We start from the raw sequence: 57671 nt of genomic DNA on the forward strand, positions 1-57671 counted from the left end.
AGAGTTAACCTGTTTCATAAATAAGCAAGAAATAAGTCAACCGTTATTATTATTAAGTTTAAACCGAGTCAACCTTTTATATATATAAGACTGAAAGTAGTCAACTAAAAACGTTAACATACAAAGCCCTTCAGTTTCCTTAGGAGGAAACGCGCGTTTCCTGCCTGGGAAACTGTAGTTCCCTCCGCAGGAAATTGTAGTTTCCTAGGCAGGGAACTGGAGTTTCCTAAACACGAAACTACGAGGAGACTGTAATCAATTCACAATCAGACTTATCACTTAAAATGAATACCCTGTATCTTTTACCAGCCACGGCAGGTTGAAACGATAATGGTTACGGCTGCTTACCAGATGTATCATTCCATCCGGCGATTGCGTACCGGCCAGATAACCGCGGGGTTCCGCATGACTCCCGTCCATTTCAAAGAAACCGGTCCAGGCGCCTCCGTCCATAAAACGTTCTTTGCCATCGGTCAGTAATTTCTTAACAGGCCATGTCTTTCCATCGTCGAAGGAAAGGGCGGCATACATTCCGTAACCGGTATATTCCTTACCATCCTTATCTTTAAAGGTCATACCGTTCAAACCATTTTTCAGACGGAAAGGATGGTTCGTGAAAGAGACCAGCAAAACAGGTCCTTCCTGTAAACGCATCAATACCAGACGCTGACCGCCATCAATCGGGGGAAATTCAGAAGCGCTGTATGTCCAGGTGCGTCCGTTATCTTCCGACAGGCTCATGGGCATCCGTTCCAGACCGTCTTTATCGACAATGCCGTCACCACGTCCGAATGCCATAAAACGTCCATCGGACAGTTGCACTACTCCGGCATGGATTCCGGCAATAGTACCGCCCGAAGCGCCTGCCTCGAACTTACCCGGATTGGTTTTGCCCATGTCTTCCCAGGTCAGGCCATTATCCTTGCTGATATGCAATGCCGTGCCGCCATTGCTCCGGGGAGTGGCGTCGGCGGCTTGTACCAGCCAACCGTCCTTAGTACGGAAAGAACCGGCTATCACCTGATGCCGTCTGGCATGCTCAGGGGCGATGATACGGGGACGACTCCAGGTTGCACCGTTATCCGTGCTTGTCCGCATGACCATAGCGAGGGTTTCCCAGGTACCGGCAGCTTCCACCCCATTTATATGGACGAGTGTACCCTTATTATTCAGCAGGGAAGAACCGGTCATATTCCGGTCGGGCACCTTGAAGAACTCGTGCGGCTCGCTCCATTCGGTACTGCCTTTCTTCAGGCGGCTTTCCAGAATCACCATCTCCCGCCCCGATTCTTCGTCGCATGTAAACCAGATAGCCAACAAATCCCCGTTATCACACCAGGTTATGGCAGGGCAATGGTTATGCTTGTAGAACGGGACGCCGGAAGAACATTCGGGCGTTTTCACATAGACGAGAGGTTCACCGAAGAAAGGTGTTTTCAAAGGAGCGTCCCAGGTATGTTTTTGCTGTGATATGTTCTCTTGCGGGGTCGGTCCGGCTACAGGAAGCGGCTGGGTTTTAGGTATATCGGCCTGCACCACCCGGAATCCGGTGAGCCAGTGTTTATCTTCGGGTATCATCGCCATACGGTTGGCGGAACGCAGAAATCTTTCCGGAGTGCTATGGCTTCCGCCACGTGTCACTTTATATAATCCGTCAGCACGGTCCACCGGGTCTGTTTGCGGTAATGCCTCGTAAGGTCCGTACCAGTCGCTGCACCATTCTTCTACATTTCCGTGCATATCGTGCAGTCCGAAAGGATTGGCAGGAGTTTTGCCTACCTGAAGGCTGATTGTAGAATCCGTTCCCCAGACATTTTGCTGGTTCTTATGATACACGCCATGAAGTCCGTCGTCCATCCAGAAATTCCAGTAGGACCCGGCACGGCAAGCATATTCCCATTCGGCTTCGGTTGGCAGACGATACGTCTTCCCTTCCTTTTCCGAAAGCCAGTCACAGAATGCTTTCGCCTCGTGATAGTTCACAAAAATAACCGCTTCGTCATCTTCTTTCGAAAGGCCGTACTTTCCCCGTAAGTTCTTATGGGAAGGGTCAAAACGCTCGTACTGGGCATTTGTCACTTCGGTCGTTCCCATCAAAAAAGGGTTTGCGATCGTTACCGGATGAATCGGTGCTTCATCATAATCTTCTCCCAATCCGTGGCTTCCCATGTGGAAAGAGCCGGCCGGAATCCGGGCAAATTGCATTCCCAGGCTATTCGTTTCCTGGGCATTCGTAGTAAAGGCGCCTAATACAAAAAGGCAATAACATAAGATAGCAGCGTTTCTCATTTTGATTCGTTTTTCCATATTCCGGAATAAAGATAAATATATTATCCGAAAACTATCCGGGATACTTATCAAAAAAAGAGACTCTTTCAAAATTACTGTATGTCATCCCGGGCTTGACCCGGGATCGCATACATTACTGATAAACAATACTTAGTATGAGTTGGCGGATCGGGTCCGCCATGACAAAACACATTAACCCTGCGTCTCCAGATAAACGACATGAGTCTGAAGGTATTCTTCCAGGCCATGCTTACCGTCAGCACCACCAATACCCGATTTACGCCAGCCGGCATGGAAACCCTGCATGGCTTCAAAGTTCTCACGATTGATATAAGTTTCGCCGAACTTCAAGGAACGCATCAGCTTAAAGGCCATATCCAGATTCTGTGTATAGACGGAAGAGGTCAACCCGTATTCGCAGTCATTTGCCCAGGCAATAGCATCTTCCACTTCTGTAAACTCTACAACCGGGAGAACGGGACCGAATGTTTCTTCCTGGATAATATCCATCTTCTGTGTACAATTAGTCAAAAGGGTCGGTTCAAAGAAGTAACCTTTAGCTCCGATACGTTTGCCTCCATAAGCCAGGGTCGCCCCCTGCTTAACAGCTTTTTCGACTTTTTCTTCCACTGATTTCAGGGCACCGGCATCAATCAGCGGTCCCATATCCAAGTCTGCGACCTCGTTGGGGTTGCCTACTTTAACCTTACCAAAGCCATCCAGCAACTTTTCAATAAAAACATCTTTAATGCTGGAATGTACATAAACACGTTCACAACAGTTGCACACTTGTCCGGTATTGATCACGCGGGAAGCAATGATCGACTTCACGGTCAGATCCAGATCCGCATCCGGCATAACGATAGCCGGAGCCTTTCCTCCTAACTCCAGCGATACCTTCGTCACATTAGCTGAAGCGGCTTCCATCGTCTGCACACCGGCAGAAACACTTCCTGTCAGGCTGACCATTCCGACTTTCGGATTAGCGGCCATCTCATGCCCGACAACCGATCCGCGACCATTTACGATATTGAATACCCCTTTAGGCACTCCCGCTTCATCCACAATCTGGGCAAAGACATACGCATTCTCCGGTGTCAACTGACTTGGTTTCAGCACAATCGTATTTCCTGTCAACATAGCCGGGGCTGCCTTACGGGCAACCAGAAAGAACGGGAAGTTCCATGGCAATATACCGGTTGTCACTCCGATAGGTTTCTTAAATACAAAGATAGTCTCGTGAGGACGGTCGCTGGGTATGATCTCTCCTTCATAACGACGTGCCCAACCGGCCATATAATCGATATAATCGGCTGTAAAGTTAACTTCCACATTGGCCAGTCCCTGCGTCTTGCCTCCTTCACGTACAATAATATCCGTCAGTTCTTTTTCCCTTTTTCGAATTCCTTGTGCTATTTTGGTCAGATACTGTGCACGTTCAATGGAAGTCAGTCGTTCCCATGCTCCTTGCGCCTTCTCCGCCGCATCGATGGCAGCCCGGACATCATCCACTGTTCCGTCAGGCATACGGGATATAACTTCTTCCGTAGAAGGGTTCAACACATTGATCCACTTTCCGGATCGATTCTCGATGAACTGTCCATCGATGTACATTTCTAAATCTTTCATGGTCTCTTTAAATTGATAATTAATACTAATATGTATTCTTTATACGAATTAAGGCATTCTGATACCTGTTATGCACAGATATGTCTGATTATCGGTCTCCTAAACAATGCTACATTGTATAATCTCCTGGTAAAAAGTACTTTGTAAAAGTAAAAACTTATTTGCATAATAAAAAATACAATGATGAAAAAAAACTGTACGATAACTTTTTATAAGTTTAGTAACCAATATACGGTTCAATGGGAAGCTATAATAAAAAAAGGTCCATGCCCGAAAAAGACATGAACCTTCCTTATTTTATAAGAGAGTTTATAACTTATATTTATACAATTGCGCCATCACCTTCTGATACTCATTCTGCAACTGCATATAATTCTGCATGCTCTGATAGAAAGTCGTTACATCAACGAAATATTCAATCATACTGATTTGGCCGGTCTGGATAGCCTTATTCAACAATGCCAGGCTATTCTGACTTTTCAAAACCATATTGTATTCGTCCATAGAAGTCTTCAGAGCGACCGACTGGTTATACAATTGGTGTAATTCACTTTCCACGGTCGTTGTCGTACTCTCCAGTTGAAGGTCGGTATAAAGAGCCTGCGCTTTAGCCTGCTTTACATTATTCCTGTTTGAGAACAAAGGAATGCTGATACCAACCAGGAAACCGTTAAAACGCTCTCCGCCGGTAGCCGTATTCATACGATACCCCAACTCAAAACCGGGTAAACTCTTCGACTTATTAACGCTCAACTGGCGGCGGGCAGCCACCTGCTCGCTTTTCAACGTAAGCAACTGAGGATTGGAAGTCACAGCCTCCGCACGTAATTCCTCGAATGACAGGATATCACCGTCCGACATATAGGTCGTGTCCGTGAAGTCGATAGCAATACCACCATTCAATGTTGCCAGTTCCTGAAGTTTGGCAATACGGGCAGACTCGTTCATACGGGCTTCCGTTTTTGCATTCAGCAACTCCAGGTCAATCTTATTTGTTTCCAGAATATTCGCATCGCCGGTTTCCAGACGCATGGCATACAGTTCCGCCAGTTGTTCCGCATTCTGCCTGCGTTGGTCGAGTAATGCCCGTTGCTGGTTCAGCAGGACCAGGTCAAGGCAAATCTCTTTCGCCTGCAAAAGTATTTGCTGACGGAACTCTGCACCCTGACGGTCGAAACTGGCGGCTTTCGATTTCGACAGTTTATTCTTCTGTACATATACCGAAGGGAAGTCGAACGACTGGGAAGCAACCAACTCTCCCTGTATTCCCATCCCTTCCCGATTGCCGTACTGATGTACATAGGAAACCGAAGGGTCTGGCAGGTTATTATCCAGCTTCGCTTCCAGTTTCTTAGAAACGGTAAGCTGGTTATTCGCCTGCAATTCTTTATTATTGGCTTCGATACTGCGCAGGACGGCATCAATAGAATTCTGCCCGTTCACTGAAAGCGCAGCGGAAGCCAACAAGGTAATTACTATGAATTGTTTCATTTTTCCTTATTCATTAAAAGATAAACAATAGGAATAATAAATCCGTTCAGAAAAGTAGATGTCAGCAACCCTCCCAGGATGACAGTCGCCATCGGACTCTGTATCTCATTTCCCGGCAAATCTCCGTTCAATGCCAACGGTATCAATGCCAAAGCCGAACTCAAGGCAGTCATAAGAATCGGGTTCAGACGGTCCAGCGAACCGTGTATCACCGTGTCGTAAACAGAGAAACCTTCACTGCGCAGCTGTGCATAATGACTAATCAGCAGCATACCGTTTCGGGTAGCGATACCGAACAGCGAAATGAAACCGATAATAGCCGGAATACTGATTTCACCGGAAGTCAGCCACAAAATAAACACGCCACCAATCAAAGCCAACGGCAGGTTCAGCAGGATGACACCACTCTCTTTCGCATTCTTGAACTCATTATAAAGCAACAGGAAGATGACCAGCAAAGACATCAGAGAAGTGAGCAACAGTGTGCGGCTAGCTGCCTGTTCACTTTCAAACTGTCCGCCATATTCGATATGATACCCTTCGGGCAACTTGATTGATGTTCCAATCTTATTCTGAATATCATTTACAACACTGCGCAAATCCCGTTCGGATACGTTCGCACTGATTACTAACTTGCGCTGAACGTTTTCACGGTTAATCGTATTCGGACCGGTTACTGAACGAACCTCGGCAATATAACTCAGCGGGATTTTCTTCCCTCCGGCATCTATCATCAGATTACGGATATCTTCCATCGTTGCACGGCTCTCGTCGGAAGTCTTTACTGTCAGGTCGAATGTTTTACCGTCATCATACACCTGGCTGACAACTTCGCCACCCAGCATGACATTAATATATTCTTCAAACTCAGGAAGAGATACGCCATATTTAGCCATCAGTTCACGTTTCGGCGTGATGGTCAGCTGCGGACGTTCAATCTGCTGTTCTACTTTCAGGTCAACCAGGCCCGGAATGCTCTGGATAGAGTTTTTGATATCGTTACCAATCGTAAAGAGACGGTTCAAATCGGTACCGAACAGTTTGATGGCGATATTGGCTTCCGTTCCCGAAAGCATCGCATCGATACGGTGAGAGATAGGCTGACCGATTTCGATATTCGCACCACTGATAGTCGACAGCTTCTTACGGACATCATTCATCACAGCTTCCCGGCTACGGTCTTTCAATACGAACGGGGCCTCTATTTCCGAAACATTCACACCCAATGCATGTTCATCCAGTTCGGCACGCCCGGTCTTACGGGCCACCGTCTGGATTTCGGGAACCTGCATCAGTAACTCTTCTGCCCGATGTCCCATCCTGTCCGATTCATCCAACGAAATACCCGGCAGCGAACTTACATTAATAGTAAAAGAACCTTCGTTGAAAGGAGGAAGGAAACTGCGTCCCAGCGTAAAGAAAATACCCAACGCCACAAGGAACAGACCTACCGTAGAACCCAGCACAATCTTCTTATGCGCCAAGGCAACTTTCAATGCGGAAGCATATACCTCCTTCAATTTACGGGCTACCCATGCCTCTTTTTCTATCTTCTTATCGGTCGACTTATTGCCCAGCAGATAACTACACAATACCGGCGTCAAAGTAAGTGCAACAATGGTAGATGCAAACAAGGCAACGATAAACGCAATACCCAGCGGCACCAACATGCGTCCTTCCATGCCATGAAGGAAAAACAGGGGTACGAAACTTACCACAATAATCAACGTGGAATTCAGAATAGGCATACGCACTTCACGGGAAGCGTCATAAACTACCTCTAATACCGAGCGTCGCTCTTCCGGAGGAAGTATCCGGTTCTCCCGTATTCGTTTATACACATTCTCCACATCGACAATCGCATCATCCACCAGCGAACCGATAGCAATCGCCATACCACCCAGAGACATTGTATTAATGGTCATTCCCATATAATGCAAAACCAGGATAGAAACGAGCAATGACAAAGGCAACGCCACCAGCGAAATCACCGTCGTACGGATATTCATCAGGAAGAGGAACAAAACAATGACAACAAAGAAACTTCCTTCAAACAAACTGTTCTTTACATTATTAATAGAACTGTCGATGAAACGGCTTTGACGGAAAATATCGGTAGAGACATTCACGTCCGACGGAAGATTCTTTTGCAGGTCGGCAACGATACCGTCCAGTTTGTTTGTCAGGTCGATTGTACTGGTATTCGGTTGCTTGGTCACCGTTATCAGAACAGCATGCTTGCCGCGTTCAGAAGCTGTACCCAGTTTAGGACTTTTGCTTCCTATCTTCACCGTCGCCACATTTTCCAGCATAACCGGAAAACCGTCTACAGTCTTGATAACCCCTTTTGCCAGTTCCTCCACTTTCGGAGTGGAAAGAACGCCACGGATGATATATTCATTGTCATATTCATACAAGACACCGCCATTTGCATTACGGTTCATATTACGGCAGACCGTCAGGACTTCATCCAACCCTACTCCATAATGTTTCATACGGGCGGGGTCAAGCAATATCTGATATTCTTTGATATCGCCACCAATCACAGCGACCTGTGCCACACCGCCTGTCGACAACAAACGCGGACGGATTGTCCAGTCGGCAATCGTACGCAAATCGAGCAAAGAAGTAGAATCGGCAGTCAGACCGATAATCATCATTTCTCCCAGGATAGAAGATTGCGGTCCCAGCGTCGGCTTGCCAACGTTCTCGGGAAGGCTTTCACTAACGACTGCCAACTTTTCCGAAACAATCTGGCGGGCACGGTAGATATCCGTTCCCCAATCAAATTCAACCCATACAACAGAGAAACCGGTGGTAGAGGAAGAACGTACACGGCGCACATCCATAGCCCCGTTCACTGCTGTTTCTACCGGGAAAGTAACCAGACGTTCCACTTCTTCAGGAGCCATACCATTTGCTTCCGTCATGATAACCACAGTCGGAGCATTCAGGTCGGGAAACACATCTACATCTGTATGAAAAGCTGTATAGGTTCCCGCTATCATCAGCAGCAATGCACAGATCAGGACAACCAATCTGTTATGCAGCGAGTAATATATTATTTTATTCAACATAAGAATAATTGTTTAATTAGCCGATATGCCAATGTGCCAATCAAGATAGTGCCATGAGTATTTCCATTGGCACATTGGCATATTTGCATATTTGCTCATTATTAATGATTATGAGTATGAGCCGGAATAGCATTGGAGGCAGAAGCCAGTTTGACCTGGTAAGCGCCTTGTGTAACAACCGTATCTCCCGGTTTTAGACCAGACAGAATCTGAACTTCAGCACCATTGTTGGCACCCAGTTTCACTTCCTGCTTTTTGTATCCTTCCTCATCCAAACGAATAAATACGGAATAAACGCCTTGCTCTTCTATCAACGCGGAAACCGGAACGCTCAACACATCCTGCATCGGAGAGGTAAGCAAATAGATTTCAACAAACGAACCGGGAATTACAGCCCCTTTATTATCAAATTCAAAAGTCACAGGGATATAAAAAGAATTGGCATCCGAAGCCTTTCCGTAAGAAAGTAAACGTCCGTGAAGTTCGGAAAGCTCATACACCTGGTCATCATAAGGAGTTCGGAAATTAGCAGACTGTACAGCCGGAAGATATTGATAATACTTTTCCGACACTTCGGCACGAAGCACCAGGCGGCTATTCTGAGAAATCGTAGCTAACGGTTGTCCCACAGCGACATAATCGCCTTCTTTCACCTGAAGGTTCTTCAAGTATCCGTTCATCGGAGAAACAACCGATACACCGTTCTCTGTTTGTTTACCGGCAATGGCATCGTAAGCGGCCTTTGCATTTTCATAATTCAGACGTGCCTGTTCAAAGTCCTTGGCAGAAACGATCTTATCTCCTACCAGCTGTTGCATACGTTCATATTCCTTCTTGGCATTTTCGTATGCATATTTGGCACGGGCTGCCACATTCCCCTCAGACAAATTACTGGAAGCCAGGCTCAGGATAGCCTGTCCCTTCCGGACCGGAGTACCGTCCACAAAAGATAAACTGCCGAATGTAACGATACCGGGGACAGTAGCTACCACAGTCGTTTCATCGCCTTGTGCAGCCATCACGCTTCCGCTGGTCTTTATCACATCGGTAAAAGGAGCCGGTTCCATCACTTTCGTCTGTAAACCGACTGCTTTCGCTAATTCTTCTTTGAAAATGATTTCATTGGAATGTGCACCGGCGGCAGCTTCATTCCCATGTTCGTGTCCTTCATGCTCGTCTCCTTCGTGTTCATGGTCATGTCCTTCATGTTCATGTGCTTCATGATCATGATTATGCTCTTCAGATTTAGTAGCTCCGCCACCACAACCTGCAAATATGTAGGCACATAAAACCCACAATAAATATATCTTTTTCATTGTATTATAATGTGTTATTAATGCATAATAAATAACTCGGCGTTTAGATAAAAACACCGAAAAGCGAATAAGGTTCGCCACCATCAGTAACAATTATAACACAGGAGGGGCTCGCAGTCCACTTGCACACGTTATCCAGCTATCGTGCAGAGACTCAATATAAAAGGCTCGACTGCGTTCAAAAGGTTGTCCGCAAAAAGCCGGTTCGGGAGGGTTAATATAATCAAATAAAACCTGCAAAGGGAAAAGCAGGTGACTAGCATCCACATCCGTCGCATGTGACAGCAGAGAGGTGAAAAGAGCAACATTATGCCCGTTACAACCGCAATCGTGAGAAGAGGCACTCTTGTGACTGTGTTCAGTCAGCGATTTAAAACAAGGCAGACCGTTACTGTGATGATGATGCGGTATGATGACCGAAAGCAGCATGATGATGCCGGCTATCAACATTACGTAACGGATTATGTTTTTCTTTGCTCTCATATTTATTCTGCAAAAATAGAAAGTTTATTTTGCAACACAATGGCAAATATCAGATATATAGCAAAAAAAATTCCGGCCGAGAGTCACCTCCCAGCCGGACAGTTGTTCATGGTATTAGCATTAGTGGTCTACTCATTCTGATTATACAAGCAAATGTTTGGTTAGGTCAATAATTTATAAACAAAAAATCTAAGACTAAAATAAAATAAAGTTCATCCATTCTAATGCTATTTCAATTAACATCACTTAGTATTAATAGTAAACTGCAATAACTATCCGTTCAAACCATCATTGCCGTCTCTCTTTTGAGATATGCGAATTTACTAAGCAAATACGGGAGTTTTATTTCGCATATAAGGTATTTTCAGTCATACCTATTTCTCATTCGCCTATTTACTCTCTCCGCATTTTCGAAAATACGCAACCCACGAGTACACTTATTACATTTGTTGCGTTTTTCGAAACAATACGCTTTGTTTATTGTTTAATAATTGAACATATATATTATTTAAAAGGGAGAATTGGAAATGAATACAGATGTATTAAATACAAATCTGATCGAGGTAATGAAAGAGAAGATACCGGATGGGGTTAATTTAGCGAATACCCTGATGGATATTCTCTACATAGGAAAAGAGGCCGTATACAGAAGATTACGCGGCGAGGTTCCCTTCACCCTCAATGAGGCTTCCATCATTTCAAAGAAACTGGGAGTTTCACTTGACCAGATCGTGGGTATAAGCTATACTAATAACACTATGTTCGACCTGAATCTTTTACATTATTCAGATCCTATCAAAACGTATTACAAAATCCTTGACCACTATCTTGAATTGTTTGAGTCTCTACGCGACGATCCGACTTCGGAGTTAAGCACAGCCTCAAATATGATACCACAGACTTATTATCTGAAATACGATAGCTTGTCTAAGTTTCGGTTATTTAAATGGATGTACCAGAATGAAAAAGTTAATTGTGTAAAATATTTTTCAGAATTAAATTTATCCGAAGAACTCAAACATGCCCAAAAGGCATTCGTAGAAGCCAGTACATATATACAGACAACAAACTATATATGGGACAGCATGATGTTTAACTACCTGGTGAACGATATTAAATATTTCGCCAGCATTCATTTAATCACGGAAGAGGAAGTAACCAAACTACAGGAAGAACTCCTCCGGCTATTGGACGACCTGGAGACAATCGCTTCCAGAGGTAAATTTGACTCGGGCAAGGATATACATATATATATATCCAACATAAACTTTGAAGCCACATACAGTTTTGTGGAAACATCCAGTTTGCAATTAAGCCTGATCCGGATCTTTTCGATCAACTCGATCACATCGAGAGACAAAGAGATGTGTAAGAACCTGAAAGAATGGATTCAATCCTTGCGTAAGTTTTCTACCATGATCTCCGAAAGCGGAGAAATGCAGCGTATACAGTTTTTCAAAAAACAACGGGAACTTGTAGAGAAGATGTAATTTAATTGAAAATTGAGAATTGAAAATTGAAAATTAGTTGTCCATTCATCATTTATCGTAAACAAAAACAAACTGGATATTTAATTTTCAATTCTCAATTCTCAATTTTCAATTCTCTTTATTTATCCAGTTTTGCACAGATCAGTTCTGCCGCTTTCTTACCGCTCATCAGCATACCGCCGAAAATCGGTCCCATACGGAAGCTACCGCTTACACCATTGGCTGCCATACCTGAAACAAACAGTCCCGGATAGATTTCTTTTGTATTTTCTACCGTTGTCTGTTCACCCAACTCAACGTTTAATGAACGTTCACCGATTACACCGCCGGTCGGAGTATTCAGTTTGATATCGTTTTTGCGGGCAACAGTACGTGCCACTTCGCAGTCGTGTCCTGTTCCTTCCAATACGGCTTTTGCCATAATAGTCAGCGGGTCTACATGCATACCTTCACGGATTACCGGGGCCCAGTTAACTACCACACCGGCTACTGCATCGTTGTGGAATACCACATCTTCCACAGAATAGCAGTTAAAAATAGTAGCACCGGCTTTTGTTGCCTGATAGATCAATGCAGAAGTAGTATGAACCGAATCCATAATATAAGTACCATTGCCGGCATCATGATAAGAAACGCCCAGCTCCTTCACGATCGGCATGGCTTCTTCCTGTACGACAATATCATTAAACATCATGGCACCGCCCCACATGCCTCCTCCCGGAGCCAGTTTACGGTCGAAAAGAGCCACTTTCTTTCCGGCTTTAGCCAGATAATAAGCTGCTACGATACCGGAAGGGCCACCACCAACAATAGCCACATCAATTGATAAGTTGCTCTTCAGTTTTGCAAAATAAGAGTCAATAATTCCTGTTGAAACGATCTGTTCCATTACAATAATAATTAGAGTTTAAACATCGGAGAGCACATAGAGGTTAAAGCTCTCCTTTATTTAGCAATTCTACCGATTCTCCCTTCACGGCATTACCCGGGCAGGTTCTATGGGTATAATCTCAGCCTGTGTATTAAGGCACCCCTATGATAAGTCGACGACAAAGATAGTAAATTATCCGAAATGTGGCGGACGCTTATTCATTTTCCGTTCAACAAATGCTTTCATGAACTCGACAGTCTCGTCTACACCCAATACGGATACGTCGATAGAGAAATTATAGGAAGAGGCTACACCCCATTCTTTATTCGTATAATAGTTATAGTAGGCAGCACGCGATTTATCGGTCTTCGCCATCAATTCCTTTGCTTGTTCGACAGTGATATTCTGGCTTTCGAGGATGCGCTGGATACGGTTTTCCATATTATTATGGATAAAAAAACTAAGACAATCCGGATCATCGCGCAAGATATAATCGGCACAACGGCCCACCAGCACGCACGACTGCTCCGATGCCAACTTACGGATTGCGTCACTCTGGAATTTAAACAGTCCATCGTTGGAAAGAATGTCATTATAAGGAGTGAACATCCCCATATAGAAATATCCCATAGTAAAAGCATACGCCAGTCCGCTCGAAGCACGTTCGTCCGCCTTTTCGAAGAACTCTTCGCTCAATCCGCTTTCCTTGGCGGCCACCGCCATCAACTCCTTATCATAATAACCGATGCCCAATGCCTGAGCCAGTTTTTTCCCTATTTCACGACCACCACTGCCAAACTGCCGGCCAATGGTCAATATGATTTTGTTATCCATATACTAACCGATTTTATTATCTTGCGATAAATATACAATATTTTTTTTAGTTAGGTGATTCATGTTTAAACTTCTTGAACTGATTAATCAGAACGATTGCCGTAACGACTGTCGCGATCGTATCGGCAACCGGCATACTGATCCAGACTCCCAGCGTACCGAAGAAGCGGGGAAGGACAATCAAACAAGGAATCAGAAACAGCATTTGCCGGGTAAGCGACAGGAATATAGCCTTCTTCGACATACCAATCGAAAGGAAGAAGTTCGTTGCCACCATCTGAAAGCCGACTATCGGAAAAACGGCAAATACAATATGAAGACCGAACACGGCCGCTTTCACCAGTTCGTCATCCGTTGTAAACATATTCACGATCAGGGTCGGGAATAACTGGCAGAGCAGGAAACCCGCCGTTGCCACTCCGATTGCCCACTTCATCGTCAGCTTGGTTACTTCCGTTACACGGGGATATAAGCGGGCACCGAAATTATATCCGGCAATAGGTTGCATCCCCTGGTTGAAGCCCATAATAATCATTACAAACAGGAAGATAATGCGGTTTACGATACCATAAGCACCAATCGCCATGTCTCCCCCATGTTCTTTCAAACCGCGGTTGATCAGGATAACAATCAGACAGGAACAAAGATTCATCAAAAAAGGCGACATCCCGATATACAGAATACCCTTCACCACCTCTTTCCTCAGTTTATAAATCCCTTTCTTAAAATGGAGCAACTGTTTCGGACTTGAAAAATGAATCATCTGTCCCGTCAAGGAGATTACCTGCGAAATGACTGTCGCCCATGCAGAACCCTTGATTCCCCACTCAAAGCCAAAGATAAAAATCGGATTCAAGATACAGTTTATCACCACAGAAGCCAGGGTAGCATACATAGCCTGTTTGGGAAATCCGGACGAGCGCAACACCGCATTCAATCCCAGATACATATGGGTTATCACATTCCCATATAAAATAATCTGCATGTAATCGCGGGCATACCCTATCGTATTTTCACTGGCCCCGAAGAAATAAAGAATAGGGTCGAGCAAGAGCAAAAAGACAAAGGTAAAAGCCACCCCGAGCAGTACATTCAGGACAAGCACATTCCCCAACACCTGGTTGGCTCCTTCATAATCCTTCTGTCCCAGCTTTACCGAGACTAATGTAGAAGCACCGACACCAACCAGCGAACCGAAAGCTGCCGCCAGGTTCATCAACGGAAATGTCAGAGCCAGACCCGAAATTGCCAGCGGTCCTACCCCATGTCCTATAAAAATACTATCAGCCATGTTATAAAGCGAAGAAGCGGTCATGGCTATAATTGCCGGAATAGCATACTGCGTAAGCAGTTTTCCGATACGTTCGGTACCCAGTACCAAAGGAGAGTTCTGTTTTGTCATAAAAATCAATTGATGCGCAAAGGTACGGATATTTACGATTAATTTTTACCTTTGTTTTCCTATAATAAATTAAATATGGCAGAGAATTTAATCATAGCGGAGGGAGACAAAGAACAACAATACCGGACGTTGTTCCCCCAGATAGAAGCGTTACTGGCCGGTGAAACAGACATGACAGCCAATATGGCGAATGTTGCCGCAGCCTTGAAACAGATGTTCGATTTCTTTTGGGTAGGTTTTTACGTGGTAAAAGAAGATATGCTGGTGCTCGCCCCTTTTCAGGGACCGATTGCCTGTACCCGCATCCGGCACGGCAAAGGTGTTTGCGGTACGGCATGGAAAGAGGCAAAGACCCTGATTGTTCCGGATGTAGAACAGTTTCCCGGACATATAGCCTGCAACGCAGCTTCCAGGTCAGAGATTGTGGTTCCGGTGATCCGCGAGGGGAAAGTCATGGCGGTTCTCGATATAGACAGTGATAAGCTGGATAGTTTCGATGAAGTCGATGCAAGCTATCTGGAAAGGATATGCGGGTTGCTTTGATATAAAAAAATAAGAGGTGGTTAAAACCACCTCTTACAAACGAGTTTAAAAGATGATCTCTATTTTACCAAAACAAGGGGTAGCTTCGAGTGTCTTACAATAGTTTCCCCAGGCTATTTCCGGGTAATCCCAACGGTTATTGACATACAGGATCAGTTGTCCGTCGGCACGCTTATTGGAGCGGCAGGCAACGGAGGCATCCGGTGAAACAACCGATAGGCCGGTGGACGGATTACCGGCGTTCAACGTATAATAATAGATGTTCTCCTTCATGCCCTTTGCCATTTGGGTAAGCGGACGATCGCAATTCGCTCCGGCATCAGCCCAGTAAAAATAATTATGAGTATCCATTTGCCAGGGTTGTTTCGGACGTTCGCCGTACGCCACCTGATTCGGGTTATAGAGAGAAGTCTCCCCCTCATTGCCGGCAAACTCTCCGGCCGGATAATAACTCCAATGTCCGCGGCGTTTCCATTTTAGTTGCTCCATCGTTTCGGGAAGATAAAACGAAAGTCCCGTTTCACGCAGGAAACCGTTAGGCTGCCCGTTTGTCAGGTAATTGATTTCCATACGGCCTTCCGGGGAAATCAACAGACGGATATCGGTATCGACATCGTTATAACGGCCCTTCAATATAACCTGTACATTTTTACCCTGCTTCATATACGTAATACTCTGTTTTCTCCAATCCGCATCGGCTGTCAGGAACTTGGTGGCGCTTTTACGGACTTCAGCCCCGGTCAGATGATTCAGGTTGATATCCAGATTCAGGAAAGGGCCTTTTTCGATGAATACCTGTCCGTCGACCGTTGCGTTACAGATCAGGCCCGTTTCTTTGCAGAAAGGAATTACGAAGCCATCGCCTTTCACGACAATACGGTCGGCATTTTCCTCAACCAGAAGCGGACCATTGCGGCGCGACTGCGGCAAGGTAATCGCCGGCTGTCCCAGCGTCACAAGTGAAGCATCTATTAAATCCCCACCGGCAGTAAAGAAACGGATAAGAAGTTCGCTTCCCTCTTCCCAGTTTTCAGCAGGGATAATCAGGACTCCTTTCTGATGCGGAGCGATGGATGCTGTCTGCGTCTCTTTCTCTATTCCTTTATATGTATAGCGCACTTTTATTTCATTCAGGTCAGTATGGTCGAAGCGGTTGTAAACGGGAAGCAACAGACGTTCGCCCGTCGTATAGTCGCCCACTTGTTCCGTCAGCAGGCGGACAGGCGAATAGGCTTTCTTGGTTGCCCAGAACTCCGGTTTCTCACGGCGCCAGACATCGACAATTCCCCATTCACCGTAACCGACACAGTTGCCCTGGAAATCTTCCGGCTTGGCTGTACGGGCAAATTCTTTCCAGAAAGAAGTACCCATCTTCGGTTCGGGCAGCATGAACGTCTCGTCGATATATCCCCAAATCGCACCGCCCAAACCTCCGGGGGCATCAAACAGGCCGCTCCACATCTTATCGATAGAGATTCCCCAGAACTCACGGATGTTCGGGTCATCCTGCAAAGTCTTATAGGTATAGCAAGCCGGGTGCGCCCATTCATCGAACAAAGCCGGGATGCCGTGCCCCTGGTAATTACGCGTCGCACGTCCCCATTGATTCAGGTTGCCATCCACATCCTGATAATGCATGCTGAGAATATCATATATCGGCTTCTTCTCGCCCACCGAACCGGGATAACTGAAAATGACCGGGCGCGTCGTATCCGTCGCTTTCACCCAATCCCAGCAATCCTGAAAATTCTTTCCGTACACACTCTCGTTTCCAATCGACCAGAACAGGACGGACGGATGCGAACGGAATGCCTTCACCATCTCACGGCATTGTGACAAATAACGGGGAGCAAACTCCACACTGTCCTGCGTCCTGCCGGGAGCATAGTTCTTCTGGCGGTATGTATCGACAAAGCAGACGGCCGTTTCGCTCTCCACATAGATACCGAAACGGTCGCAGAAATGAAGGAAACGTTCGGAAGGCGGATAGTGCGAAGTACGCACGAAGTTCATATTCGATTGCTTGAAACGGAGGGCGTCCAGGCTGTCCAGTTCGGCAGTTGTAGTACGCCCCAGCGTCGGATGGATATCGTGGCGGCAGGCTCCGCGCAGCTTAACGGGAAGGCCGTTCACCAGCATACGGTCTTTTACAATCTTCACGTCACGGAAACCAATCTGCTGACTGAATCGGCTGATTTCCTTACCTTCCACTCGAAGCGCAACCGTTAATGTATAGAGGTTCGGATGTTCGGCATCCCATTTCAACGGATTGCGGACGGGGAGTTCATTACTGTTTCCGTCTTCTTTCAATATAAAAATACTTTGTGACAAAGGGACCTGCCGACCTGCGGGGTCGGTCAGGCTGTAGACCACTTCGGCATTTCCCGCCATCCTGCCGGTATAGGATACTTTCAGCACGGCATCCTGGTATAACGAATCGAGATGAGTCTCCGCCGCAAAATCGTAGAAACAGGTTTCCGGCAAGGCGAAAACCGTTACATCTCGAAGAATACCGCCAATCGGATGATGGGCATACCCCGAAGCATAGGAGATATCATCGATGCGATCGGTTATTTCAAGCTGTATCTCATTCTTTTTTCCCGGACGTACAAATTCCGTCACATCTGTCTCCCAACGGGTAAAACCGCCATGATGTTCACGCACCTGTTTCCCGTTCACCGAAAGGACCGCGTGGCTATATACCCCGTCGAAACGAAGAATGACCCGTTTCCCTTTATAATCGGCCGGAAGGGTAAATGATTTACGATAAAGATAAGGCGTATCATGTTCGATAGCATATCCCTGCATAGCCAGTTCTCCCGGAACCTGAACGGTATTCCATTTACCCTGCGGGGCGAAACGGAATTGCCAGTCGCCATTTAACAGCAGAGAAGACGAACTCATTCCCTCTACTTCAGCAGGTATGATATAGGATGCTTCTATCGGCAAAGCCTGCAAACCGGCAGCCATACTCCCCTGCCCGATAAAGCAACAGGAAGCCACAAGTAATAAGATCTTTTTCATATTATATGTTATTACAATTATTTCTATATTCACCACCAAAGGCAATAAAACGTCACCAATATGGCAATGACAATCAATGACATCACATTAAACAGCCGGCTGGTACGGAACAAACCGGGACGATGGGTGGTATATTCCTCATTCATCTGTTTACCGCTACCCAACAGGACAATCAAACCGCAACAAAGCAGAAAGACAACCCCCATACGGTCCAGCCAGGGTAATTCGGGACAAAGGAATTTCATCAGCGTAGAAAACACAAACGAACCGAGAGCCGCAGCCAATGCCCCGTTTGCCGTCGCCCGCTTATAGAAGAACCCCGCCAGGAAAATAGCCAATGCCCCCGGACTGATAAAGCCGGTGAACTCCTGGATATATTGAAACGCCTGGTCCAGCCCCGACAACATCGGAGCAATCGATACCGCAATCAGCAACGACCCGAAGCTGGCCCATCTCCCGGTCAACACCAACTCCTTCTGTCCGGCATCCTTCCTAAAATAAGAGCGGTAAATATCCATCGTGAAAATAGTTGAAATACTATTCATCATCGAGGCCAGCGAACTGACAATGGCCGCTGTCAGTGCAGCAAAAGCGATCCCTTTCACTCCTACCGGCAGCAGATTGCTGAGCAACCACGGATAAGCCTCATCCGACTTCTCCAACGGGGCATTCAGGGCAAAGGCCGCAATCCCCGGAATCACCACCAACAGAGGAACCAGCAGTTTGATAAACCCGGCAAACAACATACCGTTCTGTGCCTCTCCTACCGATTTGGCCGCCAAAGCACGCTGGATGATGTACTGGTTGCATCCCCAGTAATAAAGGTTAGCAACCCACAGTCCGCCGACAATAACAGAGATACCCGGCAAATCCTTATAGCTCGGATGCGACTTGTCGAGAATCAGATGAAATTTATCTTCCGCCTGTGTATAAAGGTTCGTGACTCCCTGCCATATACCTTCTCCGCCACCCAGCATATTCAATGCGATATAAGTGGTTATCAATCCTCCGCCTATAAGGAATACCACCTGGATGACATCGGTCAGCGCCACCGCCTTCAGTCCGCCATAAATGGAATAAATTCCGGCAAAAGCCGCCAGTCCGACAATGCCCCAAATCATAGGGACACCCATCACCTTTTCGATCGTCAGTGCACCGAGGTAAAGGATGGAAGTCAGGTTGATAAAGATGAAAACAGCCAGCCAGAAAACAGCCATAACAGTCTTGACCCGTTTATCGAAGCGTTCCTCCAGAAACTGGGGCATGGTAAATATCTTCTTTTCGAGGAATATCGGAATAAAGTATTTGGCGACGATAATCAATCCCAGCGCCGCAATCCATTCGTAAGTAGCCATTGCCAGCCCGATCGCATAACCGGAACCGGACATGCCGACAAACTGCTCCGCCGAAATATTAGAAGCAATAATCGAAGCACCGATTGCCCACCAGGCCAGTCCGCGCCCCGCCAGGAAATAATCGCCGGCATCCCGTTCTTCCCCTTTTTTCTTCCGGGAGACAAACAGGCCGACGAACAGGATCAGGGCACAGTAGGCGATAAAAATGACCAGGTCTATAGTATTCATGGTATCAATATTTAATGTTCTATATGTTTTTCTGAAAATAAGATCGAAGACTTCCCCTAAAAATGCCTCGCTAATTAAAAAGGCATTATTAACCATCTATTATATTGCCTTTCTAATCAAATAGGCATTATTGACCATTCCGGAAAATGCCGTTCTGATTAACGAGGCATTTTTAATGGGATGTTTTTATATGCTTCACTCCAATATCATTTAAAATTCATCCTGCATCAAGGCCGAACGTCCTCCATCCATCAGAATCGTCGTTCCACTGATAAACCGGGCTTTGGGAGATGCCAGATAGACACAAAGTGCGCCCACTTCGTCCACCGTGCCAATCCGTTTAACCGGGTGCAGGTTAATCGTTCTCCGGCGTTCCTGTTCCGCATCCGGAAAAGAGTCAAACCAGGTATCGTTGCCCGCCGTATCAATAAAACCGGGTGCTACACCGACCGTACGGATGGCTGGCCCCCATTCAATTGCCAGGTTACGCACCAGTCCTGTTATCGCCGTCTTGGTAACGCTATACGGAAAACATCCGGGTATCGTACCGAACGCATGGTTGGAAGTCATCAACAGAATAACGCCCTCCCCACTCTTTTCGAGATAAGGTTTACACAACTTTGACAACCGCCAATGGGAAGCCAGATTCAAATCCAGGTTATACTGCCAACGTTCTTCGGTACACCCCTCGGCTCCCTCAAAAACATTCACTCCGGCACTGGAGACCAGGATATCTATTCGCCCGAAAGTATCGACCGTTTCCCGAACCAGTGCTTCCAGGTCTTCCGGACAGGTCACATCTGCCTGCCTGTATAAAGCCCGTACCCCCTCTGCCTCTACGGCTTTCCGGAAGGCAACCGCACATGTATCACCGGGCTCTTTCCGGGAACACCCGGCAACATGGGCGCCGGCCTTTGCAAACTCGATAGCCGTACCCAATCCTATGCCGGATGATACACCGGTTACAAGCACCACTTTATCTGTATAGTCTATTATAAAACTCATACGCTTAAATATAGAAGTTATCGGGAGCGTTCGTAATAATACCCGGATGTTTCTCCATCTCTTCTTCCACCAGGTCGACGCCTAAGCCGGGACGATTGGACAAATGCAGATGACCGTCGTAAACCATTTCGGCAATCGGATGATCGATCACCGTATCTCTCCAGGGAACATCGTTGAACATAAACTCCTGACGGAAGAAATTCGGTATCGCAGCACACACATGCGAAGAAGCCAGTGTCGATAACGGCCCGTTCGGATTGTGAGGTGCAATCAGCACATTATAGGCTTCCGCCATCGTAGCCATCCGTTTCATTTCCGAAGGGCCTCCGCAACGGGTAATATCCGGCATAATCACGTCACAGACATGTTTTTCCAGCAAAGAACGAATACCGAAACGGGTATAATGGCGTTCTCCCACACAGATGGCCACATCCGAAGGGATACGTTCACGCATAGCCCGCAAAGTCTGGGAACTTTCGGGGCCGGCAGGTTCTTCATACCAGGTGATATCCAGCTTTGCCAACCGTTCGGCCATCTTCACTGCCACGCGGTAGTTCAGCATGGCATGCGTCTCGATCATAATATCGAACTCCGGTCCAACCGCATCGCGGACAGCTTTCGATACATCGAAAGCCAGGTCCTGTTGCTCGGCTGTCAAAGTCAGATTCGAGGCCAGGTCTTCTCCATAAAAATAATTGGTATGTGCAAACGGGTCGAATTTCAATCCGGTGAATCCTGCCTCTTTTACTTTCAGGGCCTGCTCCGTATAATCTTTTGCATTATGGCCACCACCGGTAAACCAATAGTTTGCATACAACAAAATATCTTTACGATAAGCACCTCCCAGCAATTCATAACAGGGAATACCCAACACTTTCGCCTTCAGGTCCAGTAAGGCCATGTCGATACCGCTGATAGCACACAGGCTGGCTCCATACGGGCCGATCCAGTTCAGGTCACGATAAAGTTTTGTCCAGATAAAATCCGTTTTCATCGGGTCGAGGCCGATGATACGCTGCCCCACATGTTTGGCAGCCTCGAAAACGATCGGGCTCCCGGGCCAGTTGGTTGCTTCACCGACACCGGTGTAGCCTTCGTCTGTATATATTTTAAGTAGCGTCCAGTTGTATTTGATACCTTGTACCAACCATACTTTAACATCTGTGATTTTCATTGTCTATTCCGATTTTAATTACATTATGCCAAACTGATCGAAAGCATCACGTGCTTTCATTCCTTCCTGAATTTTCTTTAATACCATACGCTCGCCGCGGGCTTTTTCAAGGGCGCGGGTAAAGACTTCTTCTTCAATGCTGCGGGGTACGACACATACACCGTCGATATCTCCTATCAGTATATCGCCATCATTAATCCGCACACCATCCATTTCGATAGGCACACGATAATCAATTACTTTTCCCCTCGGTGCCTGGTCCTGTGCATAAGGTCCGTAAGAAAAACAAGGAAAGTCGAGCGCCAAAATACCTTTTGTATCACGGGAATACCCATTGACCACTGCGCCGGCCGCTTTACACTGAATAGCACGGGCACTCATCAACTCTCCCCATAAAGCATAACAGGGAGACGAACCGGAGCAAACATACACCTCATCTTCCTTCAGGTCATCCAACGCCTCGAGCATCAACCCGAAAGAGCGTTTCAGCAACGGATTTTCTCCGCACTCTTTGCCATGTTCCAGCACATCAGCCTCCAGCACTGTCATAGCACGCCCTACCACCAGCATGTCATCACGGAGCGGACGAATCTGCGGAGGAAGAAACTGACGGGTATATCCCATCTTATCCATTATGTCACCGATTACTGCGGTATAAAGCTCCTCCTTTATCAAAGAAAACAGAGCTTTATCATCATTCCATTCTTTCATATCCATATAGTTTATCAGTATAAATTATTCAATGATTACTGATCACAAAGTTAGCCGGAGTATACAAAAAGTCAGCCCGAAATTCATATCTCAACGTATGCAGGAAGGACCTTTTACGAAGAAAATGTGTACAAAACGGAAACTACTTGGTAACTTCCCGCGGCGTGATCCCCATCTGCTGTTTAAAGACCCTTGAAAAGTATTGTGGTGATTTGAACCCACAGATAAAACAGATTTCTTTAATCGACATCTCCGTATTGCGCAACAATTCAATCGCTTTGTTAATACGGATCTGATTCAGATAATCCAGCGGGGAAAGATTCAGGTGTTGTGCAAACAGTTTGCGGAGGTACCGTTCGCCTACTCCGGTCTGCCCGGCCACATCACTGATGGATATATCGGTCTGATAATTCATACGAATATAGGAAATTGCCTTTTTCAGCGACTCATTTGTACAAATCGGCAAGTAAGATTCATCCATGTAACGATAGATAAGAATCAGCAGTTCCGCATAGTACATCACCACCAGGTATTGATAGTATTTATTTTTCAGGTTCATCTCGTTTACAATGCGCTGGACAGCCCGCATGATACGGACATTATTCACGATTTTTATCAGACGGTTCTCTTCCGAAAAGATCGTTACGGGAGTCAGCTCGCCTGTCTCATCCTGTGCATGCGGATTGAAACGGGAGAATATCTCCGGTAGAAATTCCAGCTGCATCAGTGTCGTTCCTTCCGAGCCTGCTTCAAAGGTATGTTCCACATTCGAACAGATAATCATCATCTCGTTCTCATTGAAACTAATACTTTCGTTTTCCAGATGAAGGATGCAGTTGCCTTTCTTTACATAGTTGATCTCGATGCGCAGATGCTGGTGAGGACCGAATGTTTCAAACGGCTGGAAAGAGACGAAACGAAAGACATCTGCCAGACGTTTATATTTTAGATTCTCCGTTATCCCCTCTAAAAGTCCCCAAAGAGACTGTTCTGTTGTCTTGTTATCCATGATATTCCTTTCCCTTGTTCTGAAGCAAAGATAGAGAAAAGACAGTACCGGATTTTACACTTCGAAGAAAAAAGAAGGACCGAAATGGTATCTTTCGGTCCTTTAACTTATACAAATCGGAACAACCCTGTATATTCCTTTATTTTTCCAGTAAAATAATCATTCCGCCTCTTCCCATAATCTCACATTGCTTCAAGGAAGACAGTTTTCCTTCCCATTGTGTATTTCTAATCTCAGGTAAGATATAAGAAGATGGTTTGAATCCGAGCAACTCCTCGTCCAGTGTGATTTTAGCCGTCTGAGGCATATCCGTCCAGTTTGCCAGTACCACCAGCGCTTTATCACCATTCACATAAACAGTAGCCGGGATGTCCTTATTATCCGTTTTCACCGGACAACGTTCGTCCCAATAGCCTCTCATCTGTGCATTCTTCATGCCAAAATCATCCCAAAGTTTCCAGAGCGGAACAGGATTTCCACTCCATGGCAAACGGGGAAGCATTCCGTAAACCATCCCTCTGAATAGGTTCCGGGCATCCAGCGTCTCACTCATCAAGCCGAAAGGAATACCGGACATTTCCACCAGCCAGAAATCCAGTGTATTGCTTGCAGGGAAACCTTCACCGATCCAAGTACGGTCTACATAAGGCAGCAACTCCAGATAGAGATGCAGTGAATTGGCATAACCGGCCCACTGGTTCATATGGTTCCAGGAATGGATATCTATCAGCCGGCGCTTTCCATCGGCATCCATAATACGGCGGGCACGTTGCAATGTCTGATGGTCCAGGGCACTGTCATCTATATAAACACCATCCAGTCCCAGGTTCTTTATCATCCAATCCAAACCTTCCAGATAGTAATTGTTCCAGCGGGAATCAGGGGTAGTAATAACCGAGATATCCATATCGCCGGCATATTTACCTTCTTTAAAAGCATTATACCAAGCCGGAATGAAATGAGTCGTCAGGTTCTTGTTCAACCATTCGTGAGGACCGTTCCGATGAATCAGCGTACGGGCATCCTTTCCGGGACCGTCATGGATCACTTCACTACCCAGGCTACGCAACGCCCATAACTCCGGAATCTTCACCGTCAACTCACGGGTCGTATAATAAAGCCGGACATCCAGATCTTTGCTGTGTGCATCCGAGATAAAACGTTTCAGGTCCGGAACGGCTTCATCATAATAAGGATAGTTAATGAACGGATATACATCTTTCTTATGATGGATATTAATCATATTGGCACCTGCTTCCAATGCAGCAGGGATATAACCGGCACTCACATCGCTGTTGGAATGGTAGAAACGTTTTTCCGCCAGTTCTTTCAGGTTAAGCGGTTTCACCGGAGTAACCAGCATATTGAAATTATAATGAAGAACATCACCTTTCTGCATAGTCCGTTCACCACTATAGGCTGTCATCAGGACTGTACCGTCTTTATCGGGCAGAATGTCGATACCGCCCTTATTGGCATTTCCCCACGAAGCAGGCAGGTTCAGTTTACCTAAACCATAATAGATATTCACCAGCGGGCGGACATAGTTTTCATCTTTGAAGCAGAAGTTCAGACCGGCATTTATATTTCCCATCCAGATCTTATCCTGATGTTTGTCGACATTCCATTGCCAGTTAATTACAGAATCCGGACGGAAACCACCTTTATGTCCCAATCCCATCATATATTTGGCAGCATACGAAGTATAAGGTACTTCCAGGCGGATATCCTTTACTTTCACGTCTCCCAGGGATTTCACCTGTATCTGATAATCGACCAGACCATCGAAACCGAATTTACCGGAACACTGTACTTCAAAATTACGGTTCTTCCGGGTAGCTATCCAATTTACCGACGCATTATTTCGTCCGGTGATCCGCAGGGAGCCGGGTTTCAGCACTTCTTCGCCACTCTCCGTTTCTATCACAAACCGCATTTCTCCTGCCAGAACGGGAGTATTGCTCTGATCGTTCAACTGGTTACTCTGATCATAACGGGTAGAAAGGGATTGAGGAAGACCCTCTTTCGACAGTTCCATCGTTCCTCCCAACCAGGAAATCGTTTGTTTCTGTAATTGAACCGGGACATACGGAGCCGTCGGTTCATCGGCGTTACCGATGGAAGAATCCAACCAGCGCAGGCGGGTTTTCCTCCATCCTTCGTTATCTCCGTGGTTGGCGATGGGAGAACCTTGTACGGTCAATTCACATGCGATCTCTACCGGTTTGGCATCAGCAGCTTTGATCGTAACTTTACCTTTATAAACGCCGCTTGCCGTTACAGGTACATCGGAACCGATCCATAATGCCTGCACATTTCCTTTGGAAACATTCACCGTCTTTTTAAAAGATTTGCCATTCGTATCAGTCCCTCCCAGGTTAAAACAACGGAAAGCAGAAGCCGGAATCTTATTTCCCTTTTCATTCTTCCAGTCAGAGAAGATAACAGATACGTCCGACAAGGTTTCATACGGAGCGAAGATTCCTACCTGCCAGGTATAGAACTCACCCGGAAGACAATCGCCCCGGAACTTTGTCCGCGAATCAACCGACCGTTCCACCCAACGCACAGGGATTGCATCCGTCATACGGATATCATGTTCCCGGTTTTCCGTAAAACAGAAGTAACCGGCTTCCGGGTTTTCCTGTATCAACCTCTTCACCGCATCCGATGAAGCCACACGGCGCATTTCCGAGTCCTGCTCATTCACCGTACCCTGTCTTTTCAAGTCATCGAAGGCATTCGTTACATCATCCTGTGCCTGCATAACACAAGGCAGGGCCAGAAGCGAATACACCATCAGATACTTAATTTGTTTTCTCAACATTGTAGTATTCTTTTGATAATTGTTTGTATTTGTCCAACATTCGACGGGCAACAGCCACTTCGTCTCCTTCCGTTACCGGAGTACGGGCCTTACCCGGACGATCAACGAAAGCCAACTCCCAGTCAGCCAACGAATCATAAAACTCATTCGCACGGAAAGCCTGACGCCCTAAATCCATCTTTGCATCTTCCTCCCTGTAAATCGTTCCGTTATCGAGATGTCCCTGCAACATATCATAGAACTGTTTCCAACGTTGCAGATAATATCCTTCGATCAAACCGGTCCATTCACGCCATGAGTAATCGAATTGACGAACATCGACCTGTCCGCCCCAGATAGTCACCAGTGAAGAGGCATTCTTTTCAAACAAATTGCGTTCTTCATCGGTCGTTCCCCAGGCACGTGCATCAGTCAACCACTGGTCAAAGTTAAACTCTGTACGGGTACGAAGCAAGAGATCTACATCTTTTAATAACTCGAGGAAACGTCCGGAATGCAGAGCAAATGCCTCTTTATCCTTTTTCTTAAATGCCTCGGCGGCTTTTTTATGTATTTCCTGTCCCAGGTTGGACATAATCTGACGCTGTACATCTACAATATCGAAACGATAAGGTCCGGACCCTTTCAATTGTTCCGCATCCTGTAATAAACATACTTCAGCTTCTATCAACGATTGCGGATCATAAGGAATATTAAAACCGGCATTCGGTCCCGACTTCTTTACATCCACAGCAGGACGGGCACAGATGATCGAACTGGACTCGACCCCGTTCGTCCCGGCCCGATAAGGACCCGCCAGCAATAACTCCCAGGCCTTATTGGCAGCATCCGAAAATGCGCCATAACGACGTTCCGCATATTTATTCAACCATTCTTCCAGCTTCACCGAATCCTGATGAACCGGCATTTCAAATGCCAACTCATAAAATACAGGATTTTGTCCGATCGACTCCATGAATAAACCGGAGCCTACCACATTCGGCGTTTCCTGTTTCGCTTTCATAAACTGATTGGATGATACCAACGGTAAATCTCCGTGAAGATTGACACGCCCACCAAAATTATGCAGATTACCTACAACAAAATCATGGTTGCAAAAATGATCTTCTCCCCCTAACGCACCGTTCAGGCTCAATACGAGTAAATCATGTTTCGGTACAACGGATGCAATATCTTTCCGGAAACTCCAGGCTTGCATCACCCACAACGCCTCCGGATCGAACGTCTTCATCAATTTATGGATAGAAGCCCCTACTGCATTCAGATATTCAGGTGTATCCACAGGCGGCTTGCTTTCATGGAAAGGATCGGCAGCATATAGTCCGTAGGTTCCATATAATTTCTGTTCCTCTTCCAAAAAAGCTTTTCCCAGTTCCGTAAACAGCGGATCCAGCGGATCTAACTGGCAGATACCTTCAAATCCATACCAATCCGGTTGTTTCTGTATCTTTGCCTCCGGAAACTTTTCCATCATCTTACGAGGTACAGCACCGGAAAAACCTTGTTGTATCGGTGTCATGCCTAATTCCAACTGACGGTTTACCACTTGTTTACCCAAAGCAATATGCGAATCGATCCATGATTTCGGCAGCGGTCCGCCAAAGCTTTCGATATTAGGCATCCACTGCCAGGCAAAATGGGCCGGATCGACCAAATAAGAACGTGCTTCCTCATCCGTAAAACCGAAACGAAGCAGTGTATTATACCAAACACCTTCCAAACCGACAACCGACAAAGGCGTATTGATCGAGTTCATAGCCATATAGTCGATCTCACGCTGCCAACGTTCCCAATCCCACCAGGCACCGGTATAGCTCAAGGTACAATAATTAAAATAGACACGATACTTACCGTTAATTATCCGGTGTGTCGTCTCTACCGGAACAGGTAATGTCGCCGGTAAATTCAACTGATCGCCAAACCAGGAGACATGGGCATTACAATGATATTTCAGGTACTGGTTATATGCTGTTGCCAACGATACCGTATTGTTCCCCCGCAACACAACCTTGCCGTTCTCCCCGGCCACTTCATAGACATCGCTCCCGTTCTCCGGCTCTATCAGTTCCAGACTAAACTGTTGACTATAACCCGGAGTAATACGTTCGATCAAGTCATAAGCAGCCTGTATCTGCGGGTCTTTCTGACAAGACATCAGAGATAAAATACAAAAAAGCAAAAATACTTTACTTACAATTCTCATGGTATAAATCTTTATAATTATTTATATTACTAGACGTAGAAAAGCCCGTTTACCCTATAAGGATACGCAAATAAACTTACTTTATACGTTCTACATATCTATGCCCTGGATTGTTGTCAGTTATTCTTTTCCCTTACGGCAGATAACCGGATTTCCTCCCCTACCGTTTTAAACTCAACAGAAGCATACTTATCCATGTTATCCGGATGAGCAAAGGAACAAGAAAACACAAAAGAGACTTTCCCTTTCGGTATATTCATCTGATCCGTCTTTACGGAGAAGCGTTTGATCTCATTCCAGTTCCTATCATAAATAAGGAATGAATCTCCTCCGGCATACTTCAGATATTGCCCTTCTTCCAGTACACAATCCAACCGGACCGTAGAATAATTGGCAATCTCCAGCGAGATATCCGATATACGATCATTCGCTTTTAAAATGAACTGAACCGGCTGGCGATCATTCTTATTCTCGAACTCCCATTTGGAAACGACCGGTTCACCGGGTTGAAGGATCTTGTTAGTATGCTTGAAGCGTTGAACCTGAAGCGGAGATAACAGCCAGGATGTCGCAGAAGTTTCCGTTAAAGTGTATTCATTGGAAACATGTTCCATTTCCTTTTTCAGTTCCTTCGGGAAAGCTCCGCATAAACGGGCGTTTTCCCATTCGCGGATCGCTTTGATAATCGCTTCCGATTCTCCGTTATTCGCGACACTCTCCTTATTGGTAACCAATGTATAACCGGCATCAAAGGCAGCCGAACGAGCCAACAGCCATTCAATATCCTCTATACTGGTATTTGCATCGAATTTAAACCATCCCAACATGCAAGGGATCAGGTTACGACGATAAAAATCCTGGTTCATCAGGCGGTAGTTCATCTGGCTCTCACGGAATCCGGCATACCAGGGTTCGCCCCAGTTCATCCGGGTAAAAGTATGCCAGTTATAATGGGTGGTCATGCTGGCATCATTAATGCAATTACGATATTCGGGCAAAAGATTATCATACCACTCTTTCATCATCAGCGACAGTCCGTACTGTCCCAAACCGGTAGACCAGGCACCTTCCAACCCGTCAAAAGAAATCTGTTGCACACCTGTATAGTTGAAGATACCCGCAATATTACGAGCGATCTCTTTGGTCAGTTCCGTATCCGACAAAAATACCTTGTAACCATGATCCATCAACTTGCCGATCGTATCTCCTTTGGAATGGGCTACAGCTTTCGTCCCCCACGCCCCACGCTGGCAATTAAGTAATTTCCACGGAGCCGTTTCGCTTACCCGTTCATAACGGATCAATTCATCACCGATCATCACACCATGCAGGCTGTTATTTTTCATCTGGTTGAAAAACAAAGGATCTGCTATTTCAATAGTTTGCTGATCCGGACTGAGACCGGATGTCAGTATTGAACTTCCTACCTTCGCCAGACGCTTATCCGGGACAGGCGTTACATAGGCATCGTTGGTCGTAATAAAATTGGAAAGGGTATGAAATCCCAATTTAATTCCGGATTGTGCAGCTTTATTCACGCAGTCTTTCAATCCGTCCAGACCTGTAGGAAACTCCGACGGGTTAAGTTTAAAATTACCCCATGTCAGAAAAGGACCTCCGTGATACAGGTACTTCAAGCCGGTCCGTTTGGTAAAAGCAATTGCTTCTTCTATATTATTTTCATTGAACGGATAAATGATATAGGCCTGCGCCGCTTCGGGCGCCCGTTTCATCCAAACACCGTTCAGTTCCGGATGCGGCAGACTTTCCGTTAATTCTATCTTTTCGATATGGTCAAGCACCTTATCAGCCGGACAACCGAACAAAGCAATGCTGCTGCCGATCACACCGCCATCTTCATAAGCAGGAGCCGTATAATGCGTATGTCCCCACATCGGAACAACCCGTTCATGATCCCGGTTACGGCAATAAGCCTGTAAAACACTACCAAACTCCGTATGTTTGGCAGTCTGTCCGCGATATAATACCTTCATCGAATCGGCTACATCGACCAATGATGTCGTTGCAAAAATATCGAATGCCGGATCTATATCATCTTCTGTCGAAGGATAACCGCCGATTGTTTTAGGGTTCAGCGCTTGTATCCCTACTGCAAAGAGACTATCACGAACAACACCTACACACTCCCCTATCGTTTGGCTAATGGAAGTGGCATAAGGTCCCCATACAACCAGGTCGATCTCTTTATCCGATCGAACCTCCTGCACCTCGAAAGTAACAAACCCTTTCTTCTGCCCCGTTGCTATTGATAAAGCGACCTGATTCTTCGGGTAAGTCAGCAAAAGAATGCCTTCCCCTTCATCCCAGGATGCACCTGCCGGATTTTCATACTCCCCGCCGACACGGATTACCAGCAATGGTGAAAGTTGCCCGGAAGATAAATATTCTTTATGATGCGTCTTATCCAGTAAAGAAGATATATTCCCATTCGCATCGATAACCAGTCTGAACGTATCCGTTTCAAAACTCATCACCTGTCTCTGACAGGCAGACAGTACGCATAATAATATGCCGATTATAAATATAAAGTATGTTTTCATTTGATAGGTCAGTATTAAAAAAACGGATTCCGGTATCTTACTCATTAAGGTAAACCAGAATCCGTCTTACGTATTTTAGAATCTAATTATAACACAGGATCAAAACTGCCTCCCCAGTCCTTATTCTGATCGAGATTCGGATTCTTTTCTATTTCATCCTTACTGATCGGGAAGAAATAGTAAGATTCAGGCATGTACATGGCATCTTCACCCGTAGGATTCTGGAAGATCAGGTCGATCACTTGATAATCGAATTCCTCCGGCATCAAAGTGTAGCTAGCTGCCCGGTTCATCGCATCAGTCATATCGATGCCGGCTTTCACATTTGCCAGAATACCGTACTTATGCTGTCCGTTCAGATAAGTATGCAGCATACGGTGACGGCGTAAATCCCAGAAACGCTGGCCTTCAAAGCAGAACTCGATACGTTTCTCATCCAGTAAAGCCAAACGCATTTCCTCCCGTGACATTCCGGCTTTCAACCCATACAGATTGTTTACCCCCGGTTCGATACCTGCCCGTTTACGGATAGCGACCAGCGTTTCATAGCCTTCGGCCGTACTTCCGTTCTCATTGGCAGTTTCCGCTAAGTTAAACATAATTTCCGGATAACGGATCTCGAGCCAGTCCACATCATTCAGAGTAACCTGTGCTACCGGAAGCTCTTCCATGATTCCTTTCTTACAATATAAACCGGTACGGTTATGATGTTCTCCTTGTATATTATATCCGAAAGCGTCCAGCGAATTAGCTATGTTCGGTGTCGTATATTGACGACGTCCGGCTTTACCGCTTAATTCATAAATACCTCCGTTATAAACAATGACGGCATCGAAACGCGGGTCTCTGTTTTTCCAGAATTCCTGTACGTTATAAGAATATTTATCGGATTCACCGGCTTTCTTACCGTCTTTCATCGGGAACGATTCAACTAATCCCCAGGTCGGTTGGTCACCGCCAGTTGCATTTTTCGATTCCGATAGCGGACGGACTGCATCTTCCGCACGTCCGTTCACTTTTGTAGGATTAGAATATATGATCGGCAGGATCGCTTCCGAATGTTTTTTCGTTTCAAAGACATCCGTATAATTATCGACCAGTCCGTAACCATTCTGATCCAGCAACTCTTTTGCCGATTTCGCAGCATTATAAGCATCTTTCCAATAACTGTTGTTGTAAGGGCTCGACGGGTTAAATTGCGGACTTGCCTTGTATAACAGGACACGACTTTTAAAGGCAGCTACGATACACTGATCAATGCGTCCGTAACTATCCCCGGAGTTTTTGACCGGTAAAAGCTTAGCTGCCTCATCCAGGTCGGAAAGGATAAATTCGAAACATTCGGCAGTCGAATTCCGCTTCACATTCAAATCATCTTCCAACGACTGAGGTTCTTTGATAATGGGAACGCCTCCATGCAGACGGACCATCTTAAAATACTGGAACGCACGCATAAAATAGGCCTGTCCCTTCATCAAATTCTTTTCACTCTCAGGCAACGTCCCTTCATCTACATTCTTCAACAACGTATTAATATTACGGATGCTGGTATAAGGCCAGAACTTAAACGACGAATTATTCGGTTGTACGGCATCTTTTCCCATAATACCCAGGCATTCATCCGAATTTCCGCCATCCCGGGGCCAGGTTAAATTCAATACATTCCCATATATATCGGTCAGGAACGCCGATGTCAGCTTCGAATCATTCCACACATCCGGGCCATAATTACTCAAATCTTTTGTATCCAGCACATTACAACCGGAAAAAGCTAAAAGGCTTGCGGCTATTACTGCATATATCTTTTTCATACTACTAAATAATCTATTAGAAATTAATACTTAAACCACCTGTATATGTTCTCATCAGAGGATAAGAATCCAACGTATCCTGTTCCGGATCCATTTCGTCCATGCCTGAGATACAGAATAAGTTAGTTGCATTAACGAACAACTGCACATTGCTCACACCCAGTTTCGAAAACCACGTACGAGGTAATGTATAACCGATATTCAGATTCTTCAAACGCAGATAAGCTCCGTTCCTCATCCAGTAAGTAGAACCGGCAGCACCGTATTCTTCCTGCCATTCGCCACTTACACGCGGATATTTCGCATCTACATTATCCGGTCTCCAGACATCGCCGGTCCATAATTCGAAGTAAGGTTTATCACCTGTCTGGAATACGCCGTCACCATTCTTGGTCTTCAGCATACGGTCGTAAGCTCCTACTCCCTGGAAGTGAGCATCCAACGTGATACCTTTCCACGATAGATTGAAACCGAAACCATAGTTGATACGGGGAGTTCCCTTGTCAGAGAGATACGTCCTATCATTGCTGTCGATTTTTCCGTCGGCACCTTCCGAATAGTTGGAACCGCGGATATCCTTGAACAGGAATGTACCTAGAATCGGTTTACGGCCGAATTGTGTAAAGCCTTCAGGAAGCGCATCCAGTTGTTCCTGTGTACGAATAATGCCTTCGCAGAGATATCCCTGCAGACGGGTATTCGGATGACCGATCGCACTTCTCCATGCTTCCAGCCCTTCAGCTTCATCCAATACTTTCCAGGTATCTTTCACATAACCCAAGTTAGCATATACACTGTAATCCAGAGAACGATATGTATCCGACCATTTCAAAGAAACTTCAGTACCTTTCCAATCCTGCTCTGCATAATTCTCGTTACTCAGGCTGGCACCATAAGTACCTGGAATAACACGGTTACGGGCTCTAAGGATATGATTCTTATTTTTATAGAAGTAGTCGAACTCACCACTCAGACGATTATCGAAGAAACCGAAATCAAGGCCGATATCATAGACTTCCAGTTTTGCCCATGAAATATACGGATTAGCCGTACTACCTACCGTCAGGCCATTCTGGTAGTTATCACCGAAAATGAAACCGGTTCCGTTCTTATACGACTCACGCCACAAGAAGGCAGCGATATTGTCTTCGCCGTCCCAGTTATTATCATCACCGGTCGTACCGTAAGAACCACGGATCTTCAGGTTGCTTAACCATGAAATATTCTTCATGAAACCTTCTTCCGACATACGCCATGCAACAGAACCTGAAGGGAAGAATCCCCAACGTTCACCCGGAGCAAATTTATAGTTACCATCTTCACGGAAAGAAAATTCTGCAATATATTTATCTGCATATGAGTAGTTGAAACGTCCTACAACGGACTGGCGTGCCTTTTCCCATTCGCTACCGTTGAAGTAACGGCGCTGTGTATCGCTGGAGGTGACAAATATCTGGTCGATCGATGTAGTAAGCATATCGTCGGCTGTACCGTTCAGCGTCTTACCGCCTGATTCAGACTGTTCATACACCAATAAAGCGGATACGGCATGTTTTTTATTGAATACCTTGTCATATTGCAGGAACCAGTTGATCTGATAAGAATGATCCAGTTTGACCATCTCACGGATACCTTCATAATTGGAACTCAGGTTGTGAACAACCATATCATTCGGATCGACCTTTGCCGGAATAAATTTATTTTCCGCACTCGCGCTCTTGAAACGATATCCTTTGTTATGAGTCAGGAAGCCTTTCAGATTCTCGTCATAAGCCGTGTATTGTGCCAGGAAGCTGGTTTTCAATCCATCGACAAACTGCCCCAGGTCGAGATTAAAACGAACCTGTCCGTCGATCGTCCGTCTTGTTGTTTTCTGATAACGATTACCTAGTACCATATCGACCGGATTCCATGAACCGGCTGTCACCGGATTGGCATTCGTATCGGTCGTCGGGTTACCGTTATCGTCCACATAAAATGGGTATAAACGAGTCCAGTTGAAAGTTGTACGATAAAAATCAGGCACATTAAAGTCGTCCACATTATCATACGGCCAATAAAAACGATTATATTCCTTCTGGTTACCGCTCAGGTTAAAGTTCACATTGAAACGTTTGGAAACATGCGCCGTAATATCGGAACGGAAATTGTATTTCTTGAAATCCAGTTTCTTATAAGAACCGTTCTCGTCATGGAAGCCCAGCATCATATAATAAGTAATACGATCGCTACCTCCGTTGACACTGATATTATGTTGCTGGGAAGACGGATTTCTCCATACGTAATCATTAACATTATAACTCTTATCAGCGAAATAATCGAATATCTCCTGTCCGTAAGGTGCCGGAAGCCCTTTGGTTTCCGCTACACGGTTTGCCCAGATCAGCTCATCGGTTGCCGAATAATCCTGCAAAGAACGGGTCGTATTGGAGACACTGAAAACACCCTTGTACTGGAATTCCGGTTTCTGGTTCTTACCACCCTTCGTTGTTACCAGTACAACGCCGTTACCAGCCTTCGAACCATAGATAGAAGCACTGGCCGCATCTTTCAGGAAGCTGATATTATCTACCTCATTCGGGTCCAGGGCATCAAAGGCAGCTTTATCTTTGATTACATTATTAATAACGAACAAAGGTTCACCAAAACTACCGCGCATACGGATCTTGGAAGAAGCACCCGCCATACCGGAAGTAGTTGTTACCGTTACACCCGGAGCACGTCCCGCCAGCGTATTAGACAAGTTAGAGGTCGGGATCTTGTTCAGATCATCCGTTTTCACGGAAGTGATGGCACCGGTCAGATTCACTTTTTTCTGCGTACCGTAACCTACTACCACAACCTCATCGATCAACTGCGTATCTTCTTTCAGTGTGATCATTAAATTCGTCTGGTTTCCTACTTTTTCATGGAAACTCTGGTATCCGATATAAGAAACCTGCAAGGTTGCATTATCCGGAACCTGTAATGTAAAATTACCATCGATATCCGTTACCGTACCGATCGTTGTTCCGGTGACGGCTACAGCAGCACCTATGATCGGTTCATTGTTATGATCCACCACTTTACCGGTCAGTTTCTTTCCCTGCTGTTGTGCGGCAGCAACATCTTCCAACGTTTTCGGAACAATGATGATCTTTTTGTTTTCTACCTTATAAGAACACTCGGGCAAGATCACGGTAAGGATTTCATCGATCCGTTTCTTTGCCACATGGATACTTACCCTACGGTTGGTATCGATTGCTTTGTCATTATAAAAAAAGGTGAATTCACTTTTACTCTCGATATCCTTCAAAACTTCTTTGACGGTAGAGTTTTTCATGTTCAAATCAATTCTGGTGCTTTGAGCATAAGTTTCTACAGCAGAAACCTTAAACAGCACGACGGTTAACAAAATCAGGACTATTTTCATTCCCCGAAAGTTTATTTCTGTTAAGAAAGGACATAATAAGCCCTTCCCATAAAATTTATTCATATTTTTACATGGATTTTTCTAGTTAGACATGTATCCCATTCCCTGCCAGAGGTGATGTGATTGTTTAATTAAAATCTTCGGAATAGGTGAATGTTACCGCATTCGCCTATTTTCTTTTTCTCTACGTGTCTGGTCTCATAAGCATTCTTTTTTAAGGTTAATACTCTATTACTTTGGCATAATAAATGCCTTCCCGTTTTTTATCTGATAGCTGATCGGAATGATAAAACTCATAGCCCTCAATATCTCGTCGATATCTTCCTGACGGATTGTAAAAGACATATAAGTCGATTCAGCAAATTTTTCCGGACACACAATATCCATATTATACCATCCCTCCATACTGATCAGAATATCGGACAAAGGACGATTATCGAAAACAAGCCGGTCTTTGATCCAATCGGCATATAAACTTGCATTGGCCGATTTTACCGATACGGCATGGAGGTCCCTCTTATATTCAAATACTTCATTCGGTTTCAAATAGATCTCCTTGCGAACGGAAGGACCGGATATTTTTACGCTTCCACTCAATAAAGCCGTCTCTATATTATCTTTAAAAGGATAACTCGATATATTAAAACTCGTACCCAACACCTCCACGTCCACATCACCCGCTTTTACGATAAACGGCTTTTTTTCGTCCTTTACTACTTCAAAATAAGCGCCTCCGACCAGATTGACCGTTCTCTTGCCATCAGCGAACTGATCGGGATAGACCAGGCGGCTCTCCGAATTCAGCCAGACAACCGTCCCGTCCGGTAAAGTAAATTTACCTTTACTGCCTTTAGCCGTTATCAGCTGGTTCTGTACCATCAGTTTCGGTTCCGTCTGTTCAATGCTCAACCAAAAGTACAATCCGAACAAAACAAGCAAAACGGCAGCAGCCTGGTACCAACGGATAAATGATCGCCGGGTTTTCTTCCCGATCCGTTCATGTTCGTTCATAATACGCATCTTCAACCTGTCGAGAGCAATATCCACTTCCAGTTCATTGTCGGCAGAAGCATTACACGAAAGCCACAGATCTCTCGTATCCGTAAAATCACTTCTGTTCTTTTCCGATTCCTTCAGCCACTGAAGCAATTGTCTTTTCTCTTCCAGGCTTGCCGAACCGTCCAGGTAACGGATTATTATAAAATTTATATCAGTTGTAAAATTCTCCATATTTTCCATTCTATTAGTAGTACAAAATTTCAGGGTTTTACCCTACCCTCTATTTGAAATATTTTTTATTCGTCTTTACGTTAAGATATTCCCGACAATAAAATAAGCAATGAAATCAACCCCTCTTCAATCAAATGTTCTTTCAGTCCTGACAATGCTTTACTTATCTGTTTCTCAACAGCTTTTATACTGATTTCCAATTGTTCGGCTATTTCACGATTCTTCAAACCGTATGAACGGCTGAGTAAAAATATTTTCTTGCATTGCGGTGATAATGTATCTATAAATAAGTTTATTTCGGCTTCCAGTTCTTTTAAAAGTAAACTTTGCTCCGAGTTCAGAATATTAGCGGACATATATTGTTCAAGGATATCGCTTTCATTACTATCATCCAATGAATATTCTTTATTCTGATATTTTTTATGCATCACATTGATGGACCTGTTGTATACCGATTTGAACAAATAGGATTTTACCGCACCTTCAAATTCGATCGAATCGCGTCTTTGCCAAAGTTCGAAAAAAGTGTCCTGCACAATATCTTCCGCAAGGTCCGTATCATTTACAAAACGGAACGCATATGTCCTTAAAGGCTTATAAAAGCGTTTGAAGAGTGTCCCCAAAGCTGCTATTTCATATATATCTTTCTCTGAACTCATGCTTTTGAAAGGTTTAAGTGTTGTGGACAAAAGATTGAAACACACCAAAAACCGTAATAAGTCAGAGGACGTATAAACCATAGTTCATCTAGAACTATGTACTATATTAATATTCATTGGCTATATAGAATATGAGTTTGTTGTTAAAAAGAAGGATTTTTTCTGGAAGTACAAGGATTTCTTGTCTGAAAATTATAAAGCATGGTATAAATTTATAGAAAGAGATACTGCTTTATCCGGATTAACAGACAAAGCACCCTATTATATTCATTATAAAACTAGATTAATAAGGAAGTTGACTGGATTTTCACACTCAATTACCAAAGTTCTAGATGAACCGCGTTTTTATAAAAAAACTCAGACAGAAAACAAAAAGAGGCTACATAACAACAATATATCGCTACCAGAGGACAAAAGAAAGTTCCCGAAACTAAAGAACAAGTGCTAAAATAGTTAAATTTATCTATTCCACACTGTTGCATTTCTACCTTTGGATATAGCCTGAGAAATTCAGGCAATTTATATATATTAAAGCCTCGAACAATATTTCTCTTTAAGCCCACCGGGATATGAAGTCTTAATCCGGTCTGATCTATCACCCCGAATTCTACCCATTCATTTTTATCACCAAAATGCTCAGATAAATAGCTATATAAACAGGTGATAATTTTCCTCATACCTCAAAAGTGTGATTACATTTTATTTCGTAAAGATATGTATTTTTTCATATCTGCTAAAGACGAAATGAAATTATTCTAATTTATCCGGTCTATCCGGTTGCCATAAAGCCCTTCGGCTTCGGAAAAGAGATTGCCGGCAGATTGTTTTCCATTCTCTTTCTGAGAAGCATCTTTTACTTCCGGAGCAGCGATCAGAGTTGTATAACCATGTACTTTTATTAAACTCCCTCCCTGTATTTTAGTAACGGAGATCAGGTGGAGGGCTTCCAACTTGCGGATCAGGCGATTGATCGAACCGATGTTGATACCTGACAAGTCGGCTAATTCCTGTTGCGTACCGACATACTCTCCTCTTTTGCATGGAACCTTCCGTCCGTTCAATTTGGCATAGCCATCGGCAAAAAAACAAATGTCGAATAACAATATATGAAGCTGCCCCAATTGGCGAGTAGCCGGACACTTTAGCAAATTCAGGGTATAACGCGGAATTTTCACGTAAGGCAATCCCATCAAATCGATTGCCAGCTTCTCATTAACAGATCGGAACTCATCCATAGCATCAAATTTTATTAACAAATATTACGATGTAACTCCCGATGTAAACGGTGCAATTTCCTATTCACATTTAACAATCTATCAATAAGCTATTTAGACCACCTACTGAAATTAGTTTTATTTTTGCCCGATGTAACGATCGCGATTCCTTATATTATATATAATAAATAATTTAAAAATAAAATATAAAGATACAGGCATTTTTTTTGAAAAAAATAGAATATGCATCCTTTAAATCAATCGTAAAGATATAAAACACATTACAATTACGACACTGTTTCGTTGATTATTTTTTACATCATTCCTTATTATGCCTGTAAAAGCATCTATTTATAGTATTATTCTCTGAAAAAAATAAGGGACCTTTGAATTCAAAAGTCCCTTATTTCGTAATTAAAAGTCCTGTCTTAACATTTCAAAACACCGGACCTTTTTTCTGGTATCTTAGATCTGTCTTTACGGATGAAAAGAAACCGTTACCTTCCCCTGTACTTTATCACCTTTTCGCAACGGCCTGTATTCTTTCTCGGCATGAGGAATCAGGAAGTTTTCCTTTCCCGGATTGTTATAATCGGCAACCAATAAACGAATCGCATCACCCTCTATCCAGGCACGGACATACTGCGTTCCATCGGATTTCACGGTGATAGATTGTCCTGATTTGTCTTTCAGACAGGCTGAGTAAATATTCTCCTTCGTAGAACGAAACATGTTTGAACCGGCTGCCGTCTGATCATACGACCAGGATTTTACAGGCTGTTTGGAAGGACCAGCCAGTCCGGATACAGGCAATGAGGAATCGAATGCTTCTGCTTGTCCCGTCAATGCTCCTATATGATCTTCCGGATACACGTTCCAATATCCTTTCCGTTTCCAATCCAGATGAGTGAAAGAAGAAGGCAAGGAAAATACCAGTCCTGTCTGTCTCGGAGATATATCCTGAAGCATAGTGAAGTCATAGACAAAAGTGACTTCTCCATTTTTATGAAAACGATACTCAAATATGCCTTCGGCTTCTTTATAAATTCCTTTTACTTTTATGCTAATAAGCTCATCGCCCGGCAGGCAGGTAACAGACTGAGCTACCCAATTTTCGCAGACTGGGTTATATGGCTTGAACTTCTGGTCTTTACCGATCATCTGGACACCTTCACCATCTCCGTTCAACGGCAGTACCATCAAAGCTGGAGATTGCAACAATATAGTATTTCCTCCCTGACCGGCAGACAACAATCCGTTGCGCTTATCCACAGTAAATGCTCCTCCTGTTGACTGAATCTCGATAACATCGGCTTTTTCCTGACAAGACAGTTTTCCTGACTGCCCCTGTTCCTGCGGCTTGATCTGTTCCGGCAAAATACGGAAACAGTATTCATCGATCACAAAACCACGAACGCCGGTGACTGTCAATTCAAGCATCTCCGTATTCCGTAAAGATTCCGGTAACTGAACCTCGAACTCTCCCTCCGAACGGGGAGCAACATCGGTTGTTATCCTGCCGCTCTTTCCTCCGGCTTTCCACTCGATGGAACATTCCGACAGATCACTGAAATTATGACGGTTCTCCACATGGAAACGGACAATACCGTCGGCCGACATATTTCCTTTCTGTATGATCTTAACCGGACTAAAGGCTTTCTTCATTCCCCAATATTCCGGTTTTTCACGCCGCCATCCGTCTATCGGTCCCCAAGTTCCGTAACCGACCGCCTTTTCTCCCGGCAAAAAGAATGTATCGTCTATACCTGCCCATATCGCACCACCTAAAACACCCTGGCTATGATACATGTCATTCCACATTTTATCCAACAAAGGTCCCCACATACTACGAAGTCCCGGATCGGCAGCCAGTTCCAGGCGGTTATAAGCATTCAGATGGCAAAATTCGTCAAAAGTAACCGGACGCTTGCTGTTACGGTATTTATCCGGTCCGGTCGGTCCGGGATAATGATGATTGGTAACTTCAAGTTCGCCGTTATCGGCATCCGGACCCCACTGGCTAAAGATACGCGGACGTGTCGGGTCCATCTGTTTCACGACTTCACCCGCCTTTTTGAAATATTCGGCATACTTCAACGATTCATTTCCCAACGACCACATAATAACGGAAGGATGGCTGCGGTTCAGGTTTACCATCTCGACATGCTGGTTCACCAATACAGCATCGTGCATATCTTCCGGTACATTCGTGTTATGTGCCCAACAGAAAGGGGCTTCCACTTCTACCAGCATTCCCAATTCATCACAGGCTTCCAGCAAGGCTTCATCGGGTGGATAATGAGAGGTTCGGAAATAATTTACATTTCCACGGCGGAATAGTTCCACATCTTTCCGCCACATATCGTCATTCACGGAACGCCCCCGCAACGGCATGACCTCATGATGGCATACTCCGCGAAGTTTTACCGGCATATTATTAATGAACATCTGGTTTCCGCGAACTTCCACCTGGCGGAAACCGACACGGCGCATAGTTTCATGCAACACCTTTTTTCCCTCTTTCAACTGACAGGTGAGCGTATATAAATAAGGATGCTCGGAATCCCATTTTTCCGGCTTCGCTATATCAAAAGATATTTCAGCCTTTTCCGTCGCTCCCACCGCCATGTTTTGAACCGGACGAGCATTCTCTTTCAGTTGTATTTCTTTTCCATTTGCATCTTTCAACGTAAAATGAAGGGACAAACCGGATTTTACGGCAGACGATTCATTCGTTATTTCAATATTAGTCTTCAATACGGCATCGACATAAGAAGTATCGAAAGATGTACTGGCATGGAACATCGAAAGATTCACTTCGGGCAAGGCAAAAAGATAAAGATCTCTTGTTATACCACCCAATGGATGAACGGCATATTGCGAAGCACTGGATGTCGAATCGGCAAGACTTTCCGAAATGACAGAGACAGCAATACGGTTTTCTTTTCCTACCTGCACCAAATCCGTCACATCCAGTTCAAAAGCCGTAAAACCACCTAAATGAGAACCGGCCTCTTTTCCGTTTATATAAATCCGGCTATCACTGTATATGCCGTTACAACGCAACTTGATCTGTTGCCCACTCCAAGCAGAAGGAATAGTAAACGTACGGAAATAACCGGCGGCCTTCCCCTTCTCGACTTCAAAACCCTGCATCACCCATTCGCCGGGAACCTCTATGTTCTTCCAGTTACTAACACTTCCTTTCTTCCAGAATTCTTTTTCGGGAGAAGGGGTAAACTGCCAATTCCCTGCTAAAGGTACTTTCTGCTTTTCCACCTTGATGGGTAAAGGGGAAAGACGCGGAACAGTAAAATCCGCAGCACAAACTGATTGCAGGCATAAAACCGAAACCAGTAAGTAAAATAGTTTTCTTACATTCATATAGGTATTTTGTGTTTAAATGATATTAATACAATTTACATGTGCAAATTAACGACATTTATTCTTTTCGGCCCTGACTATAGTATAAACATAAGACTTTTATTCGGAACTAATTTGCAAGAAATGCATCAAAATCGGAACTACAGGCATAATAAAAAAGCCATCCTTAACTTACTATTAAGAATGGCCCTTTATTTGATCGATTATAGTACTTCGGGTTCTGTTTCCCTATTTACCATAAACATAGACCTCAGCTACACTCGTATAGGGTTCACGATTACTATCCGAAAGTAACAACTTCAGATAACGCCCTTTCATATCTATAGATCCGGGTATTGTAATTGAAGAACTGTCACCTTCCGACGTAGAAACATCAGAAACAGATAAAACCTCCCATGAACTACGGTCGTGTTTATATTCTGTCGGGAAAGGAGTTTCATATTCTTTCCATGCAGTGGCAAATGTATCAATCGCTACTTCTTCCGGAATATACAAAGATCTGTATTCAAAAGTTGAACCTGGCTTTACGTCCGGTAATTTGGCCAAATTATCAATAGATGGTATTTTTACGGTCGTTTGTGAACCATCGTTTTTTATGTAGCGTATTTCGTTGCGAACCAAATGCAGAGGTGCAGAATACCATTCGATAGTTCCTTCCTTATCCGACAGAGACAAACTCTTTATACCGCGATCGTTCAACGTAGCCCGGTAAGTATCACCATAAGAAGTACCAAAACTAGTTACAAACAAAGACTTATGTCCAAAATTATCTGTTGTTTGTATATTAAAGGTATAAGACTTTTCTTCCATATTATCCAATATGACGGAAATACTGTCATAACCGGTACTCAATTCAACCGGGATAATCAAAGAATCGAGTCTATCATTCCAATACACATCTACAGACCGGACATTCGGAGCATTGTAAGTACGACAGTTGAATAAAATCCGACCTTCACCGGCAATAAAATTCACCGAGTCAGGTTTAGGAGCATAAATGATCTCGCCGCCCTCGATATACTCTTTATGTACATCCATAAAGTCATCACAAGAAGTGAAAAACAAAACAGATACGGCAAATGCCACTAAGCTATATATTCTTTTCATAATTTATTCTTATTAAATGGTTGGTATATACATCATTCCTCGATACTTCCATAAAAGTCAACATCGGCTATATTCGAGAATGTGGCTCCTCCAAAAGCTGACATAAAAACCAAACGGACATACCGTACCGGAACTTGCGATAAATCAAAAGAAAACTCATGACCGTTTTTAGCTACATCCATATCCAGATCCGTCACTGTGGAGCCAGGAGAGCCGGAGGGTTTCACTATCTCACAATCCATCACTTTGGTCCATTCACTCCAATCTCCGCTTTGATCCGGTTTATGGTCACAAACATAAACTTCAAATGTTCTTGGATTACCATGTCCGTAAGCAATATTCGCTCCAAAATTATAAATTCGCTGATGTATAACTAAACGGCTTAACTTTGCAACAGTTCCCAAATCGAAAGTCGCAGGGGCACCCGGTAAAGCGTTCGTAATAAAACACCCGAATGTGTTATGATCGTCATCTAATATATAAGCATCTCTACCCTCCCAGTTCGTCAAACTTTTATCATTCGCCAAATTCATCACGCGCATATTTTTCTTGTTTAATTTTTCTTCAAACAAAGGAGTCACTTCAGCCGTGATCGTATCCGAATAATTATCATAATTATCACTTAATATCATGGAAAAATTATTCAAAACCGGAGCATAACCACGAATATTATAGACATTTTGATCAACGTCACTTGTCATAATATTCAAGGTAGACATCTGTCCCGTGGAATCAGGTCCTAAAAACTCAATATTAAGAGGTGCTTTTTCCGGATTTCTCCAAGTAAAACGAGCGCCTCCAAAATCTTGTTCGATGGTTACTGTCTTGACAGCTTTTGTCAAAGATGACTCCAACGGAGTAAACTTCACCTCTACCGGATCCGATAATTCCTGGGCACGATTCACGGCATAAAGGGTTGCCGTATGTTCCGATGTATCATTATATCCCTGAATCAATAATTTATTTTCATAGTATGAAGCTGTCACCTCATACTCTTTACCATTGGTTGCCGTATATACACATTTTACCGCCAACAAGTCTTCCGAATTAGGGATTTTATATGAAACGGCAGCTCCACCGGCAACAGGTTCAATCACAACGTTTGTAACAACTTCCGGCTTACCTAAACTCTCACTGATCGGTAATTGTTCCTTCTCTGAACAAGAAAATAAAAACGGAAGTAACAATATTAATTTAAAATATCTAGTATTCATATCTTTATCATAAATAATACAGATTAATAATTACCATCCCGGATTCTGAATCAATTGCGGATTCTTTACCAATTCCGATTCAGGTATGGGAGCGAAATAGTTTTTATATTCAAAAGATTGTTCATAAACGACTGTCGGTGTATAATAACCTTCAACATCTGATGCATTTATATTCCATCCTTCGATAGTACGATTCTGTTCTGTCTGAGCGGTTTTCCAACGATGACTATCCCAATAATAAACACCTTCACACGCTAACTCTATTTTACGTTCACGTTGGATTATAGCGCGCATTCCTTCTTTAGTTGCTGGTTTGTCCGGTTGATCCGAATATTTGTTCCAAGATTCAACAACTCCCTTCAAGCCAGCTCGTTCACGCACCATATCTATATATTTATATACTTCTGCATCCGGTGCATCTTTCGATTCATTCAGAGCTTCTGCGCACATTAATAACAAATCAGCATAACGCATATCCGGGAAAGGATAAGATTCCCAAGTGATACTATTAGCATCCCGGAAAGAAGAGTTAATAGAAACCAGCTTTTTCGGCCAATAACCGGTTGTATTATACTGCCCCGGATTTCCAGCAGAAGAATATTCTCCGAAACGATTTTTAGGATATAAACATTCAGCATCATCGTCCGGTAGATTCTTATAAGAATTTCCATACCATTTTCCCCTGTCAAAACCCAAGGTAGAGTAAAAACGAGGCTCACGATCAAAATTCAAAGCCGCAGTTTGTTCACCTTTCTGAATATAATAGCGATGTTCTTCGTCTCCCGTACGCAAGGCATAACGATTCGTATAATCGTATGTTTTATCTTCTTCAACAGGCACTCCATTTTTCGAATAAAACCGTTCAACTGTAGACAATGGAACACTCATCTTTTGTAAAACATTAGTAAGTGATACCGATGTCTCAAAATAAGTAAAACATTCAGATTGTAATCCACCGCCAGCAACTGATGCCGTGTTACTCCAGATAAGTTCGGGATTCCATCTGTGACTGATTGCCCCTCTTAATGTCTGGACCAACAATGTTTGGTCGGACAATGGTTTCGTTGCGATATAATCTGATGTTTGATATAAACGTACACCTGCCGATTCACATACCTCTACAGCTTTTTTGCAAGCATCCGCGGCAGCCGTCCAACGTGCAGGATCATACACCTGGTTAAAGAACGGTTCACCATTGTGATCCAGGAAACTATTATAGTCTGTGTTTCCGTTAAATAACGGACTCGCCCAATATAACAGCACTTTTGCTTTTAGCATATAAGCTGCTGGTCGAGTAAAACGACCTAATTCCGTTGCCGGATTAGTTAAGATCAATGGCAAACTTTCACTGTCTACCACCTCATTAAGCAAATCCATGATATACTGAAAACAGTCATCCACTTTTTCACGATAAACACGGACTCCCTGCGTTGATTCATTTACTGGCGGACTTTCACGCAACGGGCAAATTGGACCATAATAAGACAACAAATAAAAATGCAAATAAGCTTTTATCAGCTTTACCTCTGCGATCATACGTTGTTTTTCATATTCATCCAAGTCCTCTACATTAACAATTCCTTTCATAAAGGTATTACACTCACGAATACCGGCATACAACCCGCTACTCCAATAATTGATAAGAGCGCTAGTCGAACTATCATAACCTAATCCATACTGCATTCCCTTTTCTGTATTATATTCCGTATTCATAATCATTTCCAAAGCACCGAATATAGCAGGGTTTGCATTTCTGTCGGCAGAAGCCGGAAATTTCGAATAACAGGTTGCCAAATACTTTTCTACCGTATAACGATCCGCAAAAGCATGCTCTTCTGTTGCAATATTGTCCGGAACAACATCCAAGAAATCACAGGAAGTCGTAACAACAGCCACACATGTGCATAAAATATATTTATATATTGATTTCATCTTCTTTTGATTTAATTATTTTAGAATCCCAAATTAATACCAACGTTGAAAACACGCTGAATCGGGTACCCAAAGCCATTACCAGCCATTTCCGGATCCCATAGTTTGAATTTACTCCAGCACAAGAGATTCGTTCCACTAACATAAACGCGGAAGTTCTGTACTTTGATCTTCTTGATCAGATCTCTCGGAAACGTATAACCAAGCTCAACCGACTTCAGACGAAGAAAAGTTGCATCCTGCATAAACCAAGTACTTGTCTGATTATTATTAGCAACAGTTTGATTTGATAATCTAGGCCAGAAAGCATACGGATTACGGTTATTTTCCGACCAATAGTTACCTGCGATAACCTGTAAGACCTGATTCTGTCCGGTAAGGCCGTCATCATCACTCTCTCCGGCATTTCCATCCATAAAAGGAGTAATCCTTTTTTGATCCAACCAAAAAGACTGGCGGCCAGAACCCTGGAAAAAGAAAGAGGCATCAAATCCTTTGTAACCGACTGAAAGCCCGAAGCCATAGTTGATCTCAGGAGTTGTCGGATAACCGATAGGAACTTTATCCAGCTCGGATATCTTTCCATCTCCATTCACATCACGATATTTAATATCACCGGCCTTATATTCACCAAACTGTGTCGGTGAGTTTTTAATCTCTTCGTCATCCACGAACAAACGTTCGGCAATATACCCCCAGGTCTGTCCTAATGATTTACCGACTTTCGATAGCCAAGGAGTAGCGCTGTAATCCGGTTCTTCCCACTCTACCGCTTCACTGGTCGCATATGTAAATGTCCCACGTCCTGTCAACCACCAGTCTTTGTTGAAGCTCTTCTCATAATTCAGTTCCATATCGACACCATGGCCTTTCGCCTTTCCCAAATTGGCCTTTACAGCCGGAAGGATTCCCATCGTCCCAGGAATAACACGATCCAAAAGAATGTTTTTTCTACGTTCGGTAAAATATTCCACATTGGCTGATAAACCAAAGGTAGTCGTTGCCTCAAAACCAACATTCATTTTATAAGAGGTTTCCCAACCGATCTGGTCATTAGCATACCGATTAAACTTAACACCTCCTGGATTATAATCCATCAAAGTACCCCAGGCAACAGAAGAACCGGCACTCATATTTACATCCGACAGATAATAGAAGCGGTCATTTCCACTACCGATCTGATCCTGACCAGCCATACCATAAGATCCTTTAAATTTAAACTGGGAAAATACATCTTTCAACGGCTCGAAAAATCCTTCATTGGAAACCATCCAACCTAATGCTCCCGATGGAAAGAATCCCCAGCGATTATTTTTTGAAAATCGTTCGGAACCATTATATCCAAAAGTAAATTCACCAAAATAGCGAGAGTCGTAATTATAGGCCAAACGACCGGCCAAACCGATATTCCGATAGGGTAACGACAACTGGAGGTTATCAGCGATACCGGATTTCTGGTCACGCATTGTATAAACCAACAAGGCATTTACACTATGTTTATCTTCAAATAAACGAGTATATTCAGCTTTTCCCTCAAAATAGATACTACTGTTGATTTTACGTTGTCCCGGTTGATAGTCGATCCATTCTGTCCCTTCGGTTGGATTCAAACGGCTTAATTTATAAGATTGATCCTGTATGTTGAAAGAACTGATATTATAATAGAACGGTTTATATGCACGATTCACAGTATATTCCGAATAGCGATCCATATTGACTAGCACACTGGCTGTCAAACCTTCTGTTATCATACTCAAATCCTGATTTAAAACGAATTGTGTCAGCATGGTATTCTTACTGTATTCGTTATAACCTCTTAATGACTGGGCATAAGGATTGATATAATTGGCATTCCCATAATTACCGAATAAGATATGGTTCGCATAAGCATATTGCTCATCCGGTTTATAATAAGCCTTAAACAAGACAGGATTTGCCTGCATCACATAATTATACATTGCACTGCCTCCACCGATCGGCCCCGAATAATCGTCAAAAGCAGCACTCATACGCAAAACCAGTTCTGTTGTCTTTGTCAGATTCACATTCACATTCGAACGAATCGTATATTTCATCAAATTGATATTCGAATTGAAGTTATTACGTTTATCGACTTTCATATTACCATTGTCTCGCGTCATATTTGCAGCAACATAATAGCGGGCTATCGCACCACCTCCACTCACACTGATATTGGCACGCTGGTTCATTGTCAAATCCCGAAACATAGTGCCATACCAATCTGTAGCCGGGAAAAAATCCGGATAAAGACCACGCTCCGTCATAACGATCTTTTCCTGGGTATACAACGCAAGCCCCATCGGGTCACGAGTTTTGATAGCCTCGTTCTGCATACGCATATAGGTAACGGGATCAGCCAACTTCAACTTCTCGGTAGGAGTCGAAAAGGAATTTTCCACACGGACATTCACAGAAACTTTACCTTCACGACCTTCTTTTGTTGTTACGGAAATCACACCGTTCGCACCACGCGCACCATACAAAGCCGTAGCCGTTGCATCCTTCATTATTGTAAAGCTGGCTATATCATCCGTGTTTAAACGAGACAAATCTTCGGTACTCAACTCAATACCATCGATCAAGATCAACGGGTCCTTTTTAGCTTCAGCCCCGAATGTCGTGATCCCCCGAATGAAAAAGTTCGCATTATCCTTTCCCGGTTCACCACTTGTCTGATAGGATATCAAACCTGCCACACGACCGGCAAATGCTGTAGTCAGATTGCTACTTGGTATTTTCAGCTCTGCCGGCTTTACCGTTGTGATGGCAGAAACCACGCTTTCTTTTTTCTGTTTAGCAAACGCTACAACCGTTACCTCTTCCAGTTCATCAGCTTTCGGTTCCAATACTATGTTCAGGAACTTCTCCCCTTTGTACGTGATCTCCTGGGGTTGCATACCGATAAAGGAAACGACCAGTATGTCGTTCACCTTAAGACCATCAAATTCAAAATTTCCATCTACATCGGCAATAACCCCCTTTGTACCGCCCTTAATCTGAACTGTAGCACCGGGGAGAGGATCGCCCCCGGTATCCGAAATCTTTCCTTTAAACTTTAAGTTCTGTGAAACATGGTCTACAATTGGTTCCGTTTCACCCTTTACACCATAGTGAAAGGTAGTCTGAATGTCCTCCCTTTCATCGTTTAATGTCTCATCCGCCAACAAGGGGGATGTACAAACTAATGATAGAGGAACAAAAAGACCTAACAGTGCTTTTGTTTTCATAATGTATAATTTTACAATAAATAAAAATGTATTTGATTTTCTAAATTTACTCGAATCACATTCCTCCTCTGATGAGTTAGTACTGGCATATCACAAGTGCCGGTAGTGGCACATTGCAGGCACCGGGAGTAAAGGTTTGACTTCCTACAGTTTCAAGCACCGGGATTTTATCTTCAGGATCTTTCGTCACATAATAGTAAGCGATCCATACTTTCGTTTTGCTTTGCATAATAGTTCGAATTGCGAAAGAAATTATCTTTCAGGTTTATAATGTCGTTTTTATAAATTATACTAATACAAATTGACCATAGTCTTCGTAGAACTATGGCTATGCAAGAAAACATTTATTTATTCTGGAACTGTTGTATTATATGGATTCGAGTAAATATAAAGAACATGCTTATTATTATGTACTGCCGTGAACGATTCCGTTTTGTATACTTTTTTTATGATTTACAATCCGTATTCTCCATATCCTTTTAGGAAAACAGAACGAATTTTAATCAAATAATAAGGAATTTTGAAAGATCAAATTCAAGGCTGATATTCATCTGATTACACATCATTGAAGCAGTGCTAATAGCCGGCAGCACAGTTACAAGGTTTTAGGTCAAGCCGACAGATAATATCTCTTAAGAATTGTCATGATTACTATATAAAAGACTCTAGTTCTACGAAGACTCTAGTTGTTTCTTTCCCGGTTAAAGCATAAAAATCACATTGCTTTATTATGCAATTGGCTAGATTTTCCAATATAACAATTTGTAAATACAATATTATAAGTACTTACATAAAAGAAAAGAGGTTGTTCATGCTGAAACAACCTCTTTTCTTTTATGTAATATTCGATATATTACTTCTCTGCAGGATAATTAGCTTTTACCGGCCAATATGGATTCTGATAGATCGGAGAATCGGAATAGGCATCCCGGTCGTCCGTTGAAGTGATCATAAAATGCTGCATGGCAATCGGATTCAGATAGTGAGCCATATGCCATCCATATCCTTCATAAGCACGATTCGTTTTCAGAATTTCATATGGACGTAAATAATCACTGGCCGAAGGAGATGAAACATTAGAACTTGGATCCTGATCATAAATCAGATTATAACCAGCGGCAGCATACTTTTCCGGAAGATCCGTATTCCACAATTTAAAACCTTCGATATGATACTTTTTCGTCATTAACTGATCCATCGAACGCCAACGTTTCAAATCAGGGCTACGGAAACCTTCACTCAAAAACTCATTACGTCTTTCTCTACGTATATTAAATAATGTAGCATCACTCAAAATATTACCGGCAGAATAAGCAGCCCAATCGAACTCGGCTTCTTTCTGCATATCGGTCGCCTGTATTGTTTTAGTATAATCTTCATCCACATGAGCACGACGGCGTAATGCTTTCCAGTATTGATCGGCTTTACTATCCAAATGACCATAACATTCATAATAGGCCTCAATATAATTCAAATAGGCTTCTGCTGCACGGAAAATAGGCACACCAGTCTCACCTTGCCAATTATTACAATAAAGATGATCCCAATACCAATATTTGCGGGATACATAACCGGTATTATTTCGCAGAGTATACACTCCATTAACAATATCCGGCAATTCCGGTTCGACCGGAACACCATGCGTACCCTGACCGACATTCAACCATATATTAATCATTCCCGGTTGTTTCAGGAATAAGCGGATACGATCATCTCTGTTTTCCACGATATCCTGAGACAGATTGTCACCTTTATATAAGGAAGATGTGTAATATGGTAAACCGTCATTCATTAGATAGCTTTGAACCAAACCTCTGGTTAATCCAATTGCCGTACAGGTTGTTCCGGCATCTACTGCACGATTGTTTACGATATTCTTTCCCTTATCAAAATCTCTCCAAAGCAAAATCTCTTCATAACCGGACATATCCAATGCACTAAACATTTCGACGTATGGATTAGCATCGTTCGGACCTTGCATCAACACTCCGGTATTCGCTGTCAACTGATATTTAGATGCGACCTTATCCGAAGCATCCACAGCCTGTTCTAAAAACCATTTGATTTCGTTATCAATACTGCCCGATGGATATTGATAGCCTCTATTATATTCTCTGGTTGCACCTGGCCATCCTTCTCCGTTCGGTACAAATGCCGTTCCTTTGAAATATTTCAACCATGTACCTTCAAACAAGGCAACTCTCGACTTCATCAGGTAGGCGATATCTTTATACAGCCGGTTTTTCTTTCCGTCGGGGGCCGTCGCTTTCATTAATACCGCAGCAGAATCGAGGTCGGATATAATAAAACGGGCCACTTCGTTTCGAGGCATACGTTTAGATGCTTCTATCAACTGTTGCATATCATCGGCAAAGGTATGGCGCACAATAGGAAAATCACCCAGTGAAACCAATTTGTTATAATAAGCGACCGCCCTAAGGAAATAAGCCTCCCCGATATAATGTTCTATATTCTCTTTTACACCGGATATTTCTCCGTTCTGATGCAAAACCAATACCCTTTCAAGAAAATAATTCAGTTGATAAATATCTTCAAAGTTCCATTCGCCTGCAGTCTCTCCTACTTTCCAGTCGCCATCCGTATAGCTGGAAGAGTAATTCATACCGGCTTCATTATCCGTATTATTATCCAGTCCTACCCCTCCTCCGGCATTCGGTAAGGCCGTATACCGATTAATTACATAAGAATCTAACTGGGATTCTTCAGTCAGATAATCTTCTGGTATAATAGATGAAGGAGGCGTGATTTCCAGATTATCATTGCATGCTGTTAACACCCAGCCTAAGAAAAAAGCACTGATTATATATTTTATTCCTTGATATTTCATAATTGTCAATTCCTCCATGATTAATAAGTGATACTCAATCCAAATGAATAAACTGCCGACAGTGGATATTTGATCATACCAGCAGGATCTGTTGTTAATGTTTCCGGATCAAACAAACTTGTCAAGCTGGTTCCTGTCCATAAATTCTCACCGGTCACATAAACACGAAGATTCTGTAATTTCCATTTGTTAACCAATGTTGTCGGAAGCGTATATCCTATGCTGACATTTTTCAGGCGGATATAAGCAGCATTCATCAGATAACGTGTTTGTGCATGTTTATTCTTGCCCGAATCAAACACCGGCCTTGGATAATATCCACTTAAATTTTGTCCTAAAGGATGATCTTCATTTGCTCTGAAATAATCCATGTGTTGTTCATAGAAAGTGGATGACCATAAGGAACTGGCTCCCCAAAAGTCTGAACTCCCGGTAAAATAATCCCTTTTCATAATTCCCTGAAAGAATACACTTGCATCAAAACCTTTATAATCCATACCCAGATTCAAACCAAACATATATCGGGGCGTTTCGTTACCTATAACTTTCATATCGCCCAGATCTTCATAAGTAGAATTCCCCCAGTCGATCTTTCCGTCACCATTCAAATCACGATACATAATATCACCGGCAGCCCAGTTGTTTCCCATTGTATTCTGTCCGCCATTAGGTAAAGTCGCCAGGTGAGCATCCATTTCTTCCTGTGTTTTTGCTATACCCATAGTCTCAAAACCCCAAATCTCTCCCATATCCTTACCGGAATAATAACCTGTAACAGTTCCTGTATGGTTAGGATATTCCAGAATTTCAGTTCGTGCATCCGACAGATTAAAAGCGACTCTATAACCTAATCCATTTTTCAAACGGTCACGCCATGATACATTTAATTCCCAACCATTTGTACGTAAACTTGTATTATTCGTTTTAGGTACTGCCGTACCCAAGATCACAGGCATTTCTGGAGCCGGGCCTATCATGTCCTCGGTTTTTCTCGTAAACCATTCAAGACTTAATCCTAACCTGTTATTCAAAGCATTTACATCAAAACCTATATTAGTTGTTTTTACAGTCTCCCACCCCATCGTTGTACTAATCAAACCGGGGGCAGAAGATGTATTTTGCTGATTACCATTGATTAGCCATGCACTGTTAGATGAACCGATAGGCATTGTCAGATAAGTCGGATACCAAACTTTTGTATTTTGATTCCCTAATAATCCGTAAGATCCTCTCCATTTAAAGGTTGATATGTATTCCGCCAAGGAGCTAAAGAACTCTTCATTAGCCATATTCCAGCCCAAAGAAACAGAAGGGAACCAGCGCCAACGCTGATCCGAACGATAACGTGACGTTCCATCATAACGCAAATTCGCTTCAAACAGATAACGGCCTTTGTAATCATAATTCAAACGACCGAAGAAACCGGCAGTCGACCATTTATCATAGGCTCCGCTAACCGTGGGAGGAACTGACTTTCCGTCTGAATCATTCCCCGAAGTTGCGTCTATGACATTCGTTCCGGGAACAATAATTCCTAAACGACCAGCATTTGTCACATCCTGCCAGAGTTGTTCGGACTGCATACCGACCATTACTTTGAAGTTATGCCCACGCAGTTCCTTCAGATATTCGGTATAGGCATTTATATTCAAATATTTGGTTCCCTTATAACTCTCCGAAACACTTGAATTGGCACCACCCAGCGTAGCTTGGTAAGGTTCGCCGTTTACATCATAATTATAAACTTTCTGGGTATCAGCATGTACCCGCTCATTATATAACTGATAATTCACATCACCGATAATTTTCCAACCTTTGATCGGTTCTACAACAATATTCACCTGCTGAGTCGTCTCATATGTTTTCTTTGTTGTCCGTCCGCCATCACGCAACCGTAAAGCATGGGTTGCATATTCATATAAATTTCCATTCGGATCATACGCGATCAAAGTAGGCCAGCTTTGCCGGGACAGGTTTGAAAATAAACCATCGGTCAAATAAGTCGGTTTTTCATAATCAATCTGATTAAACCTCATATTATAATTAATACTGATATAATCATTTAACTTGGATGTTACTTTCAGATTAGTAGCTACACGCTGATTGTTTTCCGGATTCAAACGCATATAACCATCTTGTCCCAGATAGTTTACAGATGCATACATCTGAACTTTCTCACTACCACCGGATATACTTAAATTATGTTCATGAGAAAATACAGTATCATCAAAAATCAAATTGATCCAGTCCGTATTTCCATAGCCTTTATCATACAGGTCAGCCCATCGGGACGGGTTGTTTGGGTCAGGATCAATTCCTCCTGTCAACTTACCATCTATAAAATCCCTGATCTTTTGCATACGTTCCGGAGAAAAATGTCCCGCTTTTCCGGCATTAGTTGCAGCCTCATTAAAATAATTAGCAAAGGTATAAGAGTCAACTGTCTGTGGCATATTTGTGGCTTTACTCCAACGGAAAGAGTTATTATAATTAACAGACATCTTGCCGGCTTTACCTTTTTTCGTTGTTATCAGGATAACACCAAAAGGAGCACGAGACCCATAAATAGAGGATGCCGCAGCATCTTTCAATACGGAAACTGTTTCAATATCCTGAGGATTCAAACGGTTCATATCCCCTTCCATTCCATCGATCAATATCAACGGACTACCCGAAGAGCCTTCACCAATCGTACCGACACCACGAATATTAATAGAAGGAGAAGAATCCAGATATCCCTGAGTCTGCTGAATATTCAATCCTGGCATTGCTCCCTGCAATGCTTGCGACGCATTCGAAACAGAACGTCCTTCAAAGACATCAGAGGAAACAGTAGAAACCGCTCCTGTCAAGTTTACTTTCTTTTGAGTACCGAAACCAACAACTACAACCTCATCCAACTTTTGAGAATCTTCCCGGAGCGTAACTTGAAAAGAAGAGTTATTTCCTATCGGTATTGACTGCGCCAGATAACCGATATAAGATATTTCCAGAATGGCATCTTCCGGAACAGTCAAAGAGAAGTGACCGTCTATATCCGTTATCACCCCATTCGTAGTACCTTTTTGCACTACATTGGCACCAATAACAGGAAGACCTGTTTCATCGACAACCGTTCCGGATATCTTTTTTTCTTTTTTCTGATTTAGACCATAGTTCAACTCGGTAGTGACCGAGTTGAACTGATCATGATCAGTTCCGGCATAAACATGACTTGAGAAAGGACCCGCTCCTAATAAAGTCGCAATAAAAAAGTATCCCCCTCGTTTCCAAACACACATTTTCTTGTTTTCCATAATAATAATGTTTAGTGAAAACTACTTTACACAATGCTGTAATTCATAAAAGATTTACGATTACAAAGTAAGTTACGATCTCATTATCAGTAAGTATAATGCTTATGGTAAGAACTTTTAAATACGGAACGGATTCTTCAAAAATGTTCCAATTTAGGAACTAGAGAAAAAAAGAGAAAATATAGCTTTCAGGCTAAACGAGTAAAGATTAAGAACTATCTGCTTTTCTCATAGCGAATAAATAATACACCATTGGCTGATATATGAATTGTTTCTCCCAAATCAACAGGAGTCTTATTTTCCCAGATATTAAAAAAGAGATAAGTAGCATCCTTATCCAAACCAAACTCTTTTTCATTCAATATATAATCTTTCAACCAAGCATTCCTGTTAAATACTCCGATCCATCCGGCATTTCGATCCTTTTCTTTTACAGTCCAGATTTCAAGACCCTCTTTTTCTAAGAGTAAATGCCCCATCACTCCATTCTGATTACAAGCTAACATCTCTTGATTTGTTAAAAGACGTAGAGAAAAATCATCTATTGAAACGAGACTTCCACCATAAAATAAAGGAGATGCAGCCATAGCACGTTGAGTTATAAATGTATATTTCTGCGCATCGTTTAATTCACTCCAACGGTTGGTACCCCGGCCTGCTAATGCAATATCCTTTTGGTCTTTCGCCTTACGCCCCGAGGGTGACATAAGTTGTAACTCTCCGAAAGGAATCATATCCATATCCGGCCAAAAACCAGGAATATTTGTTCTTTGCCAACGTTTCCAAGCATCAAA

Annotated in this window: 34 protein-coding genes (1 of these 34 running past the window's edge); 2 read left to right on the top strand and 32 right to left on the bottom strand. The window is 43.6% G+C overall.

All coding sequences use genetic code 11. From position 1 onward, the window contains the following. Window positions 1–279: 279 nt before the first annotated feature. The 6 genes from NBH14_RS17120 to NBH14_RS17145 all read right to left on the bottom strand — a co-directional run bounded on the left by NBH14_RS17120 (window position 280) and on the right by NBH14_RS17145 (window position 10285). Complete coding sequence (locus tag NBH14_RS17120) at window positions 280–2289, bottom strand: SUMF1/EgtB/PvdO family nonheme iron enzyme (RefSeq protein ID WP_250817676.1); 2010 nt, start codon at window positions 2287–2289, stop codon at window positions 280–282. Between the two features lie 192 nt (window positions 2290–2481). Further along, window positions 2482–3918, bottom strand: a complete 1437-nt coding sequence (gene aldA / locus NBH14_RS17125) for an aldehyde dehydrogenase (protein ID WP_186960355.1) — start codon at window positions 3916–3918, stop codon at window positions 2482–2484. Between the two features lie 309 nt (window positions 3919–4227). Then, a complete protein-coding gene (locus NBH14_RS17130) occupies window positions 4228–5409 on the bottom strand; it encodes a TolC family protein (protein ID WP_186960356.1) in 1182 nt (393 codons plus the stop codon). Further along, on the bottom strand, window positions 5406–8486 hold the full coding sequence (locus tag NBH14_RS17135) for an efflux RND transporter permease subunit (RefSeq protein ID WP_186960357.1): 3081 nt from the start codon (window positions 8484–8486) through the stop codon (window positions 5406–5408). The genes NBH14_RS17130 and NBH14_RS17135 overlap by 4 nt, the downstream gene beginning before the upstream one ends. Before the next feature lie 101 nt (window positions 8487–8587). Next, a complete protein-coding gene (locus NBH14_RS17140) occupies window positions 8588–9802 on the bottom strand; it encodes an efflux RND transporter periplasmic adaptor subunit (protein ID WP_186960358.1) in 1215 nt (404 codons plus the stop codon). Window positions 9803–9895: 93 nt separating this feature from the next. Further along, window positions 9896–10285, bottom strand: a complete 390-nt coding sequence (locus NBH14_RS17145; RefSeq protein WP_233567542.1) for a DUF6769 family protein — start codon at window positions 10283–10285, stop codon at window positions 9896–9898. A gap of 527 nt (window positions 10286–10812) precedes the next feature. On the opposite strand from NBH14_RS17145, the gene NBH14_RS17150 reads away from it, so the two are divergent. Then, window positions 10813–11775, top strand: coding sequence for a hypothetical protein (locus tag NBH14_RS17150; protein ID WP_186960359.1), 963 nt, complete (start codon window positions 10813–10815; stop codon window positions 11773–11775). A 118-nt stretch (window positions 11776–11893) separates the two neighbouring features. On the opposite strand, the gene NBH14_RS17155 is transcribed toward NBH14_RS17150, so the two are convergent. From NBH14_RS17155 to NBH14_RS17165, 3 genes are all read right to left on the bottom strand, one after another. Next, window positions 11894–12664 carry a sulfide-dependent adenosine diphosphate thiazole synthase gene (locus NBH14_RS17155; protein ID WP_010803511.1) on the bottom strand — a complete coding sequence of 257 codons (771 nt, stop codon included), beginning with the start codon at window positions 12662–12664 and terminating at the stop codon, window positions 11894–11896. 174 nt (window positions 12665–12838) lie between these two features. After that, complete coding sequence (locus tag NBH14_RS17160; RefSeq protein WP_186960360.1) at window positions 12839–13480, bottom strand: cytidylate kinase-like family protein; 642 nt, start codon at window positions 13478–13480, stop codon at window positions 12839–12841. A gap of 46 nt (window positions 13481–13526) precedes the next feature. Next, a complete protein-coding gene (locus NBH14_RS17165) occupies window positions 13527–14882 on the bottom strand; it encodes an MATE family efflux transporter (RefSeq protein ID WP_186960361.1) in 1356 nt (451 codons plus the stop codon). A 75-nt stretch (window positions 14883–14957) separates the two neighbouring features. Here NBH14_RS17165 and msrC point away from each other — a divergent pair, with 75 nt between their 5' ends. Next, window positions 14958–15425 carry a free L-methionine (R)-S-oxide reductase MsrC gene (gene msrC, locus NBH14_RS17170; RefSeq protein WP_186960362.1) on the top strand — a complete coding sequence of 156 codons (468 nt, stop codon included), beginning with the start codon at window positions 14958–14960 and terminating at the stop codon, window positions 15423–15425. Between the two features lie 45 nt (window positions 15426–15470). On the opposite strand, the gene NBH14_RS17175 is transcribed toward msrC, so the two are convergent. From NBH14_RS17175 to NBH14_RS17285, 23 genes are all read right to left on the bottom strand, one after another. Beyond that, window positions 15471–18449, bottom strand: a complete 2979-nt coding sequence (locus tag NBH14_RS17175; protein WP_186960363.1) for a glycoside hydrolase family 2 protein — start codon at window positions 18447–18449, stop codon at window positions 15471–15473. A 29-nt stretch (window positions 18450–18478) separates the two neighbouring features. After that, window positions 18479–20032 (bottom strand): sodium/sugar symporter, encoded by a 1554-nt coding sequence (locus NBH14_RS17180; RefSeq protein WP_186960364.1) that lies wholly within the window; start codon window positions 20030–20032, stop codon window positions 18479–18481. A 210-nt stretch (window positions 20033–20242) separates the two neighbouring features. Beyond that, complete coding sequence (locus NBH14_RS17185) at window positions 20243–21037, bottom strand: SDR family NAD(P)-dependent oxidoreductase (protein WP_128135213.1); 795 nt, start codon at window positions 21035–21037, stop codon at window positions 20243–20245. A gap of 4 nt (window positions 21038–21041) precedes the next feature. Then, window positions 21042–22211 carry a mandelate racemase/muconate lactonizing enzyme family protein gene (locus NBH14_RS17190; protein WP_186960365.1) on the bottom strand — a complete coding sequence of 390 codons (1170 nt, stop codon included), beginning with the start codon at window positions 22209–22211 and terminating at the stop codon, window positions 21042–21044. A gap of 18 nt (window positions 22212–22229) precedes the next feature. Further along, complete coding sequence (locus NBH14_RS17195; protein WP_232434119.1) at window positions 22230–22928, bottom strand: RraA family protein; 699 nt, start codon at window positions 22926–22928, stop codon at window positions 22230–22232. Between the two features lie 136 nt (window positions 22929–23064). After that, entirely contained in the window at window positions 23065–23931 is an 867-nt protein-coding gene (locus tag NBH14_RS17200) for an AraC family transcriptional regulator (protein ID WP_007653369.1), read from the bottom strand. A gap of 139 nt (window positions 23932–24070) precedes the next feature. Continuing rightward, window positions 24071–26758 carry a glycoside hydrolase domain-containing protein gene (locus NBH14_RS17205; protein WP_186960366.1) on the bottom strand — a complete coding sequence of 896 codons (2688 nt, stop codon included), beginning with the start codon at window positions 26756–26758 and terminating at the stop codon, window positions 24071–24073. Beyond that, the gene (locus NBH14_RS17210; RefSeq protein WP_186960367.1) at window positions 26739–28961 is read right to left on the bottom strand and encodes an alpha-N-acetylglucosaminidase; all 2223 of its coding nucleotides are present in this window, start codon (window positions 28959–28961) and stop codon (window positions 26739–26741) included. The genes NBH14_RS17205 and NBH14_RS17210 overlap by 20 nt, the downstream gene beginning before the upstream one ends. A gap of 116 nt (window positions 28962–29077) precedes the next feature. Beyond that, a complete protein-coding gene (locus NBH14_RS17215) occupies window positions 29078–31522 on the bottom strand; it encodes a hypothetical protein (RefSeq protein ID WP_186960368.1) in 2445 nt (814 codons plus the stop codon). Between the two features lie 86 nt (window positions 31523–31608). Beyond that, the gene (locus NBH14_RS17220; RefSeq protein WP_186960369.1) at window positions 31609–33333 is read right to left on the bottom strand and encodes a RagB/SusD family nutrient uptake outer membrane protein; all 1725 of its coding nucleotides are present in this window, start codon (window positions 33331–33333) and stop codon (window positions 31609–31611) included. A 16-nt stretch (window positions 33334–33349) separates the two neighbouring features. Further along, complete coding sequence (locus NBH14_RS17225) at window positions 33350–36745, bottom strand: TonB-dependent receptor (RefSeq protein ID WP_250817677.1); 3396 nt, start codon at window positions 36743–36745, stop codon at window positions 33350–33352. A gap of 231 nt (window positions 36746–36976) precedes the next feature. After that, window positions 36977–37975 (bottom strand): FecR family protein, encoded by a 999-nt coding sequence (locus NBH14_RS17230; protein ID WP_186960370.1) that lies wholly within the window; start codon window positions 37973–37975, stop codon window positions 36977–36979. Between the two features lie 80 nt (window positions 37976–38055). Further along, on the bottom strand, window positions 38056–38634 hold the full coding sequence (locus NBH14_RS17235) for an RNA polymerase sigma-70 factor (protein ID WP_186960371.1): 579 nt from the start codon (window positions 38632–38634) through the stop codon (window positions 38056–38058). A gap of 755 nt (window positions 38635–39389) precedes the next feature. Continuing rightward, entirely contained in the window at window positions 39390–39869 is a 480-nt protein-coding gene (locus NBH14_RS17240) for a helix-turn-helix domain-containing protein (RefSeq protein WP_186960372.1), read from the bottom strand. A gap of 456 nt (window positions 39870–40325) precedes the next feature. Then, entirely contained in the window at window positions 40326–43232 is a 2907-nt protein-coding gene (locus NBH14_RS17245; protein ID WP_186960373.1) for a glycoside hydrolase family 2 TIM barrel-domain containing protein, read from the bottom strand. A 228-nt stretch (window positions 43233–43460) separates the two neighbouring features. Further along, the gene (locus tag NBH14_RS17250) at window positions 43461–44339 is read right to left on the bottom strand and encodes a DUF4998 domain-containing protein (RefSeq protein WP_186960374.1); all 879 of its coding nucleotides are present in this window, start codon (window positions 44337–44339) and stop codon (window positions 43461–43463) included. 32 nt (window positions 44340–44371) lie between these two features. Then, window positions 44372–45553 carry a DUF5000 domain-containing lipoprotein gene (locus NBH14_RS17255; protein WP_186960375.1) on the bottom strand — a complete coding sequence of 394 codons (1182 nt, stop codon included), beginning with the start codon at window positions 45551–45553 and terminating at the stop codon, window positions 44372–44374. A 30-nt stretch (window positions 45554–45583) separates the two neighbouring features. Next, a complete protein-coding gene (locus NBH14_RS17260) occupies window positions 45584–47485 on the bottom strand; it encodes a RagB/SusD family nutrient uptake outer membrane protein (RefSeq protein WP_186960376.1) in 1902 nt (633 codons plus the stop codon). Between the two features lie 20 nt (window positions 47486–47505). Beyond that, window positions 47506–50733, bottom strand: coding sequence for a SusC/RagA family TonB-linked outer membrane protein (locus NBH14_RS17265; protein WP_186960377.1), 3228 nt, complete (start codon window positions 50731–50733; stop codon window positions 47506–47508). A gap of 76 nt (window positions 50734–50809) precedes the next feature. After that, window positions 50810–50962 carry a hypothetical protein gene (locus NBH14_RS17270; protein WP_186960378.1) on the bottom strand — a complete coding sequence of 51 codons (153 nt, stop codon included), beginning with the start codon at window positions 50960–50962 and terminating at the stop codon, window positions 50810–50812. A gap of 624 nt (window positions 50963–51586) precedes the next feature. Beyond that, entirely contained in the window at window positions 51587–53581 is a 1995-nt protein-coding gene (locus NBH14_RS17275; protein WP_186960379.1) for a RagB/SusD family nutrient uptake outer membrane protein, read from the bottom strand. Window positions 53582–53601: 20 nt separating this feature from the next. Next, on the bottom strand, window positions 53602–56877 hold the full coding sequence (locus tag NBH14_RS17280) for a SusC/RagA family TonB-linked outer membrane protein (RefSeq protein WP_250817678.1): 3276 nt from the start codon (window positions 56875–56877) through the stop codon (window positions 53602–53604). Window positions 56878–57092: 215 nt separating this feature from the next. Beyond that, window positions 57093–57671 carry the 3' end of a glycoside hydrolase family 27 protein gene (locus NBH14_RS17285; protein WP_186960380.1) on the bottom strand. Its footprint extends 783 nt past the window's final position, so only the last 579 of its 1362 coding nucleotides appear in the window; the start codon falls outside the window, past its right edge; the stop codon is at window positions 57093–57095.

Source organism: Parabacteroides caecihominis, from assembly GCF_023656785.1.
In the GTDB taxonomy this organism is placed as follows: Bacteria; Bacteroidota; Bacteroidia; order Bacteroidales; family Tannerellaceae; genus Parabacteroides; species Parabacteroides segnis.

Coding starts and splice junctions, on each gene's coding strand:
- NBH14_RS17140 (WP_186960358.1), bottom strand. CDS start 9,802: ATGAAAAAGATATATTTATTGTGGGTTTTATGTGCCTACATATTTGCA.
- NBH14_RS17180 (WP_186960364.1), bottom strand. CDS start 20,032: ATGAATACTATAGACCTGGTCATTTTTATCGCCTACTGTGCCCTGATC.
- msrC (WP_186960362.1), top strand. CDS start 14,958: ATGGCAGAGAATTTAATCATAGCGGAGGGAGACAAAGAACAACAATAC.
- NBH14_RS17250 (WP_186960374.1), bottom strand. CDS start 44,339: ATGAAAAGAATATATAGCTTAGTGGCATTTGCCGTATCTGTTTTGTTT.
- NBH14_RS17145 (WP_233567542.1), bottom strand. CDS start 10,285: ATGAGAGCAAAGAAAAACATAATCCGTTACGTAATGTTGATAGCCGGC.
- NBH14_RS17120 (WP_250817676.1), bottom strand. CDS start 2,289: ATGAGAAACGCTGCTATCTTATGTTATTGCCTTTTTGTATTAGGCGCC.
- NBH14_RS17275 (WP_186960379.1), bottom strand. CDS start 53,581: ATGAAATATCAAGGAATAAAATATATAATCAGTGCTTTTTTCTTAGGC.
- NBH14_RS17165 (WP_186960361.1), bottom strand. CDS start 14,882: ATGACAAAACAGAACTCTCCTTTGGTACTGGGTACCGAACGTATCGGA.
- NBH14_RS17210 (WP_186960367.1), bottom strand. CDS start 28,961: ATGAGAATTGTAAGTAAAGTATTTTTGCTTTTTTGTATTTTATCTCTG.
- NBH14_RS17265 (WP_186960377.1), bottom strand. CDS start 50,733: ATGAAAACAAAAGCACTGTTAGGTCTTTTTGTTCCTCTATCATTAGTT.
- NBH14_RS17205 (WP_186960366.1), bottom strand. CDS start 26,758: ATGTTGAGAAAACAAATTAAGTATCTGATGGTGTATTCGCTTCTGGCC.
- NBH14_RS17280 (WP_250817678.1), bottom strand. CDS start 56,877: ATGGAAAACAAGAAAATGTGTGTTTGGAAACGAGGGGGATACTTTTTT.
- NBH14_RS17190 (WP_186960365.1), bottom strand. CDS start 22,211: ATGAAAATCACAGATGTTAAAGTATGGTTGGTACAAGGTATCAAATAC.
- NBH14_RS17235 (WP_186960371.1), bottom strand. CDS start 38,634: ATGAGTTCAGAGAAAGATATATATGAAATAGCAGCTTTGGGGACACTC.
- aldA (WP_186960355.1), bottom strand. CDS start 3,918: ATGAAAGATTTAGAAATGTACATCGATGGACAGTTCATCGAGAATCGA.
- NBH14_RS17175 (WP_186960363.1), bottom strand. CDS start 18,449: ATGAAAAAGATCTTATTACTTGTGGCTTCCTGTTGCTTTATCGGGCAG.
- NBH14_RS17215 (WP_186960368.1), bottom strand. CDS start 31,522: ATGAAAACATACTTTATATTTATAATCGGCATATTATTATGCGTACTG.
- NBH14_RS17200 (WP_007653369.1), bottom strand. CDS start 23,931: ATGGATAACAAGACAACAGAACAGTCTCTTTGGGGACTTTTAGAGGGG.
- NBH14_RS17185 (WP_128135213.1), bottom strand. CDS start 21,037: ATGAGTTTTATAATAGACTATACAGATAAAGTGGTGCTTGTAACCGGT.
- NBH14_RS17240 (WP_186960372.1), bottom strand. CDS start 39,869: ATGGATGAGTTCCGATCTGTTAATGAGAAGCTGGCAATCGATTTGATG.
- NBH14_RS17155 (WP_010803511.1), bottom strand. CDS start 12,664: ATGGAACAGATCGTTTCAACAGGAATTATTGACTCTTATTTTGCAAAA.
- NBH14_RS17245 (WP_186960373.1), bottom strand. CDS start 43,232: ATGAATGTAAGAAAACTATTTTACTTACTGGTTTCGGTTTTATGCCTG.
- NBH14_RS17260 (WP_186960376.1), bottom strand. CDS start 47,485: ATGAAATCAATATATAAATATATTTTATGCACATGTGTGGCTGTTGTT.
- NBH14_RS17270 (WP_186960378.1), bottom strand. CDS start 50,962: ATGCAAAGCAAAACGAAAGTATGGATCGCTTACTATTATGTGACGAAA.
- NBH14_RS17130 (WP_186960356.1), bottom strand. CDS start 5,409: ATGAAACAATTCATAGTAATTACCTTGTTGGCTTCCGCTGCGCTTTCA.
- NBH14_RS17225 (WP_250817677.1), bottom strand. CDS start 36,745: ATGAAAATAGTCCTGATTTTGTTAACCGTCGTGCTGTTTAAGGTTTCT.
- NBH14_RS17135 (WP_186960357.1), bottom strand. CDS start 8,486: ATGTTGAATAAAATAATATATTACTCGCTGCATAACAGATTGGTTGTC.
- NBH14_RS17220 (WP_186960369.1), bottom strand. CDS start 33,333: ATGAAAAAGATATATGCAGTAATAGCCGCAAGCCTTTTAGCTTTTTCC.
- NBH14_RS17160 (WP_186960360.1), bottom strand. CDS start 13,480: ATGGATAACAAAATCATATTGACCATTGGCCGGCAGTTTGGCAGTGGT.
- NBH14_RS17255 (WP_186960375.1), bottom strand. CDS start 45,553: ATGAATACTAGATATTTTAAATTAATATTGTTACTTCCGTTTTTATTT.
- NBH14_RS17195 (WP_232434119.1), bottom strand. CDS start 22,928: ATGGATATGAAAGAATGGAATGATGATAAAGCTCTGTTTTCTTTGATA.
- NBH14_RS17150 (WP_186960359.1), top strand. CDS start 10,813: ATGAATACAGATGTATTAAATACAAATCTGATCGAGGTAATGAAAGAG.
- NBH14_RS17230 (WP_186960370.1), bottom strand. CDS start 37,975: ATGGAGAATTTTACAACTGATATAAATTTTATAATAATCCGTTACCTG.